Origin of the sequence: Azotobacter chroococcum (assembly GCF_002220155.1) — a bacterium.
In the GTDB taxonomy this organism is placed as follows: Bacteria; Pseudomonadota; Gammaproteobacteria; order Pseudomonadales; family Pseudomonadaceae; genus Azotobacter; species Azotobacter chroococcum.
Genome location: NZ_CP011835.1, coordinates 2,099,036 through 2,155,281 on the forward strand (window position 1 = coordinate 2,099,036; position 56,246 = coordinate 2,155,281).

48 protein-coding genes and 3 pseudogenes (2 of these 51 running past the window's edge) are annotated in these 56,246 nt (G+C 65.2%); 23 read left to right on the forward strand and 28 right to left on the reverse strand.

What is annotated here, in order from left to right:
• From ACG10_RS09735 to ACG10_RS09755, 4 genes are all read left to right on the forward strand, one after another.
• Positions 1–303, forward strand: the final stretch of a protein-coding gene (locus ACG10_RS09735) for an NADP-dependent glyceraldehyde-3-phosphate dehydrogenase (protein ID WP_089168063.1). 1,323 nt of this gene lie to the left of the window's left edge; 303 of the gene's 1,626 nt are visible here — the last part of the coding sequence; the start codon falls outside the window, past its left edge; its stop codon occupies positions 301–303.
• 594 nt (positions 304–897) lie between these two features.
• The gene (locus tag ACG10_RS09745; RefSeq protein ID WP_089168064.1) at positions 898–2,136 is read left to right on the forward strand and encodes a maltoporin; all 1,239 of its coding nucleotides are present in this window, start codon (positions 898–900) and stop codon (positions 2,134–2,136) included.
• Positions 2,137–2,665: 529 nt separating this feature from the next.
• Complete coding sequence (locus ACG10_RS09750) at positions 2,666–4,612, forward strand: DNA topoisomerase III (protein ID WP_198319076.1); 1,947 nt, start codon at positions 2,666–2,668, stop codon at positions 4,610–4,612.
• Positions 4,613–4,743: 131 nt separating this feature from the next.
• Positions 4,744–5,640, forward strand: coding sequence for a Rossmann-fold NAD(P)-binding domain-containing protein (locus tag ACG10_RS09755; protein ID WP_089168066.1), 897 nt, complete (start codon positions 4,744–4,746; stop codon positions 5,638–5,640).
• 17 nt (positions 5,641–5,657) lie between these two features.
• Here ACG10_RS09755 and ACG10_RS09760 read toward each other — a convergent pair whose 3' ends face one another.
• On the reverse strand, positions 5,658–6,161 hold the full coding sequence (locus tag ACG10_RS09760) for an LEA type 2 family protein (RefSeq protein ID WP_089169843.1): 504 nt from the start codon (positions 6,159–6,161) through the stop codon (positions 5,658–5,660).
• 525 nt (positions 6,162–6,686) lie between these two features.
• On the opposite strand from ACG10_RS09760, the gene ACG10_RS09765 reads away from it, so the two are divergent.
• Complete coding sequence (locus ACG10_RS09765) at positions 6,687–7,295, forward strand: cell wall hydrolase (protein WP_089168067.1); 609 nt, start codon at positions 6,687–6,689, stop codon at positions 7,293–7,295.
• Positions 7,296–7,373: 78 nt separating this feature from the next.
• On the opposite strand, the gene ACG10_RS09770 is transcribed toward ACG10_RS09765, so the two are convergent.
• Positions 7,374–7,775 carry a hypothetical protein gene (locus ACG10_RS09770; RefSeq protein ID WP_198319044.1) on the reverse strand — a complete coding sequence of 134 codons (402 nt, stop codon included), beginning with the start codon at positions 7,773–7,775 and terminating at the stop codon, positions 7,374–7,376.
• 269 nt (positions 7,776–8,044) lie between these two features.
• On the opposite strand from ACG10_RS09770, the gene ACG10_RS09775 reads away from it, so the two are divergent.
• From ACG10_RS09775 to ACG10_RS09790, 4 genes are all read left to right on the forward strand, one after another.
• On the forward strand, positions 8,045–9,430 hold the full coding sequence (locus tag ACG10_RS09775) for a DUF3300 domain-containing protein (RefSeq protein ID WP_089168069.1): 1,386 nt from the start codon (positions 8,045–8,047) through the stop codon (positions 9,428–9,430).
• Positions 9,431–9,443: 13 nt separating this feature from the next.
• The gene (locus tag ACG10_RS09780) at positions 9,444–10,346 is read left to right on the forward strand and encodes a DUF2950 domain-containing protein (RefSeq protein WP_089168070.1); all 903 of its coding nucleotides are present in this window, start codon (positions 9,444–9,446) and stop codon (positions 10,344–10,346) included.
• 438 nt (positions 10,347–10,784) lie between these two features.
• Entirely contained in the window at positions 10,785–11,051 is a 267-nt protein-coding gene (locus ACG10_RS09785) for a hypothetical protein (protein ID WP_089168071.1), read from the forward strand.
• 218 nt (positions 11,052–11,269) lie between these two features.
• Positions 11,270–11,878 carry a DUF502 domain-containing protein gene (locus tag ACG10_RS09790; protein WP_089168072.1) on the forward strand — a complete coding sequence of 203 codons (609 nt, stop codon included), beginning with the start codon at positions 11,270–11,272 and terminating at the stop codon, positions 11,876–11,878.
• Positions 11,879–11,983: 105 nt separating this feature from the next.
• On the opposite strand, the pseudogene ACG10_RS09795 reads toward ACG10_RS09790, so the two are convergent.
• The 3 genes and pseudogenes from ACG10_RS09795 to ACG10_RS24380 form a co-directional block, all read right to left on the reverse strand.
• Positions 11,984–12,196, reverse strand: a pseudogene (locus ACG10_RS09795) (transposase); the annotation flags it as partial.
• A gap of 395 nt (positions 12,197–12,591) precedes the next feature.
• Positions 12,592–13,494 carry an AraC family transcriptional regulator gene (locus tag ACG10_RS09800; RefSeq protein ID WP_089169844.1) on the reverse strand — a complete coding sequence of 301 codons (903 nt, stop codon included), beginning with the start codon at positions 13,492–13,494 and terminating at the stop codon, positions 12,592–12,594.
• 238 nt (positions 13,495–13,732) lie between these two features.
• Complete coding sequence (locus ACG10_RS24380; RefSeq protein WP_232487289.1) at positions 13,733–14,140, reverse strand: hypothetical protein; 408 nt, start codon at positions 14,138–14,140, stop codon at positions 13,733–13,735.
• Between ACG10_RS24380 and ACG10_RS24385 the strand changes: the two genes are divergently transcribed.
• From ACG10_RS24385 to ACG10_RS24395, 4 genes are all read left to right on the forward strand, one after another.
• Positions 14,117–14,191 (forward strand): hypothetical protein, encoded by a 75-nt coding sequence (locus tag ACG10_RS24385; protein WP_232487267.1) that lies wholly within the window; start codon positions 14,117–14,119, stop codon positions 14,189–14,191. The genes ACG10_RS24380 and ACG10_RS24385 overlap by 24 nt on opposite strands.
• A gap of 272 nt (positions 14,192–14,463) precedes the next feature.
• Positions 14,464–15,939 carry a mannitol dehydrogenase family protein gene (locus ACG10_RS09810; RefSeq protein ID WP_089168074.1) on the forward strand — a complete coding sequence of 492 codons (1,476 nt, stop codon included), beginning with the start codon at positions 14,464–14,466 and terminating at the stop codon, positions 15,937–15,939.
• A gap of 365 nt (positions 15,940–16,304) precedes the next feature.
• Positions 16,305–16,712: a hypothetical protein gene (locus tag ACG10_RS24390; protein ID WP_232487231.1), complete on the forward strand. Its 408-nt coding sequence runs from the start codon at positions 16,305–16,307 to the stop codon at positions 16,710–16,712.
• On the forward strand, positions 16,709–17,395 hold the full coding sequence (locus tag ACG10_RS24395; RefSeq protein WP_232487232.1) for a hypothetical protein: 687 nt from the start codon (positions 16,709–16,711) through the stop codon (positions 17,393–17,395). Before ACG10_RS24390 ends, ACG10_RS24395 begins: the two co-directional genes overlap by 4 nt.
• On the opposite strand, the gene ACG10_RS09820 is transcribed toward ACG10_RS24395, so the two are convergent.
• Positions 17,392–18,435, reverse strand: coding sequence for a glycosyltransferase family 2 protein (locus ACG10_RS09820; protein ID WP_089168075.1), 1,044 nt, complete (start codon positions 18,433–18,435; stop codon positions 17,392–17,394). The two genes, ACG10_RS24395 and ACG10_RS09820, sit on opposite strands and share 4 nt — an antisense overlap.
• Positions 18,436–18,995: 560 nt before the next feature.
• Between ACG10_RS09820 and ACG10_RS09825 the strand changes: the two genes are divergently transcribed.
• The 3 genes from ACG10_RS09825 (at position 18,996) to ACG10_RS09835 (ending at position 21,639) form a co-directional block, all read left to right on the forward strand.
• Positions 18,996–19,997: an NAD(P)-dependent alcohol dehydrogenase gene (locus ACG10_RS09825; RefSeq protein ID WP_232487268.1), complete on the forward strand. Its 1,002-nt coding sequence runs from the start codon at positions 18,996–18,998 to the stop codon at positions 19,995–19,997.
• Between the two features lie 97 nt (positions 19,998–20,094).
• Entirely contained in the window at positions 20,095–20,571 is a 477-nt protein-coding gene (locus tag ACG10_RS09830) for a (R)-mandelonitrile lyase (RefSeq protein ID WP_089168077.1), read from the forward strand.
• Positions 20,572–20,745: 174 nt separating this feature from the next.
• Positions 20,746–21,639, forward strand: a complete 894-nt coding sequence (locus tag ACG10_RS09835) for a LysR family transcriptional regulator (RefSeq protein ID WP_089168078.1) — start codon at positions 20,746–20,748, stop codon at positions 21,637–21,639.
• Here the strand turns inward: ACG10_RS09835 and ACG10_RS24115 are convergent.
• The 6 genes and pseudogenes from ACG10_RS24115 to ACG10_RS09865 all read right to left on the reverse strand — a co-directional run bounded on the left by ACG10_RS24115 (position 21,627) and on the right by ACG10_RS09865 (position 28,996).
• A complete protein-coding gene (locus ACG10_RS24115) occupies positions 21,627–21,821 on the reverse strand; it encodes a hypothetical protein (protein WP_089168079.1) in 195 nt (64 codons plus the stop codon). The genes ACG10_RS09835 and ACG10_RS24115 overlap by 13 nt on opposite strands.
• Positions 21,822–21,830: 9 nt before the next feature.
• A pseudogene (locus ACG10_RS09845) lies at positions 21,831–22,896 on the reverse strand (NAD(P)-dependent alcohol dehydrogenase).
• Positions 22,897–23,204: 308 nt separating this feature from the next.
• Positions 23,205–24,782 carry a GMC family oxidoreductase gene (locus tag ACG10_RS09850; protein ID WP_089168080.1) on the reverse strand — a complete coding sequence of 526 codons (1,578 nt, stop codon included), beginning with the start codon at positions 24,780–24,782 and terminating at the stop codon, positions 23,205–23,207.
• 2 nt (positions 24,783–24,784) lie between these two features.
• Complete coding sequence (locus tag ACG10_RS09855; RefSeq protein ID WP_089168081.1) at positions 24,785–25,312, reverse strand: sugar dehydrogenase complex small subunit; 528 nt, start codon at positions 25,310–25,312, stop codon at positions 24,785–24,787.
• A gap of 76 nt (positions 25,313–25,388) precedes the next feature.
• The gene (locus ACG10_RS09860; RefSeq protein WP_089168082.1) at positions 25,389–27,857 is read right to left on the reverse strand and encodes a glucan 1,4-alpha-glucosidase; all 2,469 of its coding nucleotides are present in this window, start codon (positions 27,855–27,857) and stop codon (positions 25,389–25,391) included.
• A gap of 872 nt (positions 27,858–28,729) precedes the next feature.
• Complete coding sequence (locus ACG10_RS09865) at positions 28,730–28,996, reverse strand: hypothetical protein (RefSeq protein WP_089168083.1); 267 nt, start codon at positions 28,994–28,996, stop codon at positions 28,730–28,732.
• Between the two features lie 834 nt (positions 28,997–29,830).
• Between ACG10_RS09865 and ACG10_RS09870 the strand changes: the two genes are divergently transcribed.
• Positions 29,831–30,748, forward strand: coding sequence for a LysR substrate-binding domain-containing protein (locus ACG10_RS09870; protein WP_198319045.1), 918 nt, complete (start codon positions 29,831–29,833; stop codon positions 30,746–30,748).
• Between the two features lie 42 nt (positions 30,749–30,790).
• Here the strand turns inward: ACG10_RS09870 and ACG10_RS09875 are convergent, their stop codons facing one another.
• Positions 30,791–31,882 (reverse strand): MBL fold metallo-hydrolase, encoded by a 1,092-nt coding sequence (locus tag ACG10_RS09875; RefSeq protein WP_089168084.1) that lies wholly within the window; start codon positions 31,880–31,882, stop codon positions 30,791–30,793.
• A gap of 309 nt (positions 31,883–32,191) precedes the next feature.
• On the opposite strand from ACG10_RS09875, the gene ACG10_RS09880 reads away from it, so the two are divergent.
• A complete protein-coding gene (locus ACG10_RS09880; protein ID WP_089168085.1) occupies positions 32,192–33,016 on the forward strand; it encodes an inositol monophosphatase family protein in 825 nt (274 codons plus the stop codon).
• Between the two features lie 63 nt (positions 33,017–33,079).
• Here ACG10_RS09880 and ACG10_RS09885 read toward each other — a convergent pair whose 3' ends face one another.
• The 4 genes from ACG10_RS09885 to ACG10_RS09900 form a co-directional block, all read right to left on the reverse strand.
• Positions 33,080–34,354 carry an OprD family porin gene (locus ACG10_RS09885; protein ID WP_089168086.1) on the reverse strand — a complete coding sequence of 425 codons (1,275 nt, stop codon included), beginning with the start codon at positions 34,352–34,354 and terminating at the stop codon, positions 33,080–33,082.
• Between the two features lie 267 nt (positions 34,355–34,621).
• Positions 34,622–36,202, reverse strand: a complete 1,581-nt coding sequence (locus tag ACG10_RS09890) for an aldehyde dehydrogenase (NADP(+)) (protein WP_089168087.1) — start codon at positions 36,200–36,202, stop codon at positions 34,622–34,624.
• Between the two features lie 120 nt (positions 36,203–36,322).
• Positions 36,323–37,876: a UxaA family hydrolase gene (locus tag ACG10_RS09895; protein ID WP_089168088.1), complete on the reverse strand. Its 1,554-nt coding sequence runs from the start codon at positions 37,874–37,876 to the stop codon at positions 36,323–36,325.
• 219 nt (positions 37,877–38,095) lie between these two features.
• Positions 38,096–39,055, reverse strand: coding sequence for a LysR family transcriptional regulator (locus ACG10_RS09900; RefSeq protein ID WP_089168089.1), 960 nt, complete (start codon positions 39,053–39,055; stop codon positions 38,096–38,098).
• Between the two features lie 122 nt (positions 39,056–39,177).
• Between ACG10_RS09900 and ACG10_RS09905 the strand changes: the two genes are divergently transcribed.
• Together ACG10_RS09905 and ACG10_RS09910 are read left to right on the forward strand one after the other, a co-directional pair.
• Positions 39,178–40,401 carry a fumarylacetoacetate hydrolase family protein gene (locus tag ACG10_RS09905; protein ID WP_089168090.1) on the forward strand — a complete coding sequence of 408 codons (1,224 nt, stop codon included), beginning with the start codon at positions 39,178–39,180 and terminating at the stop codon, positions 40,399–40,401.
• Positions 40,402–40,636: 235 nt separating this feature from the next.
• Positions 40,637–41,989 (forward strand): MFS transporter, encoded by a 1,353-nt coding sequence (locus tag ACG10_RS09910; RefSeq protein ID WP_089168091.1) that lies wholly within the window; start codon positions 40,637–40,639, stop codon positions 41,987–41,989.
• A gap of 69 nt (positions 41,990–42,058) precedes the next feature.
• On the opposite strand, the gene ACG10_RS09915 is transcribed toward ACG10_RS09910, so the two are convergent.
• The 6 genes from ACG10_RS09915 to ACG10_RS09940 form a co-directional block, all read right to left on the reverse strand.
• Positions 42,059–43,321: an OprD family porin gene (locus ACG10_RS09915; RefSeq protein ID WP_089168092.1), complete on the reverse strand. Its 1,263-nt coding sequence runs from the start codon at positions 43,319–43,321 to the stop codon at positions 42,059–42,061.
• Positions 43,322–43,557: 236 nt separating this feature from the next.
• A complete protein-coding gene (locus ACG10_RS09920; RefSeq protein WP_089168093.1) occupies positions 43,558–44,547 on the reverse strand; it encodes a 2-hydroxyacid dehydrogenase in 990 nt (329 codons plus the stop codon).
• 13 nt (positions 44,548–44,560) lie between these two features.
• Positions 44,561–45,859 carry an MFS transporter gene (locus ACG10_RS09925; RefSeq protein WP_089168094.1) on the reverse strand — a complete coding sequence of 433 codons (1,299 nt, stop codon included), beginning with the start codon at positions 45,857–45,859 and terminating at the stop codon, positions 44,561–44,563.
• A gap of 62 nt (positions 45,860–45,921) precedes the next feature.
• Positions 45,922–46,872 carry a sugar kinase gene (locus ACG10_RS09930; protein WP_039804291.1) on the reverse strand — a complete coding sequence of 317 codons (951 nt, stop codon included), beginning with the start codon at positions 46,870–46,872 and terminating at the stop codon, positions 45,922–45,924.
• The gene (locus ACG10_RS09935; RefSeq protein WP_089168095.1) at positions 46,865–47,647 is read right to left on the reverse strand and encodes a sugar phosphate isomerase/epimerase family protein; all 783 of its coding nucleotides are present in this window, start codon (positions 47,645–47,647) and stop codon (positions 46,865–46,867) included. The genes ACG10_RS09930 and ACG10_RS09935 overlap by 8 nt, the downstream gene beginning before the upstream one ends.
• Positions 47,648–47,716: 69 nt before the next feature.
• Positions 47,717–48,742, reverse strand: a complete 1,026-nt coding sequence (locus ACG10_RS09940; RefSeq protein ID WP_039804288.1) for a LacI family DNA-binding transcriptional regulator — start codon at positions 48,740–48,742, stop codon at positions 47,717–47,719.
• Positions 48,743–49,247: 505 nt separating this feature from the next.
• Between ACG10_RS09940 and ACG10_RS09945 the strand changes: the two genes are divergently transcribed.
• Entirely contained in the window at positions 49,248–49,601 is a 354-nt protein-coding gene (locus tag ACG10_RS09945) for a cyclophilin-like fold protein (RefSeq protein WP_232487233.1), read from the forward strand.
• 78 nt (positions 49,602–49,679) lie between these two features.
• Here the strand turns inward: ACG10_RS09945 and ACG10_RS09950 are convergent.
• From ACG10_RS09950 to ACG10_RS09960, 3 genes and pseudogenes are all read right to left on the reverse strand, one after another.
• Positions 49,680–49,826: pseudogene (locus ACG10_RS09950) on the reverse strand ((R)-mandelonitrile lyase); the annotation flags it as partial.
• Between the two features lie 116 nt (positions 49,827–49,942).
• A complete protein-coding gene (locus ACG10_RS09955; RefSeq protein WP_089168097.1) occupies positions 49,943–52,183 on the reverse strand; it encodes a xanthine dehydrogenase family protein molybdopterin-binding subunit in 2,241 nt (746 codons plus the stop codon).
• A 4-nt stretch (positions 52,184–52,187) separates the two neighbouring features.
• The gene (locus tag ACG10_RS09960; RefSeq protein ID WP_089168098.1) at positions 52,188–52,661 is read right to left on the reverse strand and encodes a (2Fe-2S)-binding protein; all 474 of its coding nucleotides are present in this window, start codon (positions 52,659–52,661) and stop codon (positions 52,188–52,190) included.
• 541 nt (positions 52,662–53,202) lie between these two features.
• On the opposite strand from ACG10_RS09960, the gene ACG10_RS09965 reads away from it, so the two are divergent.
• Together ACG10_RS09965 and ACG10_RS09970 are read left to right on the forward strand one after the other, a co-directional pair.
• Entirely contained in the window at positions 53,203–54,183 is a 981-nt protein-coding gene (locus ACG10_RS09965; protein WP_089168099.1) for an XdhC family protein, read from the forward strand.
• Entirely contained in the window at positions 54,173–55,180 is a 1,008-nt protein-coding gene (locus tag ACG10_RS09970) for a GTP 3',8-cyclase MoaA (protein ID WP_232487269.1), read from the forward strand. The genes ACG10_RS09965 and ACG10_RS09970 overlap by 11 nt, the downstream gene beginning before the upstream one ends.
• A gap of 29 nt (positions 55,181–55,209) precedes the next feature.
• On the opposite strand, the gene ACG10_RS09975 is transcribed toward ACG10_RS09970, so the two are convergent.
• Both ACG10_RS09975 and ACG10_RS09980 read right to left on the reverse strand, forming a co-directional pair.
• Complete coding sequence (locus tag ACG10_RS09975; RefSeq protein WP_089168100.1) at positions 55,210–56,142, reverse strand: LysR family transcriptional regulator; 933 nt, start codon at positions 56,140–56,142, stop codon at positions 55,210–55,212.
• 99 nt (positions 56,143–56,241) lie between these two features.
• A protein-coding gene (locus tag ACG10_RS09980) for an MFS transporter (RefSeq protein ID WP_232487234.1) crosses the window boundary here: on the reverse strand, positions 56,242–56,246 show its final stretch. The gene runs 1,189 nt beyond the window's last position; 5 of the gene's 1,194 nt are visible here — the last part of the coding sequence; its start codon lies off the right edge, out of view; its stop codon occupies positions 56,242–56,244.

The window sequence follows — 56,246 nt, forward strand, 5'->3', positions numbered from 1 at the left end:
TTCGGCCAGCAGCTGTCGATCTTCGGCAACGATCCGAAGCAGGTCGGCAAGCTGGTCGACGCCTTCGCCAATCAGGTCGGGCGGATCAACATCAACGCCCAGTGCCAGCGCGGTCCGGACAGCTTCCCGTTCAACGGCCGGAAGAACTCGGCGGAAGGTACCCTGTCGGTGTACGACGCGCTGCGGGTGTTCTCGATCCGTACCCTGGTGGCGACCAAGTTCCAGGACGACAACAAGCAGCTGATCAGCGAGATCATCCGCAACCGCGAGTCGAGCTTCCTGACCACCGACTACATCTTCTGACGGGCGATGCCGGACAGCGCTTCCCGTGCTGTCCGGCCGTTATCCGGGCCGCGTTCTGTCTGCACTTTCCCGCTCCGGGGACAGGTCGAGAAAACGATGTCTGGATAGCGGATCCAGCTATACCTTGAAACAAAGTTGCTCTATCATTAGGCCAGCTGAAACGTTTCAGCTTAAGCCGCTTCACTGCGCTGTTTCAGTCTGAGGAATGCCCCCTCATGGCTTCGAATAAATATAAGAAGGTTCACTGACATGCTGTATTGCCCATCCTTGTCTCCTGAATTCATTCGCTGCCCCTCTCTTGTCCGTTCCTCGGCTGTCTGCGCCCGCACGAGCGACCCCGTGTGGAAGCGTTCTTCCACGCCAGCACGAAGTCCCTTGCTCACGCCTGGCTCCTGAGGCCTGCGAAGGCGCGAGGGCGAGGGTAAAGCCCTTCATCTCCCGGACGACCAGGTAGCCCTGCGCACTGGAGTCTGTCGGTGCAACGATGGCGTAAAGGTAGCGCTATCTACTTGATTGCAAGTTCCTGGCGGTAATCGGCGACTGTCCTGGGGTACAGGTCTTTACCGGCTAGAAAAAATAAGAATCGGAGCGGATATGAAGAAAAATTCGATGAAAAAGGCACTTTATCCACTGTGTGCCTTTCTTGCATTTCCCCTGACAGCCCAGGCGCTTAATTTCAGCGGCTATTACCGCCTTGGGGTCGGCGGCAATACCAAAGGCGGTACGCAATCCTGCTTCCAGTTACCCGGCGCGCCCTCGAAATACCGGCTCGGCAACGAGTGCGAGCAGTGGAGCGAACTTGCCTGGGATCACGATATCGCCCTTTCCGATGGCTCGACCCTCTCCGGCATGGTCATGGGCGGCTTCTACAACCCCATCGGGCATAAGCCGAAGTTCAAGGATTCCAACGAGCATGGCGGGGGTTCCTCGCGGATCCAGCAGATGTTCGTCGAGTGGAAGAACGCCGCGGTACTCAACGGCGGCAACTTCTGGGTCGGGCGCCGCTACTACAAGCGGAACGACATCCACATGACCGACTACTACTACTGGAACCAGAGCGCCACCGGTTTCGGTTTCGACGAAGTGCCCATCGGCGACCTGCGCTACAGCTACGTCTTCTCGCGCAAGGACGATTATTGGCAGAACCCCTACGTCACCCGCCACGACTTCAACGTCAACGGCTTCAAGACCAACCCCGGCGGCGAGGTGCAGGTGGGTCTCAGCTATCTGCAAAAACCGAGCGGCGATGATAGCCACAGCGGCTGGTCGGTGGCCGTGCAGCACAAGCAGGAAGGCTTCCTTGGCGGCAAGTACAACACCTTCGCCCTGCAATACGGCGAGGGGCCAGGCACGAGGCTGGGCTACACCGGCGATAGCGAGCTGGACAAGGAAAACAAGAGTTGGCGCATGGTCGAGTACTTCGACTGGCAGACCACGGAGCGCTTCGGCGGCCAGTTCCAACTGGTCTACCAGAAGGACGTCCGTCCCGATGGCGACAACATGCGCTGGCTGTCGGTCGGCGTGCGGCCGGTGTACGCCTTCACCGAGACGTTCAAGGTGAGCGCCGAGGTCGGCCACGACCAGATCAAGGCGACCGACGGCACCCGCAAGCTGACCAAGTTCACCATCGCGCCGACCTGGTCGCCGGGCGGCCCGGGCTTCTGGGCGCGGCCGGAACTGCGCGTCTACTACACCTACGCCACCTGGAACGAGGCGGCGCAGCGCGCGGCCACCGAAATGAACCCCGAGTCCGCGCTGTCCGAGACCGGCGCCTTCGGTACCGACCGCCACGGCGGCAACTTCGGCGTGCAGGTCGAGTACTGGTGGAAGTGAAACCGGGGGCCGGCCGATTCGGCGTGGCGGACGAAAGCTCCTGGCCCGTGACCGATGGGCAGCAGGATCCGGGCGGGCGATGGCCGTAAGGGAAGGGGAGTCGAGGCTCCCTTTCTGCCTGTCTCTGATCGAGAGCGAGCGCTGCGACTCCGCCCCAGGATTCCGCAAGGCCTGTGTAACGGTGCTGTACAAGCCCGCCCTTGTCGAACCGGACATCTACGCCTCTTGTTTTTATATGCTCTATAGTTAACGTTAACATAGCGTTTTGAGAACCTTTTGGCAAGGCCATCGCCCGTGCGTTTTCATAGGTGTGCGTCCTTTGCTGTTTGTTTCTCGATAGGATCTGGGAGAAGCAAAACTTGAACCCTGTCGGGGAGAGGCGCCGCGCCGACAATGTCGCCTCAGACGTGCCTCCTATGGCCCTTGGCAACACGGGCTCCGCTATCTGTATGGCCATACAGATAAAGGTTGCCTGAGCGCCCGTTACTGCACATGCTTGGCGCCATCGCGACAACGACTGATGGCGACCATGCGGCTCTTCCTCTGCGAAAAACCCTCCCAGGCCAAGGACATCGCCCGAGTGCTCCAGGCCACCCGGCGCGGCGACGGCTGCTGGCTCGGGCCGGACGTGACGGTGACCTGGTGCATCGGCCACCTGCTGGAAACCGCGCCGCCGGATGCCTACGACGCCCGCTACAAGCGCTGGAACCTCGCCGACCTGCCCATCGTCCCCGAGCGCTGGAAGATGCTGGTCAAGCCGAAGACCGCCAGCCAGTTCAAGGTCGTCAAACGCCTGCTCGGCGAATGCACAGAACTGGTGATCGCCACCGACGCTGACCGCGAGGGCGAGATGATCGCCCGCGAACTGGTGGAGCATTGCCGCTATCGCGGGCCGATCCAGCGGCTGTGGCTGTCGGCCCTGGACGACGCCTCGATTCGCAAGGCGCTCAAAGCGCTCAAGCCGGGCGCCGAGACTTTCACTCTCTACCACGCGGCGCTGGGCCGCTCGCGCGCCGACTGGCTGATCGGCATGAACATGAGCCGGCTGTTCACCCTACTCGGCCGCCAGTCCGGCTACCAGGGCGTGCTGCCGGTGGGCCGCGTGCAGACGCCGACCCTGCGCCTGGTGGTGGACCGCGACCGCAGCATCGCCGACTTCGTGCCGGTGCCGTTCTGGGCCATCGAGGTGCAGCTGCTCAGTGACGGCACGCCGTTCACCGCCCAGTGGCGCGCGCCGGAGGACGCCTGCGACGAGCAGGGGCGCTGCCTGAAACAGGCGCTGGCGCAGCAGGCGGCAGACGCCATGCGCCGCGCCGCCAGCGCGCGGCTGATCAAGCTGCAGACCGAGCGCATGCGCGAGGCGCCGCCGCTGCCGTTCGACCTCGGCACCCTGCAGGAAGTCTGCTCGAAGAGGCTCGGCCTCGGCGCCCAGGAAACCCTCGACATTGCCCAGGCGCTCTACGAGACGCACAAGGTCATCACCTATCCGCGCAGCGATTGCGGCTACCTGCCGCAGAGCCAGCACGGCGAGGCGCCGGCGATCCTCGCCGCGCTGGGCCGTGCCGATCCGGCGCTGGCCGCCCTGCAGCCCCACCTCGACCCGCAGCGCCGCTCGCGGGCCTGGAACGACGCCAAGGTCGGCGCCCACCACGGCATCATTCCCACCGCCGCCGCGCAGAGCCTCGACCGCCTGGTCGGCAAGCAGCGCGCCGTGTTCACCCTGATCCGCGCCCGCTACCTGGCGCAGTTCCTGCCGAATCACGAATACGACCGCACCCAGGCCGACTTCGACTGCGCCGGCCACGCCCTGCGCGCGGTGGGCAAGCGCATTGTCGAGCCCGGCTGGCGGCGCGCGCTGCCCGAGGCGCTGACCCCGGCGAAAGGGCGCGAGGCCCCCGAGCCGCAGGCCCTGCCGGCGCTGCGCGAAGGGCAGGACTGCGCCGTCAAGGAGGTGACGCTCAAGGACCTCTGGACCCAGCCGCCCAAGCCGTTCACCGAGGGCGACCTGATCAAGGCGATGAAGAACGTCGCCAAGCTGGTCGACGATCCGCGGCTCAAGCAGAAGCTCAAGGACACCACCGGCATCGGTACCGAGGCGACCCGTGCCGGGATCATCCAGGGCCTGCTGGACCGCGGCTATCTCGTCAAGCAGGGCAAGGCGCTGGCCGCCACTCCCGCGGCGTTCAGCCTGATCGATGCCGTGCCGAAGCCCATCGCCGACCCCGGCACCACGGCGATCTGGGAGCAGGCGCTGGACATGGTGCAGAGCGGCGAGATGCCGCTGGAGGAGTTCGTCGCCAAGCAGTCGGCATGGATGAGCAAGCTGGTGGAGCGCTGCGCCGGCCTGCGCCTGACCATCAGCGGCCCGCCGGCCTCGGCCGGGCGCGGCGCCGCGCCCTGGAAGAAGAAGCGCAAGGCCGCCTCCAGCAAGGCGGCGACCGGCCGGCGCAGCGGAAAGCCGGTCGCCGCGGACTGACGGACGGCCGTTTTCCCAGGGCTCTCGGCCAGTCCGCTTATCTATAGTGTGCCCAGGGGCAAGTGCTCACGCTTTTGATTTCCCGAGTCGGGCAGGTGGGCGCAACCCGACCGATCAGGCATGTGAAAGCCATGAAGAAACGACGGATTGCAGTCATCGGCCTGGGCAACCTGGGACGCAGCTGTGCCGAGGCGCTGCTGGTCGATCCGACCCTGGCGCTGGCGGGGGTGGTGCGGCGCAGTCCCGCTCCGCTCGACTGGCTGGGCGACATCCCGGTCGTCGGCCATGTCGCCGAGTTGAACGAGGTCGATGCCGCGCTGCTCTGCGTGCCCCCGGACGTGGTCCTCGGCATGGCCAACGAGCTGCTGCAAAGACGACTCCCTGTGGTGGAGTGCGCGCGTCTGCACGGTGACGCCTTTCTTGCCCACAAGGCGGAAATGCAGCGGGTGGCACGCCTGCGCAAGACGCCCGCGGTGGTGGGCGCGGGCTGCGATCCGGGCATCCTCTCGCTGTTCCGCAACCAGTTCGCGCTGCTGATCCCCCACGGGCACACACGCAGCAGCCTGTATGTCGGCACCAGCCTGCACCACTCGCTGGCCGCGGAGGGGATCGAGGGCGTCGGCAAGGCGCTGGCGACCGAGCTGAAGGCCCAGGACGGCAGGCTCCAGCGCTATGTGTATGTCGAGCTGGAGCCCGGCGCCGATGCGGCCGCCGTGGAACAGGCCATCCGCCAGGACCCGCTCTATCTGGACGAGGAAACCCTGGTGTTCCCGGTGGAGAGCGTCGCCACGCTGGAGGAGACCAACCGTGGCCTGGTGCTGGAGCGCCATGCGGCGGCGAGCGACGCCGGCCATGCCGCCCTGCTGCTGGAGGCGCGCTTCAACGAGACGGAACTGGCGGCGCGCATGATGCTTGCCGCGGCGCGGGCACTGCCGCAACTGCAGGCCGGCGCCTATTCGCTGGACGATCTGCCCGCCCGGGTGCTCTGGGGCGAGCAGGGCGCGAGCGCGGAAAGGGAGTGGATGTGAGCGGTTTTGCTTAGGGCCTAAGGATTGCTGGCGAGCATCTCGCCATGGGTTAACTCGCCGTTATGGGAAAACGGCACTTTGCGTCCGAACAGACGGCCAGTCTTGACCTCCCCACTCACCTGATAAGCGATGGGGGTTTCAGCTTTCTTCAGCAACTTGACGAGGGGCTTCATGCGCCGCCAGAGGTTGGTCGTGACCGGCACCTCGAATTCTTGATGGCCGTAGGCTGGAACGGTGAATGATTGCCTCGACTCACCATCGTTTACCAGCTCAAGGTCCTCCAGACGCACCTTATAGGCCAGGCCGCGAACCGGTAGCTTGCTCTCGTTAGGGTTGCTGATCCGGAAGTGCAGAACAAAATCTTGTTCCAGCAGACCAGCCTTGCTGATTTCGACTTGGGTCAACTCCATGACAGGAGGCAGAAACGCCTCATCTGCCCAGCTTGTGGAAGCAGCTGTACTGGCAAGGAGAGTCATGAGCCAAAGGCTGAAAACCCTTGCTTTAGATGCCCGTAAATACATGGGGTCGCTCCCTTGGTAGTCGGCGTTAATAATAATCATTCTTGCCTGTTGCCGCCACTAGTTAAGCTTGGCAAGAACGCATCAGCCGATAAATGACCGGTGTCATATTTTGGATGGCTATTGCGACAGCAGTTTGACTATAGGCAAGTCTTGCTCTGATCCGGTATGTGGCAAGCCTTCCCATCCGTATGCCGTGGGGTCTTGAAGCCGCCAGCCGCACTTCACCACGAATGTTCTCCGCTCACGTGCCGAGAACCATCCCTTCCGCGGCTTCGCCAGTCGGCTAGACTGACCCGATCACGGCGGCCTCGATTCGACGCGGCGATGCCGTCGTCGAGGCGCTCCAACCGGCGCGCCGGCGAGTCATGGATTCATCGCGAAGCTTCCAGGAGAACGCCGCTGGCTGTTTGCGTGTGGATGCAGCTTGCGAATTTCTGACTCACACCATTGGCGCGAGTCCCGGAATGGCTGGTCGGACCTGGCACAGGTATGGGGCCAACTTGGGCTCATTCAGAAGGTTCGACCATGCGACTTATATGGATATGCCTTGCGGCCATCCTGCTCGGGGACCAGGCGATCGCGACAGAGCCAGGGCAGAAAGCGGAAGCGGCAGTAGACAAGGCCGAGGTACTGGAGCAGAAGGCAGCGGCCGAGGAGGGCGTGACACCGCGGACCAAAGCCATCACGAAATCCGAGGCGCAGGCGGTCGACCCGGCAGGCAAGGCGCCCCTGGACGATGCAATCACCTGCCTTGCACGCAGCATCTACTGGGAGGCCAAGGGCGGGGCGTCTGCCGAAATGGAGGCCGTCGCCAGCGTTGCCATGAACCGGCTGGGCCACGAAGGCTTTCCAGACACGCTCTGCGGGGTCGTCAAGCAAGGCTCCGAGCAGGGTGACTGTCAGTTTTCATGGTGGTGCGACGGTCGCGCGGATCAGGTCAAGGAGGACGACCGCTACGAGGTGGCCAAAGAAGTGGCGCGAAAAGCGCTCAACCAGCAACTCAAGGACCGAACCAATGGCGCTTTGTATTTCCACGACAGGACCGTGTCCCCCGACTGGGCCAGGAAATACCGCAAGACAGCCCAGATCGGCAAGTTTCTCTTCTACAAGCCTCGCGGCGGTGCGGCGCAATAGCGCTTCGAGCTTGCGCGCATCCGGTGGGCCGCCGAATGCGCGCTCCCAGGCGTCTGTTGCCGGCTTTTCGAGGGGCCCTCAGGCATCGCGCAAGAGGTCGTGGGCATCGAGCAGCCGGTAGGCGATCTCCGGATGCTTCTCCAGGCCACGACGAATCGCCGCCGGGATCGACTGGCGGGTCTTGCGGCACAGTCCGGGCAGTTCGTCGATGTGAATGGCGATGCCGCGCATGCTGCGCACCTCGTGGAAGCCGGGGGCGATTTCCAGGCGGATGCCCAACTGCTCGTACATGCGTCGCTGCATGTGCTCGAGGTCGGCCAGGCTCTCGAGGTTTTCCAGTCGCTCGAGCAGGCGTTTTTCCTCCTGGCGCGTCAGGCGCAGGATGCGCAGGTCGGCGCCGGGCGTCTCCAGCAGGCGTTCGCGCCCGCAGACGCAGGCACCAGGCGGGCAGGCTTGGCGGATCGGCAAAGAAGGCGTCATGCAATCGATCATAGTGGTCCGCGATCACCGTTGCCCATTGGGTGCGCACATACACATTCAGACTGCCCGGTTCGGCAGGATCAGGTTGACCCGCCATGGCTGCTGCCAGGCATTTCGCCACGTTTCAGGCGTGACCGGATCAAGGGCGCTTCAGGCTTTCGTACCTGACCCAGCCGCACCACCTATGCTTCATAGCCGCAGCCCGTCGTCGACGGTGGGTGCCATATCCCAGCGTTTCGTCCCGCTTTCCTGCCCCAAGGAGCAGCGTCATGCGTATCGATCGTCGTTTCAGCGCCGTTCTGCTTGCCTGGCTGGCCTTGGCGGGTTGGCCGGAGCAGGTCGCCCAGGCCGCCACCGACGCCACCGCCAGTTCTCCCACAGCGGTTGCCTCGGGCGAAGCCGTCTTCCGGCAGGAGGAGCTCGACCAGATGCTGGCGCCGCTGGCCCTGTATCCCGACGCCCTGCTGGCCCAGGTGCTGATGGCGAGCACCTACCCGGGCGATGTCGCCGACGCCGTGGCCTGGTCCAAGGCGCATCCGGATGCCAGCGGCGACGACGCCGTGGGCCAGGTGGCCAACGAGCCCTGGGACCCGAGCGTGCAGTCACTGGTCGCCTTCCCGGCGGTGCTGGTCACTCTCGGCCAGGACCCGGCCTGGGTGCAGCGCGTCGGCGATGCCTTCCTCGCCCAGCCCGACGATGTGATGGATTCGGTGCAGCGCCTGCGCCGCCAGGCGCAGGCCGCCGGCAATCTCCAGTCCAGCGAGCAGCAGCGCGTCATCGTGCAGCCGGCGGCGCCGTCCAGCACCACCACCGTGGTGCAGGCGCCGGCCTCCACGCAGACCATCATCATCGAGCCGGCCGACCCGCAGGTCGTCTACGTGCCCAGCTACAACCCCAGCGTGGTCTACGGCACCTGGCCCAATCCGTCCTACCCGCCGGCGTACTATCCGCCGCCGGCGGGCTACTACTTCGGCTCCGCGCTGGTCGCCGGCCTGGGCTTCGCCGCGGGCGTGGCGGTCATCGACTCGATCTGGGGCGACTGCGACTGGGACCACGGCGACATCGACATCGACGTCGACCGCTACAACAACCTCAACCGCAACCGGCAGCTCGATGCCAGCCAGAACAAGTGGCAGCACAACGCGGTCAATCGCGACGGCGTGCCCTATCGCGACCGTGCCAACCGCGAGCGCTACGGCCAGCGTCTGCCCGGCAGCGAACAGCGCGACGCCCTGCGCGGCCGCGAGCCGGCCCGCGCCGCCGACCGCGAGCGGGCCCGGCAGAGCATGGCCCAGCGCGGCGTCGAGGCCCCGGCCACCAGCAACCGCGAGGCGCGCGAACGGGCCCAGGTCGCCGGCCGCGAGATGCGCGACCAGCCGCAGGCCAGGCAGCGCACGCAGGCCAGCGCCCAGCCGCGCCAGCGTACGCAGAGCAGCCCGCAGGCCCGCCAGCAGGCGCGGCAGAAGTATTCCAGCAGTCAGAAGACACGCAACAATGCCTTCGCCGGTGCGCGCAACCCCTCGCAGGCGCGAGCGTCCGTCAGCCGCGGCGAGGCCAGTCGCGCCTCCGCCAGCCGGCCGAAGGTGGAACGCAGTGGCCGGCCGGTGCAGCGGGCATCCCGCTCGCCTTCACGGGGCAGCGCCCGTCGGCGCTGAAAGGAGATTCGCCATGAATGCCGCATTCCGTATTTTCCTTCCCGTGCTGCTGGTCCTGCTGACGCTGGAGGTGCGTGCGCAGCAGGTCTACCCAAGCCCGGATGCCGCCGTCGAGGCGCTGATCGTCGCGCTGGGCACGGAGAAGGGCGATCCCGTGCGCCTCGCCGCGCTGCTCGGGGACGACTGGCAAACCTGGATCCCCACCGACGATATCGAGCGCAAGGATGTCGACGCCTTCCTCGCCCTCTACCGCGAGAAGCATGCGATCCAGCCCGATGGGCAGGGGCGCGCGCTGCTGGTGGTCGGCAACACGCCCTTGTCATTCCCCCTGCCGCTGATCAAGGGCAAGGACGGCTGGCGCTTCGACCCCAAGGCCGGCGGCGAGGAGATCCGCGCGCGGCGCATCGGCCGCAACGAGCTGGCCACCATCGAGGCGGTGCTGGCCTACCACGACGCACAGATGGACTACGCCGAGATCGACCGCGACGGCGACGGCGTGCTCGAGTACGCACAGAAGTTCCTGAGCAGCGACGGCCAGTACGACGGCCTGTACTGGCCCGAAGAGCCGGGCATCGAGGAAAGCCCGCTCGGCCCGCTGTTCGGCGACGAGCTGCCGGACGGCGTGTGGCACGGCTACCGCTACCGCATCCTCGATGCCCAGGGCCCGTCCGCGCCGGGCGGCGCCTATGGCTACAAGCTCGGCGACAACATGAGCCGCGGCTTCGCGCTGATCGCCTGGCCGGCCGAGTACGGCGACAGCGGGGTGATGAGCTTCATGATCAGCCACGACGGCCAAGTGTTCGAAAAGGACATGGGCCCGGACAGCGCGCAGATCGCCCTAGCGATGCCCCGCTTCGATCCGGACAGCAGCTGGCACGAGGTCGAGGAGCCGACCAGCACCGCTATGCAGAACTAATGAACTCCGCGCCGCTGGCGATCCACCTGGCCGTCGGTGCGCGCGGATTGCCTGCAGCTTTCGAGACAGCTTCCGACTGAAGTCAAAAGCTGGCAACCATGGCGGCTTCGTTTGACCCAAGCCCTAATTTACAAGTAATGGATTTGTACTTTGCGGATGGATACTAGGGTTTGAAGTTGTTGGTCAGGTAGATGCAAACATGAGCGGCCTATTGAAACAAAAGAAATTACATGCCCTTCGTGTGCATGAAATTTGCCTGATAACTCAATGAATTGGCGATCTTTTGACGCAGTATGATCGGGCACTGCTTGGCTTCTATTAATTTATGGCTCGGTGGACAAACCACTGGCACTGAATTTAACTGAATATCTCCGGAGCACTCTCGGACAAGGCGCGCCGATAAGCCGAGGTTACTGTACTCATTAACGGAGAAAGATCATGTTTAAAAAGAGCCATCTGGCTGTTGTAGCAACTCTGGCCATCGCCGCCGGCGTGCAGTGGGTGTCGGTGCCGGTCTATGCAACCGAGCAGGGCGAGCAGCGGCAGGAAGCACGGGATACGAAGCAGGAAGGCCGCGACGAAACAAGGGAGGCGAAGGAGGCATGCAAGGAGGGAGATGAAAGTAGTCGTTCGGAATGTCGCCAGGAGAAACGCGACACCAAGGAGGAAACGCGAGAGGAAGCCCGGGACATCAAGCAGCAATAATCAAAGTGGGTAATCCCCTGGCTATGCCGGGGGAGCCAGAAGGTTCGATCTTTCCGGGAGTCGGTTGTTGCCCCGCGGCGTGGCTGGAGGCGGATGTTGGCACTTTTGGTGATCAAACTGAAACAACTTGTTGATCGGTTTGCGAATGTGCCGCGGAATCCATGGATCAAGGGAGCGTGGCCCTTTCCGCCAATCCATAGTCAAGAAAGGCGGTGCATATGAAAAAGGCTCTTGCGTTCGTCGCTCAAAGGGTGATTGGCGGATTGCTCGTCGTCATACCGATTTACCTCGCCGTCCTGGTGCTTCTCAAGGGAATGAAATCGGTGGGGCAACTGGTGCGGCCGTTCACCCAGCTCCTTCCGGACTGGTTTCCCGCCGAGCAGGCCCTATCCCTTCTCGTCGTATTGATGATCTGCTTCCTGATCGGGGTTGTTCTCCGCACTCGGTTGGGGCAGGTGGCCCGCAAGCAGGTGGAGAAAGGCTTCTTCGAAAAAATCCCGGGCTACTCGCTGTTCCGGAGCCTGACCCAGCAGGTGGCGGGGGACAACCGCCAAAACGTCTGGAAGCCCGCGCTGGTCGAGATCGAGGACGCTCTTGTCCCGGCATTCATCATTGAGGAGTTCGAGGACGGTCGCTACACGATTTTTGTCCCATCGATCCCCACGCCACTTGCCGGCGCCGTCTACGTTCTCGACGGGAAACGCGTGCATCCCTTGGACGTGCCTTTCACCGAAGCCCTCAAAGTCGTCTCCAGGTGGGGATCGGGTGCCAGGGAGCTTGTTGCGGCCATGGAAAGAGACGGCAACCGGCGTGAGGTGGAGAGCTGACTGGCAAGGGCAGACGCAGCGCCGGAAGATCTTCATGAACCGCCCAACGCATTGGGCGGCCATCAAGACAAATCGGCTGCGACCTCTTCGCCAGAGGCTTGCATCCTAGGTGGTGAACTGCCAGTTGATCTTGGCATCGAGGTGGTTGTGGCGTTGCTGCCATGCAGCGACCTCCTTGCGCATCAGCTCGAGGGAGTCGATGCGCCTGTCCAGGCACTGGCCGACGAGTACGTTGATCTCGATTTCGGCCATGTTCAGCCAACTGCCATGCTTGGGGGTGTAGACGAACTCGAAGCGATCTCTCAAGGCCTTAGCCTCACTCCTTTCAAGGTCCGCTGGTTTTCGGGAGGAGAGTTTACGTAAAGACCTTGAAAGGGATGCCCCTGAAAACCGGGATCGTCGAGAAAACCTTGGCCAGCCGGCATGGACGGCTGGCTGCGTGAGGGTTTCCGAAGCCTCGGACTTGGCCAGACCGTTATATTTGGCGAAGGCGGCGTGCAAGAATTGGACGGTCTGCATGGGTATGGGGACATCGGTTATTTTGACGACAACCAACGTGCCGCCCATGCAGTCTTCTTCAAGTCATACCCATTTTATTTATAAGGATAATTTCTGATGATCACTCAGGGACTACTCCCATTCGGTAACCATGTTGCACTCAGCTTCTGCATCCGCTGGGGAGCGATGGTATCGCCCCCTGTTGCTCCCATGGGTCAATCAAACGAGCGAGCAACACCTGCCAGCTTGCGATAGTTAGATGGGGTCATTTCCTTGAGCGCCATAAAGTGACGATTGAAATTGGATATATTGGTAAAGCCCACTTCAAAACAGATATTCGTGATCGGCAGATCACTGTGTACCAGCAGATCACAGGCACGGGTGATGCGTAGGCTATTGACGAACTCTACAAAGCGTCGCCCGGTCGCCTGGCGGAAAAACTTTGAGAAGTAAGTTGGCTGCATGCCGAGTTCTTCGGCAACCTCTTCCAGACTTAGATTCTCGTGGTAATGATTGAAGATATAGTTGACCGCCTGATTTACACGCTGCTGATTCTTTTCGCCAGTTATGGTCAGATAATGGTCGCTGGAAAGTAGTTGATACTGATCTGCCTTGGCAAGAAGGCCCATGATGGACAGGAAGTGAGCAAGAGATTCCAGTCCGCTGGATGTCGCTATTCTCTGCATCAGAAACTGTGCTTCACGGATAGTATCAGCGTTGTGGAATTCGATGCCGAGGCTGGCCCGCTGTAGCAAACCATCCAGTTCGGTGAGCTCCGGCAGGACACTACGTGCGGCCTGCATTATTTCATCAGTGAATACGACAACTTGGTCCCGCTCCGGATAGATTTCCTGTTCATCCGTATGGCTGATCCAGTTATGGGGAAGGTTGGGGCCAATCAGGAACAGAGTGCTGGGGTAGAAGTTGCCGATATAGTCCCCAACGAATACCTTGCCGCTGCTGTGGGTGATCAGGTGCAGTTCGTATTCCTTGTGGTAGTGCCAGCGGACCAGCGGGTCGGGAAAGCCGTGTTTTCGATAAAGAATCGAGCTGTGTTCCTTGGGAGGGATCAGCTCGTAGGAGGGTGGGGAGTGACGTGTTGTGGCTCGCTTGCTCATCACCTTGGGCTTGGATTTTGTCAGGACTTGTGTACTACAAACATAGATAAAGAAGTAAAGCTTGTACACTTTGTTATTTCGAAGATAAGTATATTTCTAGTAAGTTATTGATTTTTATATATTTATTTTTTCATGTTGGGTGTTGCCGGTCTGGCTGCACATTTTTTTGTGCAAAAAAGTACAGGTTTTTTGGTGGTTATGGGTTTGTCTTGGTGGTGAGTGACAGGTGTAATTCCTTTCATCCAGGCTCTCCCGTCGAATGCCCCTGATTCGTGGGATGAGGCACACAAGAAAGATAAAAATAGGCTGATCGCGTGATCGGCAGAGGAGTGAACAATAATAATGAAGCATCCATTAAGCCCAACGGCCGGGCAGCCTGCCAGAGTTCAATCACCATCCAGTAAAGCAATTTGTCGCCGGCTTTATCGGCACGCCGGAAATGGCGCTCCTGGAGGGCTTCGTCAAAGCGCTCAGTGGTTCGGGCGTCACCATCACGCGGGCCTGCGGGCCCGAGTACTGCTTGTCGCTCGATGGCAGCAATCTGAAGGTAGGCGACAAGATAACCTTTGGTGTGCGTCCCGAGCATATTCAGATCACCAATACGGAAGGCAGCCCGTTCAAGGTGCGGCTCGATGTGTCCGAACATCTTGGGGCGGACACCTATTGTCATGTACGGCACAGAACGGCGAAACGTTGATGGTGCGAACTCACGGTGACTTTGGCAGGCACTTTGGCGATGGGGTGGGCTTGGTTCCGGAACTGGACCATCGTCGTCTGCTCGATGCCAATGGCCGCGTCCTGTGCAAACCGGGATCATCGGCCAAGGCGGCCTGATTCCTCCGGCACAACCTTTTTATATTGAACGCTGTTTAAGGTGCGTCTTCAGGCGCGCCGGGATTCTTGTCGGCTGACGAAAGTCCGGGCTTCGCTAGTTTCAGATAAACCCGAGCGGTCTAGAGGTAGCAAAACGTGAAACTCAATACCGAAAATCTGTCTCAACTCCCTGAGCGTATTTTGCGCCCGGTATACGACCGCGGGCAGGTCAAGCAGGGAATAGTACATATTGGTGTCGGTGGCTTTCACCGTGCCCATCAGGCGATCTACACCGAGATGTTGCTCAGCCGGGGCAAGGCCAGCGAGTGGGGCATTTGTGGGGTGGGGCTGCGTTCGGAAGATCGAGCCATGCAGGAGGTGCTGGCATCCCAAGACTATCTCTATACCCTCTATGAACTGGGTGACGGCGACGATACGCAGATCCAGGTCGTCGGCGTCATTGGCGATTTCCTGCTGGCCGAGGACGGTACCGAGGCGTTGATTCGCAAGCTGGCTGACCCTGAAACCCGGATCGTATCGCTGACCATCACAGAAGGCGGCTACTGCACCGACGATAGTACCGGCCAGTTCAATGGCGATCTGCCGCAAATCCACCATGACCTGGCTAATCCGCTGCAGCCTCGGACGGTATTCGGCTTTCTGACGGAGGCCCTGGCCCGCCGCCGTGCTGCTGGCATCAGGCCGTTTACCGTGATGTCTTGCGATAACCTGCCGCATAACGGCCAAGTGGCACGCAATGCCCTGCTGAGCTTCGCCAGGTTGCGTGACGCGGGACTCCGCGACTGGATCGCCACCAACGTCAGCTTTCCGAATGCAATGGTCGACCGGATCACACCGATGACCAGCGATGCGCACCGCTCCCAATTGTATGAGGAAACCGGCATTGAGGATGCCTGGCCGGTGGTGGCCGAGCCTTTCCTGCAGTGGGTGGTGGAGGACAAGTTCTGCAACGGTCGACCGTCCTGGGAGGAGGTCGGCGTGCAATTCACCGACGATGTCACACCCTATGAGGAGATGAAGATTCGCCTCCTTAACGGCAGTCACATGGCAATGGCCTATCTCGGTGCGTTGCTCGGTCACCGCTATGCGCACGAGGCGATGCAGGATTCGCAGCTGCTGGCGTTTGTCCGCGCCTACATGGACCGGGATGTCACGCCGCTGCTGGCCGAAGTGCCCGGCATCGCTCTGAGGGAGTACAAGAACACACTGATCAAGCGTTTCTCCAACAGCGCGATCTGCGACCAGATCAGCCGGCTTTGCTCCGACGGCTCATCCAAGCTCCCGAAGTTCGTGCTGCCGACCCTGCTTGACCAGATTGATTCTGGAACTGACATGCGGCGCACTGCGCTGATCATCGCCGCTTGGTGCCACTACCTGCGCGGCCTCGACGAGCGAGGTGAAACCTACCCGATTCTTGATCCGCGTGCCGTCCCACTACAGGAAGCCGCATACGCCAAAGAGCACCTACTTGAGAGTTTCCTGGGGCTTGAAGATGTGTTCGGGAAGAGGATTCCGGCTTCTGCGACATTCGTGTCCATCTTCCGCCAGCAGCTCGAGCGTCTGCGGACACTCGGCGTGCGGGCCACGCTTGAACTGACGATGGCGGAATAGGGACAGACGACAAGATGTTTGCGACCTTCATTTAAATAAATGAGGTAAACCTCGGCTTGGCCGGCAGGAGCCTTCTGTCTCGACCAAGAGATTGGAGTGTAAGTACCACGTTGTTTTCATCCCAAGCCACGGCTTTGTCAATGGATAATTGCATGTTTATTTTGGTGTGAGGCCTCTGGTCTGGTCGCTATTTTTTGTGCAAAAAATATAGGCATTCTGGTGGCTATGAGTTTGACTTGGTGGTAAATGCCAAGTGTGGTTTCTTTGATCCTGGTCTCCCCGTTGAATGTTTTTGATTTCTGGGGATGGTTACAACAAAGATAATAAACAGGCTGATCGCGTGGTCGGCAAAGGAGTGAACAATAATGAAAACAAAAACACATGCGCTAAGTTTCGATGGCATGGGCGAGGAGCAATTGCCAATACCGAAACATAAACTTCACGGCTGGACTCACTTTATGGGCTTGTATGCCGGTGAGCACGTTGCTGCAACCGAGTTTGTCATTGGTGCAACTTTCGTGGCGATGGGTGCTCAAATTATGGATATCCTCTTGGGGTTGCTGATCGGCAATATCCTGGCGATCCTGAGTTGGACATTGATTACTACACCGATTGCGGTGGAAACCCGGTTGAGCCTGTATACCTACCTGCACAAGATTGCGGGTGGAAATATGACCAAGCTCTATAACTGGGCGAACGTCATTATCTTTACCGTGATATCGGCGGCAATGATTATTCACTTAAGCAGACCACGCTGGTCGTCGGCATCGTGACTGTGATCGTTGCTTGTTTCCCCTTTGTTTTTACGAAAATGCTGCCATTGCTGACCTATGCAGGCCTGTTGGTTGTGCCGGTCGGAGCTATTGTCTTCGCCGAGCACGTTATATTCCCCCGTATCGGTTTGACCCGCTACTGGGTGACATATCGCAAGCTCATCCATAGCACTCCGGCGGTTGCCTCATGGGGTGCAGGACTTGTCTTTGGCTTCGGCCTGAATGTGCTGGATGTCATGTCGTTCTACTACTTGTTCATCCCGACTTGGTTCTTTACCGTGATTCTTTATACACTCATGGCCAAGAAATACGGTGCCGAGGAAAAGTATCCGGAAGAAGAGGCTGAGTTGCTGGCTTTTGACAGGAATGTCGAGGCTTTCCAGGAGGAACAGGCCAGGGCCTATAAGATGCCTGTCAAGGACAATACCACTTTGTCGAAGTGGCTCCATGTGGTATCTCACACGAGTTTAGGTATTGCCTTATTGCTGGCTTGCAACACGATGTTCCGCAGTCCGGAAATGTTTGCCTACCAAGCAAACCGCGAGATTTTCTACAATATTGGGTTCGTTTGTACCGTAATTTATTTCGTGGCCTCCTATTGGGCGATGCGCCGGCGCAAAACTCTTACTGAATCTCAGGATGGTCTGAAAAAGCCTATTTCCACTCCTTCATTGGGTGGCTAGCTGTGATCTCTCAGTAGGTGGTTCATCCGGGGCGTACGCAGGAAGCGCAGGCCCGCCGCCGGCAGGCGCCGGGCCAGCGGCGAGCGCAGCAGGCGCAGGTAGGCGCCCGGCCCGAGCTGGCGGCGGGCATGCAAGCACAGCTGTACCCAGCGCTCGGTCATGACGCGCAGGAGCGCTTCGGGCACATGGCGCTGCGTGCGCCGGTTGGCGGCATCGAGCTGGGCCAGCCATTGCTCTGTCCAGTCGAGATAGTCCCGGTTCAGCGCGGTGCCGAGCTTCTGGGGACGCGACAAGGCATAGTGACGATCGAGGTCTTCCTCGCTCGGCTCGATGCCGAGCTCAAGCAGCGCACGTCGGCAGATCTCGTGCTTGCGCTCGCGGCCCAGGGTGTCGGTCTGCCGAGTAAAGCGGCCGTCGTGCTCGCGCCCGCAGACCAGCACGTCGCCGAGATTGGCCATGCGCTGCGTCCGTGACAGACGCTGATGCAGCTCGTAATCCTGGCAGCGCGGAAAGTCCTCGTTGTAGCGGTACTCGCGCAGGATGGCAGTGCGCGCCATGATCGTGCGGTTGGTCAGGGCACAGTAGAACGCCAGGCTGGCATCCACCTCATCAGGATCGAGCGGCTGGCGGCGGACCTTCCGCAGACGCCGGCCGTTGGCATCCATGAAGTCGCAGGCGCTGCCGATCTGCACCAATTCGGGATGCCGGTCGAGTACCTCGACCTGCCGGGCGAGGCGATTGGGCCAGGCCTTGTCGTCGCTGTCGAGCAGGGCGATGTATTCGCCGCGGGCCAAGTCCAGGCCTCGGTTGCGGGTCGCCGGAATGCCCAAGTTGCGTGAGTTGCATTCCACGCGCAGGCGGGGGTCGCGGTAGCGCGACAGCACCTCGAGGGTGGCGTCGGTCGAGCCGTCGTCGACAACCAGCAGTTCGAAGTCCTCGAAGGTTTGCGCCAGGATGCTGTCGACGGCGCTGGCGATGTAGTGCTGGCGGTTGTGTACCGGAATGAAGACCGTGACGCGCGGTAATGTGAGTGTGGGCATGTCGAGATTTCCCTGGCAGTTGAGCCGGCCCTAGGTGAAAACTCCATCAGCGTAGCGCAACGAGCCGGAGCAGGCCGGCGAGGCGGCCTGTTTGAAGGTAGGTCGTTGAAGTTTTCGCGCGGCACTCATGAATCCCTCTCATAGGCCTTTGCTGTTTCTGCTGGCTAGTCGCAGGTTGCCCGCGCTTTGTAGATTTCGCTGATTGATGGATACCACTGGCGGATGTTTGCCGGTTCCAGCCTGCTTTTGAGTCGGGGGCCGATGCCGGACTACGGCCCCGATTGCCGATGGCGGCGCCTTTCCATTGCCGCAAATCACGGAGAACTCGCATGTGCAATCAATGTGACGACGACAGCCAGGATCATGTTCCCGCCGAGCTTGGGCGGCGCCAGGTGCTGATGGCCGGCGCGGGTCTGGTCGCAGCGCCGCTGCTGGCGGGCGTGACCACGGGGGCGCACGCGCAGCCGGCCCAAGCCGAGCCAGCGGGCGCTGCGCTCGGCAACGGTCCGTTCCCTGCCCGGGGCTACGCCGCGGCCAGTGCCATCAGCGGTCTGGCGCCGATGCAGATCGAGCGCCGCGCCCTCGGCGCCAACGACGTGCTGCTGGACGTGCTGTACTGTGGGGTCTGTCATTCCGACATCCACCATGTCCGCAGCGAATGGGGGCCGGACCGCTATCCCTGCGTCCCTGGCCACGAAATCATCGGCCGGGTACTGGCGGTGGGCAGCGCGGTGACCAAGTTCAAGGTGGGCGACATCGGTGGCGTGGGCTGCATGGTCGATTCCTGCCGCACCTGCGACAACTGCCTGGCCGATCGCGAGCAGAACTGCCTCAACGGCGTCACCCTCACCTACAACTCGCCGGACAAGGTTTCGGGTGGGCACACCTTCGGCGGCTATTCCGACAAGCTGGTCGTCACCGAGCATTTCGTGATCCGCATTCCGCCGGGCATGGGTCTGGCGGCCACGGCACCGCTGCTGTGCGCCGGCATCACCACCTTCTCGCCGATGCAGTACTGGCGGGTCGAACCCGGCCAGCGCGTGGGCGTCGTCGGCCTTGGCGGCTTGGGGCACATGGCCGTCAAGCTGGCGGTGGCGCGCCGGGCGGAGGTCACCATGTTCACCACCTCGCCCGGCAAGATCGCCGATGCGAAGCGGCTTGGCGCCCGCGAGGCGGTGCTGTGGAGCGACAGCGAGGCGATGAAGCGGCTCGCCAATCACTTCGATCTGCTGATCACCACGGTACCCAGAGCCTTCTCGATGCAGCAATTCGTCGATGTCCTCAAACTCGACGCCACGCTGGTCAATGTCGGTGCCCTGGAAGACCTGCAGAGCGTGAGCGGCAGGAGTCTGCTGTTCGGCCGCAAGAACGTCACCGGCTCGATGATCGGCGGCATCGCCGAGACCCAGGAGGTCATCGACTACTGCGCGGCGCGCAACATCAAGGCCGATATCGAACTGATCCGTCCCGATCAGATCAACGAGGCCTACGATCGGGTCGTGAACCAGGACGTGCGCTATCGCTTCGTGATCGACATGGCCTCGCTCAAGACTCCCGCATAGCGGGATTTTTCTTCCCGGTAGCTCTCGCGTGAACGGCATGGAGAGGCGTCACGGCGACCGCGCGGGAAACCCGGCGCCCTTGCAAGGAAAAGCACGCATGAAAATGCTCGCGGCAATGGCCACCTTGTCGTCGCTGCTCGCTTCGGCAGCGTTAGCCCAGGAGGCAGCCATGGTGAAAGTCACACGGGTCGGTACGCAGCCTTCCACCCAGGGTCCTGCCGAATATTTTACCGGCGCCGTGCGTATCGATTCACGGTTCCAGGGGAGTGCTCCGGCGCGCGTTGGCGGTGGGATCGTCACCTTCGAGCCGGGCGCGCGCACCGCATGGCACACGCACCCGCTGGGCCAGACGCTGATCGTCACGGCGGGAGTTGGCCTGGTCCAACAAGAGGGTGATTCGGTTCAGGAAATCAAGCCGGGCGATGTCGTATGGATTCCGCCGGGCGTCAAGCATTGGCACGGAGCCACTGCCACCACGGGCATGACGCACATCGCCATCGCGGAGTCGCTGGATGGCAAGGCGGCCGACTGGCTGGAAAAGGTCAGCGACGAGCAATACGGCAATCGGCCGTAGATCACCAAAGGCGGGCGGTCCATGGAGTCGCGACATTTTCGCTGCTTTCCGGCGCTGCCGAATGCCTGTACATCGCGGCGTGCCACCAGGAAATCGTTTCGGCACATTGGCATTCGCCTCCGACCTGCCGTCTGGGGGACATAATTGGCTCATATCCATGAGACGGATCGATAAATGCCCCGCGAAAACTACAACGATCTCCTGGCCTTCGTGATGGTGGCCCGCGAGGGAAGCTTTACCCGGGCAGCGGCGCAGCTCGGGGTATCGCAATCGGCGTTGAGCCACACCATTCGTTCGCTCGAGGCCAGGCTGGCTCTTCGGCTCCTCACCCGCACCACGCGCAGCGTCTCGCCGACCGAGGCGGGCGAACGCCTGCTCCTGACCCTGGCCCCCCGGTTCGAGGAGATAGACGCCGAGCTTTCGGCCTTGAGCGAGTTGCGAGATAAGCCTGCAGGCACGATACGCATCACCTCTGCCGAGCACGCCGTCGATACAGTCCTTTGGCCCAGGTTGGCGAAACTGCTGCCGGACTACCCCGACATCAAGGTGGAAATCAACATCGACTACGGGCTGAGCGATATCGTCGCGCAGCGCTATGACGCCGGCGTGCGCCTGGGCGATCAGGTCGCCAAGGACATGATCGCCGTGCGCATCGCGCCGGACATGCGCATCGCGGTGGTGGGGGCGCCGGCCTACTTCGCCAGGAAAGCGCCGCCGCGGACGCTGCAGGAGCTGGCCGGTCACGACTGCATCAACCTGCGCCTGCCGACCTACGGCGGGCTGATGGCCTGGGAGTTCATCAAGGACGGACACGAAGTCAAAGCGCGCGTCGAAGGCCAGCTGGTGTTCAACAACAGCTCGCAGATACTCCGCGCGGCACTGGCCGGCTTCGGCGTCGCCTATCTGCTGGAGGACATGGCGCGGGAGCACATCGCCGGAGGGCGGCTCATAACGGTGCTGGACGACTGGTGCCCGACCTTCCCGGGTTACCACCTCTATTACCCGAGCCGCCGGCAGTCTTCGGGGGCCATGGCGGTGCTGATCGAGGCGCTGCGCTATCGCGCATAGCCCCGTATCGCGCTTGCGACGTGCCGGTGCCGGTCATTCCCGGGGGGCCGGAGCGTTTTGGGATCGAGCATCCGCAGCAAGCCGTGTGCCGGGGTGTCGTCGTAGACAGGCATGAGTGCCGCCAGCCGCGCGCTCCCGTAACGGAACTCGGTGCGCGCGCCGCCGGGCTCGACGATCGCCATGCCGGCCGCTCAGGCCCTGGCGCCTGCGGCCGGGTCCAGCGACGCCATGTCGATCACGAAGCGATAGCGCACGTCGGCATGCTCCAGCCGCTCGAAGGCCTCGTTGATCTGGTCCATGCGGATCATCTCGCACTCCGGCAGGATGTTCTTCCGCGCGCAGAAGTCGAGCATCTCCTGGGTCTCGCGGATGCCGCCGATCAGCGAGCCGGCGATCCGGCGGCGGCCGAGGATCAGCGGGACGGTGTTCGGCTCGGCGAGCGGACCGACCTGTCCGACCAGCACCAGGGTGCCGTCGACGTCCAGCAGCGGCAGGTAGGGGTTGAGGTCGTGCTTGACCGGAACCGTATCGATGATGAGGTCGAAGCCGGACTGCGCCCTGGCCATGGCCTCCTCATCCGTCGAGACGAGCAGCCGGTCGGCGCCGAGGGCCAGCGCGTCGGCCGCCTTGTCCTTCGTGCGGCTCATGACGGTCACCTCGGCGCCCAGGCCGATGGCGAGCTTGACGGCCATGTGGCCCAGCCCGCCGAGGCCGATCACGCCGACGCGGCTGCCCGGGCCGACGTTCCAGGTGCGCAGCGGCGAGTAGGTGGTGATGCCGGCGCACAGCAGCGGCGCCGTTTTTGCCAGGTCAAGGCCTTCCGGCACCCGCAGGACGAATTCCTCGCGGACCACCAGATGCTTGGAATAGCCGCCGTAGGTGATCTCTCCGCTGATGCGGTCGGGCGAGTTGTAGGTGTCGGTCCTGCCGTTGCTGCAGAACTGTTCTTCTCCGTGGTGGCAGTGGTCGCATTCCTGGCAGCTGTCGACCAGGCAGCCGACGGCCACCGCATCGCCGACCTTGTAGCGGCTGACTGCGCTGCCGACCCCGGTCACGCGGCCGACGATCTCGTGGCCCGGGACGGCCGGATAGAGAGTCCAGCCCCCAGTCATTGCGGGCGGTATGCAGGTCCGAATGGCAGACGCCGCAGTAGAGGATCTCCATGGCGACATCGTTGGGGCGCAGCGGGCGGCGCTCGAACGTGAAGGGCGCGAGCGGTGCCCCGGAGCTCTGTGCGGCGTATCCGATGGTTTTCATGATCGGCAGTCCTTGGTGGGGGAGATGGGAAAAGAATGCTTGCCTGTCGCATGGAGGGGCGGCAGTCCCGTTTGAGTGACTGCAAATTTACTGGGTGCGAAGCCAGGCGATTAGCTGGCCCAACCCGCTTGAGCCTATGAGCCGGGTTCATGAATGCAGGGGATGGATTCGGAGCCTGGGTGATCCCCGGGAAGCATTCCGACAAATGAGGTATGAACCGCCGGAGCAATGAGTCGGAACCACGGGCGATTACGGAGTAGGCTTGAGCTGCGGATGGGAGGAAAGCACGCATCCCTGCGCGCGGGAGATCAGGCCTGTTTCAGGCGTTCGGCCAGGCGCAGGGCGAGGGCGGCGATGGTCAGGGTGGTGTTCACCGAACCGACGGTGGGCATCACCGCACCGCCGGCGATGTAGAGGTTGGCGTGATCGTGGCTGCGGCAGTCCCTGTCCACCACCGAGGTCTTCGGGTCGTTGCCCATCAGGGCGGTGCCGCCGATGTGGTTGTTGTTGGCGAAGTGGTCCTCGAACACCACCTCGGTGCCGCCCAGCAGCTTCGCCGCGTGGGCGTAGACCTCGCGGGTATGCACGGCGCTCCGGCGCACGTAGTCGTCCATCGCGTAGGTGAACTCCGGCTTGGGAATGCCGGCCACGCGCTCGCTGGCGCTGGGCACGATGCGGTTCTTCGGGTTGGGCAGGATCTCGTGGAAGCTGTCGAAGCGCACCGAACGGGCGGCCTGGTCGCGGATCTTCGCCTCCAGCTCGGGACCGAAGAGCAGCGGACCCTTGTGGATCAGCTTGCCGGCGATCCGGTCGAGCGGCGACATGTTCGACAGGTGGATCTTCTTCGAGGCGTATTCGCGGCGGAAGGGGCCGTCGCGGAAGTCGATCAGCGAGGTCATTTCCTGCGGGCCGCGGCCGGGCCAGAGTTCCTCGTTGGCGAGGAAGGTCACGCCGGTGCCCGGATGGTCCATGAGGTTGCGGCCGACCAGGTCCGAGCTGTTGCCGACGTCGGACATCAGCATCAGCTTGGGCGTCTCGACGCCGTTGGCGGCGAGCACGAAGGTCCGGCCCTCGACGCGGTGGTCGTTGCCCTGCGGGTCCTTGTAGTGGGCGGCGACGATGCGGCCGTCCTTGCCCTTCTCGAGCTTGAACACCACGGCGTTCTCGATCAGCCGGGCGCCGGCCTTCTCGGCCTTCTCGACGTGGACGATGCCGTTGTACATGGCGCCGATCGGGCAGATCGGCATGCAGTTGTTGTTGCCGCAGCAGGGCGGACGCTGGTCGTAGACCGTGCTGTTGCGCGCCACCGGCTCGGTGACCACGCGGTAGCCGTTGGCGTTGAGCACGCTCTTGACCCGCTCTTCGTTCCACGACAGCGGCAGCGGCGCCATGGGGTAGGGCGCCGAGCGCGGCGAGCCGAGGTCCTCGTCGCCGGGGCCCCAGACGCCCAGTTCGACCTCGGCGCGGCCGTACCAGGGCTCCAGGTCGGCGTATTCGATCGGCCAGTCGAGGCCGACGCCGTAGAGGGTCTTGAGCTTGAAATCGTTGGGCAGAAAGCGCCAGGTCGAGGCTGCCCAGTGCCAGGTGGTGCCGCCGACGGCGCGGATGTACTGCACTTCGTAGGGGTGCTCGCCCTTCTGGATCAGGTAGTTGTTGTCCGGATTGAACTCCGGGTGCGGGGCATGGGCGGGCGACGGGTAGGGCGCCTGGTTGTCGTACTTGTCCGCCTGCTTGCGGAAGCGTTCGGCGATCTCGTGGCGCGCCATGCGCGGACCGGCCTCGAGGATCAGTACGTCCTTGCCGGCCATGGCCAGCTGGTGGGCGACCAGGGCGCCGGCCACGCCGGAGCCGACGATGACGAAATCGGCTTTTTGCACAGTGGCCATGCTCAAGCTCTCCCGAAGCCAGGCTTCTCGGCCCAGGAGCCGGGCATGCCGAAACAGAAGGCCCGCGGCTTGATGACGCCGCCCGCGGCCTTGAACATCAGGGCGTCCGGGTAGCTGACCACCGTGGCGGTGTAGTCGCTGCCGACCATGCCGAGATACCAGGCGGAGAGGATCTGCCGGGCCGCGTCCTGGGCCTTTTCGCTCAGGCCTTGCGGGGTCTTGCCGAGCTTGCCCTGCAGTTCGCCGAGGCGTGCGGCGAAGGCGGCATCACGCTTGACCAGGGTTTCGTAGAGACTCTGGCCGACCTTGGCATCCAGGTCGTTGCGCCCGGTGAGGTGCCTGGACAGCTCCATGAAGGTCGCCAGTTCGGCTTCGGCCCTGGCGGCTGCCGCCCAGACCGGAGCGACCGGGCTCAGCAGCAGGGCGCCGGCGGCGGCGCCGACGCAGGCAGCGCCGAGCAGACGGCGCCGGGAAAGGGGGAACGCAGGCACGGGCGCTGGGCCGGGGGGGACGGAGGCATGTCTGGACATGGAAACCTCTCTTGTCGTGGGTGGAGGGCGCCAGGCGAGCGCGTTAGCGCTGCCTGGCGCAGGGTGGACGCTCAGGTCACTTGGCGAGCTTGTCCGAGACGACGGGGTAGTGGTCCCAGACCCTCTGGTCGGTCAGCGAACGGACCAGCTTGACGTACTCGGCGTGGCTCCAGGCCAGGGGCGTGGCGGTGTTCGTGCCTTCGCCCTTCACGTAATTGTGGCGGCTGTTGTTGCCCACGCCGTCCCATACCTGTTCCGGCAGCATCATGCCGTCGTTGGCGAACAGCTCCATGGCCTTGACGTAGGTGTTCTTCAGCTTCGCCAGCTGCTCGGCATTCAGCGCCTCGACGCCTTCCGGCAACTGGGCCTTGCTGCGGGCCAGCTCGTAATGACCGCGCTCGCCGGTGAAGATCGGCCAGACGCGGCCGCGCAGTCCGGAGTTGAGCACCGGCGCCTCGGTGGCCGGGAAGTTGATGGCGGAGATTTCGCTCTCGCCGTAGCCGTCGTTGCCGTAGCGGCGCCAGCCGGGGAATTCGCCCTTGACCCCCGGATAGCTGAACAGGTACTTGACCTTCAGGTTCTCGGGCAGCTCCTGGCTGTCGAGCTCGTCCAGGCTGCCGACGATGTGCGGGTCGGTGGCGGGACGCACGCCGTAGCGCACCAGCTCCAGGAAGCCGGCATCGAGCACCTGGCTCTCCGGCAGGCCGGGCCGGCTGTTGTTGTCGAGCAGGGGGGCGCCGTCGTTGGGGTTATCGTTCTGGGTGATGCGCAGGTAATGGCGTCCGTCGCCCAGGCTGCCCTTCTGGGTGACCATGGTCGCTTCCAGCTTGTCGGAATAGCCCTTCGCGGCGCCCAGGAAACTCTTTGCCGCCTCGGCATCCCCGGCATGGCCGGCGAGTTCGGAGGCGGCCACCAGGCCGGCGATGACCGCCGCGGTGGTCGACGGCGAGTAGCCCCATTGCTCCTCCCAGCGCTCCTGCTGGGTCTGCGGCGGGACGACCTTCCAGTCGTTCCAGCCGACCTTCACCTGGCCGCCCTTGACCAGGAATTCCGCCGCCGGCTTGAGCATGGTCTGGTACCAGTGCCTGATCTGGGCGTCGTCGAGCACGCCGGCCTGCCAGAGCTTCCAGCCCAGCATGATGGGCATGGCGGTCTGGTCGAGCTGGACCCCGACCCATTCGATCTCGCCATCGACATGGGTCTTCTGCAGGAACCAGCCGGTGGCGCCGGGGCCGGCGTTCTCGACCTTGCCGTCCTGCTTCTGTTCATGGATGTAGGCCGAGGTGTCGCCCTGCTCGAGCGAGGTGGCTTCGGTGACCTGGACCTTCTTCAGGTATTCGAAGGCGACCTTCGGCGTTTCGCGGTCGCCGAGCGCCAGCAGCGCCATCGCGCACTGGTAGAAGTCGCGCGGCCAGACCGCCTTGTAGCCGGTGGTGCCTTTGTCCGCCGGCACCGTCTCGCCCCAGGGGTTGGACAGGGAGGCGATCAGCGCCCCGGCGTTGCTCTTGTCTTCCTGAGCCTTGAGCACCAGGGCGCTGACGTTGAGCAGCTTGCCGTTGTCGGTGCTCTGCGCGTACATGGCCGGCAGGCCGGAGAGCGAGGCCAGGTAGTCCTGCCAGCCGAGCGCCTCGCCCTCGCCGTTGTAGTGGGCCAGCACCTTGGCATAGCCGCGGGCCAGTGTCGCGTCCGCCGCCCGGTCGGCCTGCTGGCGGTCGTTGCCGAAGCCGACCACCAGGTCGAGGGTGGTCTCGTTGCCCGTCTGGGGCAGGCGCGCCAGCATGGTTACGTTACCAGGCGCATCCCCGGTGCTGGTGTACAGGTTGTCGAGCTTGCCGTCCTTGAGGTCGGTCAGGCCGTCGGAAGTCCCGGCGAAGCCGACGGTGGGCTGTTCCAGGGGCCGGCTGGCCTTGACCACCAGGGTCATCTCGCCGTCCCGGGCGTACAGGGCCTGTCCGTCGACGAAGGCGCTGTCGCCGCTGCCGTCGTTGCCGATGGCCGGATCGACGTGCACATAGGCCTGGATGCCCGGCTCCTTGCTGCGGAAGATGACCCGCATCATCAGCGAGTTGGCGTCCGGATCGGTGAAGACGTGCTTCTCGATCTCGTAGCGGCCCTGCTTGTCGCGGTTGATGATCTTGTAGGCCAGCGAGGTGGGGCGGCCTTCGCCGTCGACCGACAGGTACTGCACTTCGCTGTCGGTGTCCTGTGCTTCCAGGTCCAGGAAGTCGGGGCCCTGGATCACCAGCTGCATTTCGCGCAGCTGGGCTTCGTGGATCAGCCCGAACATGGTTTCGGTGACGATCCCCTGGGCCAGCGAGAACCAGACCTTCGAGACTTCGCCGGTGGCCGCTTGCGGCGAGTACCGGCCGTCCTTGTACTGCTCGTAGGAGGTGCCGATGCCGGTCTTGCCCGAATACGACCAGAACGGTGCCGCTCCCGGCGCGCCCGGCGCCACCTGGTCAGCGCCCATCGCGACCTGACTGATTCCCAGAGCGCCGATCAGGACGCTCAGCAGAGTTTTACGGAACCTTACTGGCTGTTGCATATGACCTTCTCTTTTTCTTGTGGATGGTATGAAGGAGTCGCCGCCTGGCGGCGTGGGTGAGCGAAAGCCGGCTCAGGCGCGTCTCGTGCCTGGCTTCGGCCTGTCTTCGCACCGGCACGGGGTTGCCGTCGGAGCGGGGCGAGCAGTCGTCAGCCGCATCGCCGACACCGGCCGTTGCAAGTCTCGAAAGGGGAAGGGGGAGCGGGACGCCAAGCGTTCATGGACGAAAGCCGTGCGCGGGGCGAATGCCTGCCTGAATGCGGGCGCGTAGTCGAAGATACCCATAGGACATCCTGGTATTGATGGCAGCGCTGTCTTTACGGGATGAAAACCCACCGCAAGGATGTCTGCTCTGATCTTGTTGTTTTTGTCCCTTCTCGTCCGGCCGCTGGCGCGTCGAAACGAATGGGCGCTCGAGAGAAGCCGGATCGATTGGCACGCACGTGCCAGCTTTCTCTAAGGTAGCGCTATCTTATGCATGGCGCTTTGTGTCTGGCAAGCCGGGATTGATTCGGCGTATGTAAGTACGCCAGGGGCCGGCGCCTGATCGGCCATCCGCTCGGACCACGTCAAGCCAGTCGGAGCTTGGCCTTCCGCCGCCCGGCAGGTGCTCGGTCCCGAAGCGTCATTGCGCGTCCGTCATGGTGCACGGCAGCGTCGGGAGCCAATGGAATGGCTTGCAGGCATGTCGTGGAAATCACCCAGCGAGAGGAGTGGGCTCGGTGAGGCAGGTTCCGGGCGGAGCGGCGGGTGCGTTCCGGGAGGTCCGCCATGTCCACGCCGATCAGTTGCCCGTCCTGCCTGACGATGTGGCCGTCCTCCAGCGCAGCGATGCCGGATGCTGCAAGCGAAGCGAGAGGACGGGAAGGAGGTCAATGGCTCTTGCCATTATCCTTTTGGGGCCGCACGAGCCGGCCGGCAATCCACAGCGCTCCGCCAATCAACGCCGAACAGGCGAAGAACAGCGAAAAGACCATCAAAAATGCGAGATACAACGCAGCCGATAAGAGGGAGAAGAAAACTTGAAGGCACTGCCTGATGCATTTGAGCACGATATGCAGTGTCGGCTTTGGATTGGCCAGGGGCACCGGTGTGTTCGTCCAGGTTCGATCGATTTCTTTCACATCGTTCAGATTCATGGCTACACCTCCTTGTGGAACGATGAAGCTGTGCTCGCGCCTTCTTCAGTTGCGCCTCCACGTACCGGTGCAGACCGATGACGATCAACAGCTCCCACTACGCCCGCCGAGCTATTTTGGAACGTGCAATGGCTCGACTTGTGGCTTGGACAGGTCCCTTCCTTTGGTAAATCTAGGGGGCATTCGCATTTGTATCCAATAAAGATTCATTCTTTCCAATGATTGAGGGGCGGCGGCAAAATCCGGGTGCAACACCTGACCGTTTCGGTAAGGTGTTGCCGGCAGGCCAGGGGGCCGTCGTGTCCACCTGGGCACATTCAGGACTTTCAGCGGGCCACATGGTTTAGCTGCGTCTCGCGGTTCCATTTCTCGCCGTCGCCAAGCTCAGGCGGCGGAATTGTCATCGTGATGCAGAAGACCCCTAGGGTCTGTTGACGTTTTGGCGTAGGCCGCGACGGAGGCCCGTTTGGCGCAGAACAAGGAACGAGGAAAGAAGTTTGGTCATTCCAAATGAACGACGAGCGACGCCGTGCTGCGCCAAACGGGCCCCGTCCCTGCGGGTTGCGCGGCAAATGCCGCCATGCGGCGTTGCGGGTCTTGGCAAGGGAATGACCATTGCCGGCGACCCGCGCCTTGCCTGGCGGCATTTGGCGCGGCAACGCGGCTCACGCCAAAACGTCAACAGACCCTAGCAAGGCATCTATTTGGACGGGCGGATCGCTCAGCAATCACTGAAAAAAATTCAGCATCTCATGGCGCCAGCTTCAGGGTTGACGGGATGTCGGGAGCCGATGGCATGCTCTGTAAAACCAGCCCGGCCAAGAGACCAGAACAATGATCCGCCCGGAAAAGACGCCGCTGCCTATCCCGCCGTTCAAAGCTATCCTCGCCTTCGAACAGGCGGCGCGTTTCGGCAATGTCGCCAGGGCGGCGGAACACCTGAACCTGACGCCCTCGGCCGTGAGCCACCAGATCGCCAGGCTCGAAGCGATGATCGGTCGCCAGCTCTTCCACCGGACCAGCAAGGGGCTGGAGCTGACGCCCGTCGGCAGCCAGTATCTGCACGACATCTCGGGCGCGCTGCAGCGCCTGGGCACGGCGACCGAGCGCGCCGCCACCGATGCCAACCTGGAGTGCCTGCGCCTGCATTCGGTGCCCAGCTTCGGCCTGCTCTGGCTGCTGCCGCGCCTCGAGCAACTGCGCGCCAGCAACCCCGACCTGGAGATCAACCTGTCGTGCTCCTACGAGTCCCTGCACTTCAGCCGGGACAAGATGGATGTGGATATCCGCTATGGCCTGGCGAACTGGCCGAACCTGGAGATCCGCACCGTGCCGCAGGAAAGCATCGCCGTGCTCGCCGCCCCGTCCCTGCTCCAGGCCAAGAGGGTCGACAGTCCCGGCGATCTGCTCGATGCCGACCTGATCCTCTCCGAAGCGCCGCTGGTGCAGTGGCCGCAGTGGTTCGCGCAGCAGGGCCTGTCGATGCCCGAGCGCCGCTACCCGCTCAGCTTCGACCGTTCCTACATGAGCCTGGAGGCGGCGGTCCAGGGCCTCGGCTTCGCGCTGGAAAGCACGCTGCTGGCCCATGACTACATCCAGACGGGCAAACTCGTCCCGGTGTTCGGCAGCGAGCTGCGCAGCCCGGTCAGCGCGCATCATCTGGTCTTCCCGCACACGCACGCCGACTATCCGCGCGTGCGGCGCTTCCTCGCCTGGATGCAGACGGAACTGGGGCATCCGTTCGCCTACTGACAGGCTCCTCTTCCGGCGTTTTCCCGCCGCGCCGGGAACTGTCTAGTCCTTCACGGGAAGTACCAGGCTCTCGGCCTCCTGCGGCATGGCACCCTGCCAATCGGCCTTGGCTTCTCCTCGCCACCACGGCTCCACCGCGTCGACCCGGGCCGGCTCGACCGGCTCGCCGAGGCGCGGCATCACCAGTCCCTCCGCGGCGTGCGCCAGCAGCACATCCGCCGGCTGGGACCAGGGGTGCATCGCCAGGTTGAAGGTGCCCCAGTGCACCGGCAGGAAACGCCCGCTGCCCAGTTGTGCCCAGGCCCTTAGCGCATTGTCCGGCCCGAGGTGCACGTTCCCCCAGGAGGGGTGGAAGGCGCCGACCTCGATCATCACCAGATCGAAAGGCCCGAGCCGCCGGCCGATCTCGGCGAAGGCCGGCGAGAGCCCGGTATCGCCGCTGAAGAACACGGCATGGCGCTCGCCGCGCAGGGCGAACGACGACCAGAGGGTCGCGTTGCGATCGTGCAGCCCGCGCCCCGAAAAGTGATGCGACGGCGCGGCGCTGATCGCCAGGCCGCCCGGCAGCACGGTGCGCTCCCACCAGTCGAGCTCGACGATGCGCTCGGCCGGCACGCCCCAGGCCTCCAGATGCAGGCCGACGCCGAGCGAGGTGACGAAGGGCACCCGCCGCTTGGCCAGCGCCCGGATGCTCGGGTAGTCCAGATGGTCGTAATGATCGTGCGAGATCAGCACCGCATCGAGCGGCGGCAGGCTGGCGATGTCGACCGGCACCGGCTGGAAGCGCCTGGGGCCGAGGAAGGGCAACGGCGAGACGCGCATCCCCCAGACCGGATCGGTCAGCACCCGGTGGCCGTCGATTTCCAGCAGCACGGTCGAATGGCCGAGCCAGGTGGCCCGCAGCCCGGTTTCGACGGGCCTGGCCCAGACGGTGCGTGGGTCGATGGCAGGAAGCGGCCGCGCCGGCGTACGGCCCTCGCCACGGAACAGGAAGTCGGCCAGCGTCGGCCGCCCCTCGGGCACGCGCTGTACGCTGGAGGGGTAGGTGTTCATGAAGCCGCCGTCGGCATACTGCCTGGAGGCCTGCATACGTTCGCGCCTGAGCCCATCGGCACGTCGAGCAAAAAATGCCATCTTGGATGCTCCTGTTCGCCCATTTCCCTATCGTTGCCGCCAGGCTGCCGGGCTTCAAGCCGGCAAGGCACTGAAAGACGCCCTCGATCGATGGGAATACCCGGGTATGGCGACAACAGTCGAGCCAGTATGCGAGTGTTTGGACTGCCATTCCCGGCAAGATATCCGCCGATGGCGGCGAAGGCTGAATGGGGAACGATGCATGACCCTTGATGGCGTAATCAGGACTGGCCAGTTTCCCGCAGGGATTGAACTCCGGGCAGATGGCTGTTATCTGAGCGTATTCAACGTCTTCACACAGGAAATGCCATGACTTCGAAAGTCGATGTAACGGCACTGGCCGATCTGCTGCGCCGGGCGGCGAAGGCCGAAATAATGCCGCGTTTTCGGCGCTTGGGCAGAGCCGATGTGCGGGCCAAGACAGAGGCAACGGATCTGGTGACCGAAGCCGACGAACAGGCCGAACTCATGATGAAAGCAGAGATCGCCAGGCTCTGGCCGGACGCCTTGTTCATCGGCGAGGAGTCGGTCGCGGCGGACCCGGCGCTGCTGGGCGGGCTGAAAGACGCCGAGTTCGCCATCATCGTCGACCCGGTCGACGGCACCTTCAACTTCGCCTCGGGTATCCCGGCGTTCGGCGTCATGGCCTCGGTCGTTGTCGCCGGCGAGACGGTTGCCGGCATCATCTACGACCCGATGGGGGACGATTGGGTCATGGCGGAAAAAGGCAGCGGCGCCTGGCTGAGACGGCCGGACGGCGAAGCGCAACGGCTTTCCGTGGCCGCCCCTGTCGCGCTCGACCAGATGGTCGGCATGGCCTCGACCGGCTATCTGCCGAAAGACTGTCAGCCACGCATCCTCGCGAATCTGCCCAAGGTTCGCTTTGCCGCCAACTACCGCTGTGCAGCGCACGAACACCGGACCCTGGCGGCCGGCCATGTGCACTACCTGATGTACTACAAGCTGATGCCCTGGGATCATCTGGCCGGCACCCTGGTCTGCCAGGAGGCCGGCGCATACGCCGCCCGCTTTGATGGAACCCCCTATCTGCCACGGCACCTGGACGGCGGCCTGCTGATTGCACCGGACAAGGCCTCCTGGGAGCTGCTCCGACGCGAAGTCTTCACTCTCTAGCATCTGCCTCGGAGGCGTCCTGGCCCATTCATTAGCCCGGCGCAAGACTGCCGGCGATCCTCTTCAGAACAGCGAGAGCGGGTACTGGACGATGATCCGCTGCTCGTCGTACTTGTTGTTGGCGCCCCAGTCGCGGCGGATCGTCGAGTTCCGCCAGCGCAGGGTCAGGTCCTTCGCCGGGCCGCTCTGCACCACGTAGCTCAGCTGCGTCTCGCGGTTCCACTCCTCGCCGTCGTCGATGTTGCCGGTGTGCACGTTGGTGCCCTTGATGTAGCGGGTCATCAGGGTCAGGCCGGGCATGCCCAGGGAGGCGAAGTCGTAGTCGTAGCGCGCCTGCCAGGAGCGCTCGCGGGCGTTGTCGAAGCTGCCGTTGTAGCTGTCGTTGGCCAGGGTGCCGCCGCTGGTGCCGTTGACCCGCAGCCACTTGTTGTCGCCGCTGACCCGCTGCAGGCCCAGGTAGAAGGTGTGCGCGTTGTAGCGGAGAGAGAACATCCCGGAGAGCAGCTTGTTGTCCAGGTGGCCTTCCAGCGCCTCGCCGTCCTCCTCGCCGTCGAAGTAGCCGAGGTTGGCGCCGAGGGTCCATTCCTTGCCCAGCGGCTGGGTGTGCAGCACTTGGAAGTAGCGCTGCTTGTAGATGTCCTTCAGGCGCGCGTACCAGGCGCCGACGGTGGTGCGCTTGTCGTTGAAGCTGTATTCGGCGCCGCCGAAGTCGAAGTCGTCGGAGGTGCGGTCGCTGGTGTAGGGGCTGGTGCCGTTCAGCGTCATGTCCTCCATGCTGCCGTCGTCGCGCGGGCTGTTGCCGGTGATGTGGCCGGCGTAGAGGGTCAGGTTCTTGATCTCCTTCGAGGTGAGCATGGAGCCCTGGAAGGTCTGCGGCAGCGAGCGGCCGTCGTCGGAGCGGAGGATCGGCAGCACCAGGTACCACTCGCCGACCCGCAGCTCGGTTTCGGAGAATTTCATCTTGCCGGAGACGGCGATCCGACCGAATTTGTCGGCCGGGTCGCCGTCGCGGCCGAGCGGCAGCAGCTGGGTGCCGCCGGTGCCCTTGCCGCCGTCGAGCTTGAGCGAGTACAGGCCGAGCACGTCGACGCCGAAGCCGACCGGGCCTTCGGTGTAGCCGGACTTGAGATCGAGGATGAAGCTCTGGGTCCATTCCTCGGCCTTGCTGCGGGTGGCACCGTCGTCGACGAAGTTGCGGTGGATGTAGAAGTTGCGCAGGGTCAGGGTGCCCTTGGCGTCGTCGACGAAGGCCGCCTGGGCGCCAGTGCCGGCGAGCAGCAGGGCGCAGGCGAGGGCAGGGGACGGACGGAGCGGGAAGCGTTGGGTGCTGTTCTTCATTGTTGTTGTTACCGGTGAAGATTCGGTGGAAAAGGCGCAAAAAGGCCCCCCTCCGTGGTCGCGGATGCGTTGGGCGAAAGGGGGAAAGCCCGGCGACGGTGGCCGGGGCTGGCAGATCAGGCGATCAAGGTTCCCGGCGATGTGTCGGGGAGACGGATGTGCGGCGGAATGCGGCGGCGAGCGCGGAGCGAAGTGGTCATGCGGTTTTCCCGTTCGTTGTTGTTTTAGGGAATCCGGGGGCCTGTGCCCCCGGTCGAGCCGGAAGGATCAGAGCGCCTTGCGGCTCGGCTGGCCGTCGACCAGGCGCAGGATGCCCAGCGGGTTGGCGTTCTGCAGCGCTTCCGGCAGCAGCGTGTCCGGGTAGTTCTGGTAGCACACCGGGCGCAGGAAGCGGTCGATCGCCAGGCTGCCCACCGAGGTGCCGCGGGCGTCCGAGGTGGCCGGGTAGGGGCCGCCGTGGACCATCGCGTCGCAGACTTCCACCCCGGTCGGGTAGCCGTTGAGCAGCAGGCGCCCGGCCTTCTGCTCCAGCACCGGCACCAGCGCGGCGAAGGCGGAAAGGTCCGCCGGCTCGGCGATCAGGGTGGCGGTGAGCTGGCCGTGCAGGCCGTGCAGGGCGCGGACCAGCTCGGCCGCATCGGCCACCTCGACGACCACGGTGGTCGGGCCGAAGACCTCTTCCTGCAGCAGCGCGTCGCCTTCCAGCAGCAGGCTGACGTCGGCCTGGAACAGCTGCGGCCGGGCCTGGTTGCCTTCCTGCGGCTGCCCGGCCAGGTGCCTGACCTTGGGATGGGTGTGCAGGGCGGCGAGGCCCTTCTCGTAGCTCTTCAGGGTGCCGGGGTTGAGCATGGTCTGCGGGCCCTGGTCGGCCATGGCGGCGGCGAATTGCTCCAGGAAGGCGGAGAACTCCGCCGAGCGCAGGCCGACGATCAGCCCCGGGTTGGTGCAGAACTGCCCGCAGCCCATGGTCACCGAGGCGGTCAGCTCCCTGGCGATCTGCTCGCCGCGCTGCTTGAGCGCCGCGGGCAGGAGCAGCACCGGGTTGATGCTGGACATCTCGGCGAACACCGGGATCGGCTGCGGGCGGGCGGCGGCCATGTCGCAGAGGGCGCGGCCGCCCTTGAGCGAGCCGGTGAAGCCGACCGCCTGGATCGCCGGGTGCTTGACCAGCGCCTCGCCGACGCCGTTGCCGTAGATCATGTTGAACACCCCGGTGGGCATGCCGGTCTTCCCGGCGGCGCGGACGATGGCGTCGGCCACGCCCTCGGCGGTGGCCATGTGGCCGCTGTGCGCCTTGAATACCACCGGGCAGCCGGCGGCCAGGGCCGCGGCGGTGTCGCCGCCGGCGGTGGAGAAGGCCAGCGGGAAGTTGCTGGCGCCGAACACCGCGACCGGGCCGACGCCGATGCGGCACTGGCGCAGGTCGACGCGCGGCAGCGGCTGGCGCTCGGGCAGGGCGCGGTCGATGCGCGCGCCGTGGAAGTCGCCGCGGCGCAGGACCTGGGCGAACAGGCGCATCTGGTTGCAGGTACGGCCGCGCTCGCCCTGGATGCGCGCGGCGGGCAGGGCGGTCTCGCGGCAGACGATGGCGACGAAGTCGTCGCCCAGTGCGTCGATCTCGGTGGCGATGGCCTCGAGGAACTCGGCGCGGCGGGCGGCGGGCAGGGCACGGAAGGCCGGGTAGGCGGCGGCGGCGGCCTCGGCGGCGGCGTTCACTTCTTCAGGCGTGGCCTGGTAAAAGTCATAGGATAACTTTTCGCCGGTGGCCGCATCGATGCTGTGGACGATGACGTCGCCTTTCCCGCTGCGGGCGCCTTCGATGAAATTCAATCCGAGTATCGCGGACATCTGGAACTCCTTGATTCTGGGGAAATGGGAAGCCTCCGCCGGCGCGGCCGACGAAAGGAAACAGGCTTCGAGGGGAAAAGGGTTGCGGCGGCCCTTCCGGGAAAGGCCGGCCGGGGCGCTTCAGGTGACGGCGCCGATCTGCCAGGGCACGAACTCGTTCTGGCCGTAGCCGTGCACCTCGCTCTTGCTGCGTTCGCCCGAGGCGATGCGCAGCATCAGCTCGAACACTGCCTCGCCGCAGGCCTCGATGCTGGTCGAGCCGTCGGCGATGCCGCCGCAGTTGATGTCCATGTCCTCTTCCTGACGCTGCCACAGTGCCGTGTTGGTGGCGAGCTTGATCGAGGGCGCCGGGGCGCAGCCGTAGGCCGAGCCGCGGCCGGTGGTGAAGGCGATCAGGTTGGCGCCGCCGGCGACCTGGCCGGTGGCCGAGACCGGGTCGTAGCCGGGGGTGTCCATGAACACCAGACCCTGGGCGCGGACCAGCTCGGCGTATTCGTAGACCTCCACCAGGTTTCCGGAGCCGGCCTTGGCCACGGCACCGAGGGATTTCTCGAGGATGGTGGTCAGGCCGCCGGCTTTGTTGCCGGCCGAGGGGTTGTTGTTCAGCTCGGCGCCCATCCGCTCGCAATAGGCTTCCCACCAGCGGATGCGGGCGACCAGTTTCTCGCCGACCTCGCGGCTGACCGCGCGGCGGGTCAGGAGGTGCTCGGCGCCGTAGATTTCCGGGGTCTCGGAGAGGATCGCGGTGCCGCCGCAGGCCACCAGACGGTCCACTGCATTGCCCAAGGCCGGGTTGGCGGTGATGCCGGAGTAGCCATCCGAGCCGCCGCACTGTAGGCCGACGACCAGATGCCGGGCGCTGACCGGCTGGCGCTCGACACGGTTGGCCTCGGCCAGCAGTTCCTTGACCTGGGCGATGCCGCTGGCCACGGCCCGGGCGGTGCCGCCGCTGTCCTGGATGGTGAAGGTGCGCAGCGCGTCGCTGCGCTCGAGGCCCTGGCTGGCCAGCAGGCTGTCGATCTGGTTGGTTTCGCAGCCCAGGCCGACCACCAGCACGGCTGCGAAGTTGGCATGCGCGGCATAGCCACCCAGGGTCCGGCGCAGCATGCCGAGGCCCTCGCCACTGGCGTCTATGGCGCAGCCGGAGCCGTGGGTCAGGGCGACCACGCCGTCGACGTTGGGATAGCCGGCGAGGGCGGCGGGGTTGATGTCGCGGCGAAAGTGATCGGCGATGGCCCGGGCGACGGTGGCCGAGCAGTTCACCGAGGTGAGGATGCCCACGTAGTTGCGGGTGGCGACACGCCCGTCGGCGCGCACGATGCCCATGAAGGTGGGGCCTTCCAGCGCCGCGGCAGCGGGCCGGGCGTCGGCGCCGAAGGCGTAATCGCGGCTGAATTCGCCCATGCTCAGGTTGTGCACGTGGACGTGCTCGCCCGCTTCGATAGTGGCGCTGGCGAAGCCGATGATCTGCCCGTAGCGGCGCACCGGCTGACCGGCGGCTACAGCCCGGACGGCGACCTTGTGCCCGGCGGGAATGGCCTGGCGCACCTGCAGGTTCTCTTCGGGAAGGAACTGACCCGCTTCCAGGGGACGGCGGGCGATCAGGACGTCGTCCTGGGCGTTGAGGCGGATCACGGCGCTGCCGTTGTCGCCGGTTCTGGCAATCAGTTGCATGGGGCGGATCTCCACTACTGCAAGCAGGCGCCAAGACGATCGCCCTGCGCTGGGGCGGTATGCGATGTCTCGTTGCCTGGGCGCTGCGGGTGTTGTCGTTGGACGGGCCGGGCGCTGCACGGCAAGGCTGGGGCCACTGTAATCAGACCCCGGCGCCTTGCCCAATGAGAGCTTTGGATTGGCCGATAACCTTTCGTCATGCCGCCGGAAGGGAGTCGTCTAGCCCGGCGTGCCCTCCCGGCGCAGGCGGGCGAACTCCAGCAGGATCTCGGCGAACTCCTGCGCCGCTGCGGGCAGGGGCTCGTCCTTGCGGGTGATGATGCCGTACTCCAGCGGCTCGACGTGGAACGCGGTGTTCAGCATCCGCAACTGGCCGCTCTGCAGCTGCGACTGCACCATTGACTCGGGGAGCATGGCGATCATCGGGTCGGACTGCAGCAACTGCAGGAAGGTCTGCATGGAAATGGTTTCCACGGTGTTGCTCGGCGTTCTGATGCCGAATTCGGCGAAGGCCTGTTCCATGCGGCGGCGGATCGGCGTACTCGCCGGGTAGAGGATCCAGGGCCAGCGCTCGAGCTCGGCCAGAGGCACCTCCTCGAGCTGGCCGAGAGGATGATGGCCGTTGACCACCAGGCAGAAGGGCTCGGGGCCGAGTCCGCGGTAGTCGAAGATCTGCTGGTAACGCTCCTCGGTGAAGCGGCCGATGATCAGATCGAGCTTCTTCTGTTCGAGCATCTCCAGAAGCTGGTTGCTGGTCTGCTCCATCACCTCGATGGACAAGAGGGGCCGCTCGGCCTTGATCCGGGCGATGGCCTCGGGCAGCACGACGGCAGTCGCGGCGAAGATGGCGCCCACCTTCAGGTAGCCGTGTCCGCCCTTGCTCAGCCGGTTCACCTGCTCAACGAATTTCTGCGTGTCGTTGAGGGTCATGCGGGCATAGCGGGCCACGTACTCGCCGAGCTCGGTCGGCGGCATGCTGCGCGGCAGGCGCTCGAACAGGGGAAAGCCCAGGGCTTCCTCCAGGTCGCGGAGCATTTTGCTGACCGCCGGCTGGCTGAGGTTCATCTGCTCGGCCGCCGCATGCATGTTGCGGGTGCGGGCGAGGGTGTCGATCAGAACCAGATGCTTGAGCCTGAGCCAGTTGCACAGGCTGGAGAAGGAAATGTCGGAGCCGGACATCGGAACACTCGGGCAATGCGATAACCAGAAGATATCGAATATTGAAGATTTGTCATTGGGATTTATCGAGCGGGTTCTCTAGCTTGAGTCCATTCCTTTCCTGGACCCACAAGGTACTTCCGATGACTCCCTTGAGACTTGACCCGGCCAACACCTTGCCTGTCGACGGCACCGCCGGCACCCTGATCGGCCGCGCCTGGGTGCCCGGCAAGGTGGCCGGGCCTTCGCCGATCGTGCTGCGCGGCGAGGACGTGTTCGACCTGTCCGAGCATTTCGCCACCCTCAGCGACCTGCTGGAAAGCCTGGCTCCCCTGGAGCAGGTGCGCAGCCTGCCGGGCCGGCGCCTCTGCAGTCTGGAAAGCCTGCTGGACAACAGCGGCTGCGCGCCCGATCCCGCCCGGCCGTTCCTGTTGCCGCCGGCCGACCTGCAGGTGATCAAGGCGGCCGGGGTGACCTTCGCCGCCAGCATGATCGAGCGGGTGATCGAGGAGCAGGCAGGGGGCGACGCCGGCAAGGCCGAGAGCGTGCGGCAAGTCGTCCGCGCGGCGATCGGCGACAACCTGCGCGCCATCAAGCCCGGCTCCGAGGCGGCGGCCCGCCTCAAGGCGCTACTGGTCGAGCAGGGCCTCTGGTCGCAATACCTGGAGGTCGGCATCGGCCCGGATGCCGAGGTGTTCACCAAGTCGCCGGTGCTGGCGGCGGTGGGCAGCGGCAGCGAGATCGGCATCCACCCGCGCTCGCAGTGGAACAACCCCGAGCCGGAGGTGGTGCTGGCGGTCAACAGCCGCGGCCAGGCGCTCGGCGCGACGCTCGGCAACGACGTCAATCTGCGCGACTTCGAGGGCCGCAGCGCGCTGCTGCTGGGCAAGGCCAAGGACAACAACGCCTCGTGTGCCGTCGGTCCCTTCATCCGCCTGTTCGATGAGCGCTTCGGCCTGGACGACGTGCGCCAGTGCGTGGTCGAGCTGCGGGTGGAAGGGCGCGACGGCTACCGGCTCGAGGGCACCAGCTCGATGCAGCAGATCAGTCGCGACCCGCTGGAGCTGGTCGCCCAGACCATCGGCGCCAATCACCAGTACCCGGACGGCTTCCTGCTGTTTCTGGGCACGCTGTTCGCGCCCACCGAGGACCGCGACCAGGCTGGCGGCGGCTTCACCCACAAGCTGGGCGACAAGGTGAGCATCAGCAGTCCGCTGCTGGGCAGCCTGCACAACCGGGTGAACCACAGCAGCCAGGCCAGTCCCTGGACCTTCGGCCTGCGTGCGCTGATCGCCAATCTCGCCGCACGCGGCCTGCTCGATGGCCGGCTGGCGCCGGCCTCGGCGGCCGAGCTGGTCGGCGACTGAGGCCATCCGGCAGGCGCGGAGCCCGTACATGCACCATGACCATGCCGATCAGGGAGAGACCGTCCATGTGAACTAGATCGACCGTGGCCCGCCACCGCCTGGCGCGAGGTGCGCTCGCCGGCCCCTTCACCCGGCCGGCGAAGCGCACGTCGGCCGGAGGTGACAGCCAGCCCGCCGCCGCATCTCATGGGCGGCCATCCATGCCTTCACTCCGCAGACCCTACCGGGGGATACTATGACAATAAGTACAAGAAGCACGACCAGTGCAGAGCACCTTGCCCATATCGACAGCGCCATCGCCAAGTGCCGCTGGCGCCTCCTGCCGTTCCTCGCGCTGATGTTCGCGCTGGCCATGATCGACCGCGCCAACGTGGGCTTCGCCAAGGCCGCCCTGCAGACCGACCTCAACCTGAGCAACGCCGCCTTCGCCCTGGGGGCGGGGATCTTCTTCATCGGCTACGCGCTGTTCGAGGTGCCGAGCAACCTCATGCTGCACCGCGTCGGCGCCCGGGTCTGGCTGAGCCGGATCATGATCACCTGGGGCTTCGTCTCGGCCGCCATGATGTTCACCCGCGACGAGACCACCTTCTACGTCCTGCGCTTTCTGCTCGGCGTCGCCGAGGCGGGCTTCTCGCCGGGGGTGATCCTCTATCTGACCTACTGGTTCCCCGCGGCGCGTCGCGGCCAGGCGATCGGCATCTACTATTTCGGCCTGCCGGGCGCCCTGCTGCTGGGCAGTCCGCTGTCCGGCTGGCTGCTGGACATGCACGGCATATTCGGCTTGACCAACTGGCAGTGGATGTTCCTGGTCGAGGGCCTGGCCGCAGTGGTGGTGGGTTGCGTGGCGCTGTTCTACCTCAACAGCAAACCGCACGAGGCGAAATGGCTGACTCCCGACGAAAAGAGCGCGCTCGGCCATGAACTGCAGCTCGAAGACCAGCACAAGCTCGACCACGGTCCGCGCAGCCTGCTCGGGCTGCTGAGCAACCGCCGCGTGCTGAGCTTCATCCTGATCTACTTCAGCATCCAGATGAGCGTCTACGGGGTGATCTTCTATCTGCCGACCCGCATCGCCGGACTGCTCGGCACCACGGTCGGCCTCGAGGTCGGGCTGTTCATCGCCATCCCCTGGCTGTGCGCGGCCGTGGTCATGTATCTGGTGACCCATTTCGCCGACCGGCACGCCGCCCACCTGCCCATGGCCATGTGCATGCTGAGCATGGCTTCTCTGGGCATCGCCGCCTCGGTGCTGGTCGACAGCTTCGCCCCGGTGTTGCTGGCCTTCTGCTTCGCGGCCTCCGGCTTCGTCACCGTGCAGCCGCTGTTCTGGACCCTGCCGACCGGCTATCTGGGCGGTGTGGCGGCGGCCGGCGGCATCGCCCTGATCGGCTCGCTGGGCAATCTGGGCGGCTTTCTCGCGCCGATGCTCAAGGCCCATATGGAGGTCTGGTTCGCCAGCCCCCAGGCCGGCATGCTCAGCCTGTCGCTGACCGGGCTGGTGGGCGTCGGCCTGCTCTGGAAGCTCCACGGCAGCCGCAAGCCGATCGAGGCGGCACAGCCTGCCGCCGGGCTCGCCAGCTCCAAGTAAGAGCCCCGGCTCCGGGCCGCCGCCGGCCCGGGGCTGGCGCAAGATTCCCCATCCTGCCGGCGATCGTCTTCAGAACAGCGACAGCGGGTACTGGACGATCAGCCGGTTGTCGTCGAACTTGTTGTTGGCGCCCCAGTCGCGGCGGATGGTCGAGTTCCGCCAGCGCAGGGTCAGGTTCTTCGCCGGGCCGCTCTGCACCACGTAGCTGAGCTGGGTCTCGCGGTTCCATTCCTCGCCGTCGTCGATGTTGCCGACGTGCACGTTGGTGCCCTTGAGGTAGCGGGTCATCAGCGTCAGCCCAGGGATGCCCAAGGTGGCGAAGTCGTAGTCGTAGCGCAGCTGCCAGGAGCGCTCGCGGGCGTTGTCGAAGCTGCCGTTGTAGGTGTCGTTGGCCGCCGTGCCGCCGCTGGTGCCGTTGACCCGCAGCCAGCGGTCGTCGCCGGTGACCCGCTGCAGGCCGAGGTAGAGGACGTGCGCGCCGTGCTTCAGCGAGAACAGCCCGGAGAGCAGCTTGTTGTCCAGCTCGCCGGCCTGGGCGCTGCCGTCTTCCTCGCCGTCGAAGTAGCCGAGGTTGGCGCCGAGGCTCCAGTCCTTGCCCAGTGGCTGGGTGTGGGTGAGCTGGAAGTAGCGCTGCTTGTAGATGTCCTCGAGCTGGCCGAACCAGGCACCGACCAGCGTGCGGTTGTCGTTGAAGGCGTATTCGGCGCCGGCGAAGCTGAAGCGGTCGGAGGTGACGCTGGAATTGCCCACCCAGCTCATGTCGTTGAGGCTGCTGTCGTCGCGCGGGCTGTTGCCGCGAAAGCGCCCGCCGTAGACCGTCAGGTTCCTGATCTCCTTCGAGGTGAGCATGCCGCCCTGGAAGGTCTGCGGTAGCGAGCGGCCGTCGTCGGAGCGCAGGATCGGCAGCGCCGGCGACCATTCGCCGGCCTTCACCTCGGTCCTGGAAAAGCGCAGCTTGCCGGCCACCGCCAGGCGGCCGAACTGGTCGGCCGGCTCGCCGTCCTTGCCGACGGGGAGCAGTTGGGTGCCGCTGGTGCCCTTGCCGCCGTCGAGCTTGACCGACCAGAGGCCGAGCACGTCGATGCCGAAGCCGATGGGGCCTTCGGTGTAGCCGGACTGCAGGTCGAGGATGAAGCTCTGGGTCCATTCCTCGGCCTTGCTGCGGGTGGCGCCGTCGTCGACGAAGTTGCGGTGGATGTAGAAGTTGCGCAGGGTCAGGGTGCCCTTGGCGTCGTCGACGAAGGCCGCCTGGGCGCTGCTGCCGGCGAGCGCCAGGGCGAAGGCGAGGGCAGGGGACTGACGAAGCGGAAAGCGTGGGGTGCTGTTCTTCATATTGTTGTTGTTACCGGCGAAGAGTCAGTGGAAAAGGCGCAAAAAAGCCCCCTCCGCGGCCGCGGATGCGTCGAGCGAAAGGGGAAAGGCCCGGCGGCAGGCGCCGGGCTGGGAGTCAGGAGCTGGAGCGGGTGTGGATCGGAGTGTTCATGCGGTTTTCCCGTTCGTTGTTGTCGTTGTCGTCACGGATTGCGCCCCTCTCCCGGCCATGGGAGAGGGGCTGCCGATCAGTCGGATCAGGCCGTGGCCCGGGCGACGTCCAGGGCGGCCGGGTTGACCAGGTTGGCCGGGCGCCGGCCGGCCAGCGCCGCCAGCAGGTTGTCGACGGCGCAGCGCGCCATGGCCTCGCGGGTTTCGTGGGTGGCCGAGCCGATGTGCGGGGTCGCCACCACGTTGTCCAGGCGCAGGAGCGGCGAGTCGGCGGGCAGCGGCTCGCGCTCGAACACGTCGAGCCCGGCACCGCGCAGGCGCCCGGCCTGCAGGGCTTCGAGTAGCGCTGTCTCGTCGACCACCCTGCCGCGGGAGATGTTGATCAGGATGCTCTCCGGGCGCATCCGCGCCAGTTCGCGGGCGCCGATCAGCCCTTCGGTGGCGGCGGTCAGCGGCACTGTCAGGCAGACGAAGTCGGACTCTTCCAGCAGCGCCTCCAGCGAGCGGTAGCCGGCGGCGTAGCGCTGCTCGACTTCCGGCTTCGGCGACGAGCTGTGGTAGAGGATCGACATGCCGAAGCCGAAGTGCCCGCGCCGGGCCAGAGCCTCGCCGATGCGGCCCATGCCGACGATGCCGAGGGTCTTGCCGTGCACGTCGCTGCCGAACTGCGCCGGGCCGATGCTCTTTTGCCACTGCCCGGCGCGCACCCAGCCGGCCAGCTCGGTGACCCGCCGGGCGGTCGCCAGGATCAGCGCGAAGCCGGTGTCGGCGGTGGTTTCGGTGAGCACGTCGGGGGTGTTGGTCAGCAGGATGCCGCGCCGGGTCAGGTAGTCCAGGTCGTAGTTGTCGATACCTACCGAGACGCTGGAGACCGCCTCCAGCTGCGGCGCGAGGTCGAGCAGCCCGGCATCCAGCTTGAGGCTGGCGCCGAGCAGGCCGTGGGCCGTGGGCAGGGCGTCGCGCAGGCGGGCCAGGCCATCGGCCGACAGGTCGTCGATGCAGGTGACCTGCGCCTGCTGGCGCAGGCGGGTCATCAGGGGGGCGGACAGCTTCTTGTAGAGCACGATGTTCTTCATGGACGCGGATTCCTCAGGGATTGGTCGCCGGCTGCGGCTGGCGGCTGGGCAACGGCGCCGGGCGGTCGCTGTTGGTGGGGTTGAGCAGCAGGGTCAGCACCACCGCGATCAGCAGCGAGCCGCTCATCAGCAGGAAGGAAGCCTGCGGCCCGCCGGTGGCGCCGTTCAGGTAGCCGACCAGCCAGGAGCCGGCGAACGAGCCCAGCGCGCCCATGCTGTTGATCAGCGCCATGGCGCCGCCGGCGACGTTGAGCGGCAGTACTTCCGGGACGATGGCGAAGAACGGGCCGTAGGGGGCGTACATGCAGCCACCGGCCACCACCAGCAGGGCGTAGGACAGCCAGAAGTGCTCGCTGCCCAGGGCGTAGGAGCCGTAGAAGGCCAGCGAGGCGATCAGCAGCGGCGGCCAGACGAAGACCTTGCGCTGCTGGAAGCGGTCGGAGGCCCAGGACACCCCGAGCATGCCGATCACCGCGGCCAGGTAGGGCAGCGAGGACAGCCAGCCGGCCTGGACGATGTCCAGGTTGGCCGCGTCCTTGAGGATCGACGGCAGCCAGAGGACCAGGCCGTAGACGCCGATGCTCCAGCAGAAGTACTGCACCGAGAGCAGGATCACCTTGGGCGAGCGGAACGCCTCGCGGTAGTTCTTCACCGGCTTCAGGCCCTGCTGCTCGGCGGCCAGCGCCTGCTGCAGGTCCTCCTTCTCACGCTCGGTGAGCCAGTCGGCCTGGGACGGGCGGTCGTCGGCCAGGCGCCACCAGATGAAGGCCCAGAGCACTGCCGGCAGGCCCTCGATGATGAACATCCAGCGCCAGTCGAACTGCTCGACCAGGTAGCCGGACACCACCGACATCCAGAGGATGGTCACCGGGTTGCCGAGGATCAGGAAGGTGTTGGCCCGCGAGCGTTCGGCACGGGTGAACCAGTGGCAGAGGTAGATCAGCATCGCCGGCATCACCGCCGCCTCGACCACGCCGAGCAGGAAGCGGATGGCGATCAGCAGGTAGACGTTGGGGATGACCCCGGTGAGGGTCGCCAGGCTGCCCCAGAGGATCAGGCTGACGAAGATCAGCTTCTTGACGCTGCGCCTCTCCGCATAGATCGCGCCGGGCACCTGGAAGAAGAAGTAGCCGAGAAAGAACAGCGCGCCGAGCAGCGACGACAGGCCGGGAGTGATGTTCAGGTCCGCGGCCATTCCCGAGGCGGCGGCGAAGCCGTAGTTGGCGCGGTCCAGGTAGGCCAGGCTGTAGGTGATGAAAATGATCGGGATGAGGTACCACCAGCGACGGCTGGCGAGACGGGTGTTTTGCATGGGTGTCTCCTGAGCTTTTTGTTTTTGTGGCAGCAGGTGCCGGCGGGGCCGGCGGTCGTTCGTCAGGCGTTCTGGGGCTGGGGCTCCTCCGACAGTTCGTGGCGATGGGGCAGGCCCTCCATGTCGCCGATGCACTGCACGGCGCGGCTGCCGAAGGCGTTGCCGCGCTTCAGGGCCTGCGGAAAACTCCGCCCTTCGAGCAGGGCGCTGATCACCCCGACGGCGAAGGCGTCGCCGGCGCCGACGGTGTCCACCACCTGGGCGACCGGCACGCCATTGATGCGCCCTTCGCTGTCGGCGGTGCGGTAGTAGGCCCCTTCGGGACCGAGCTTGATCACCACCGCCTCGACGCCGCGCTCCAGGTAGAAGGCAGCGATGTCGGCGGGGCTGTCGTAGCCGGTCAGCAGGCGGCCTTCCTCGAGGCCCGGCAGCACCCAGTGGGCGAGGGCGGCCAGGGCGTTGATCTCACTGACCATCCGCGCCTGGCTCGGCCACAGCGACGGGCGCAGGTTGGGGTCGAAGGACAGGCTGCGCCCGGCGCTGCGCATGCACTCCATCAGCTCGCGGGACAGCGCCCGGCAGCTCTCCGAGAGCGCCGGCGGAATGCCGGTGGCATGCAGATGGCGGGCCTGCAACAGGTCGGGCGCCAGGTCGGCGATCGACAGGTGGCTGGCCGCCGAGCCGCGGCGGAAATACTCGACCTTCGGGTCGCTGCCGTCGGTTTCCCGGGACTTGAGCTGGAAGCCGGTGGGATGCGCCGGGTCGATCTGCACGTGACGGCAGTCGAGGCCTTCGCGGGTCAGGCTGTCGAGCACGAAGCGGCCCAGCGAGTCGTCGCCGACCCGGCTCAGCCAGCTGACCTTGAAGCCCAGCCGCGACAGGCCGATGGCCACGTTGCTGTCGGCGCCGGCGATGCGCTTGCCGAAGCGCTCCACCCGGGCCAGGTCGCCGCTTTCCTCGGCGACGAACATGGCCATGGTTTCGCCGAAACAAAGCACGTCGATATCACGCATACTGGCGCTCCTCCTGCGGCTGGCCGAGGCGGGAAAGGGCCTCGATGTGCTGTTGCGTGACCGCCAGCAGGTCCTCGCCCTGCAGGGGAAACTCGATGGCGCGGGGGACGCCCGGGGGAAACTCGCGCAGCAGGCGCTGCCAGTGCTGCAGGTCGACGGGCTCGGGGGGGAGCGCCACCCGCTTGCCGTCGTCGTTGCGCCCGACCGCCTTGCAGTGCACGTAGCGCACGTAGCGGCCGAGACGCTGGGCGGCCTCGTCGACCGGCTGTTCCTGCCAGAGCCAGTTGCCGATGTCGAAGGTCATGCCGATGTCGAGATCCCGGGCCTCGGCTGCGGCGAAGAATGCCTGCAGCGCCTCGATGCGCCCGCCCTGGGCGGTCTGGTCGTTCTCCACCAGCAGCTGCACGGGCTGGCCGGCCAGTTGCAGCGCCAGCTCGGACAGATCGTTGCCGGCGCGGTAATGGCCGAGCGAGACCTTCAGCCAGCGCGCGCCGCAGGCGTTGGCGCGCGCCAGGGTCGGTTCGAGGGCGGCGGCGAGCCGGCCCTCTTCGCTCCACAGCTCGAGCGGCGCGGAATACAGGCAGTCGAGCCCCAGGGTGCGGACGGCGCCGGCCAGGGCCTGCGGGTCCGGCGGGGCGGCGAACAGCTCCTCGCGCAGCTCGGCGCGGGCGGCGCCGGCCTGGGCCAGCAGCGGCAGGAAACTGGCCTGGCCGCGCTCGCGCACGAGAGTGGCGCCATAGCTGGAAAGACTGACTGAGACGGGGTAGAGGGGCATTGTCGTTATTCCTCTGAAACCGGTTTCATTTTTGGCCGAACGACTCGCCGGCAAGCTGCCGGCGGGCTGTCAGCCGCGTGGGTGGGTGGAGCCTCGGATAATCAGTTGTGCCTTGAAATCGAAATGCCGGGCCGGCTCGCGGTCGCCGCGCAGGCGCTCGAGCAGGCACTCGAAGGCGGTCGTGCCGATCTCGGCGGTCGGCTGGGCGAGGGCGGTGATGCCGCTGCCCACCAGGGGATACCAGTCGAGGTCGTCGAGGGCGATCAGGCCGATCTCCTCGAACAGCCGGCAGCCGAATTCGCGCAGTTGCTGGGTGGCGGCCAGGGCGGCCATGCCGTTGGCAGCGAACAGCGCCTTGGGGCCGGGGCCGGGCGCGACGAGAAAGGCCTGCAGGGCTTCGCGGAAGGTCTCGCCGGTCTGCAGCACCTGGCCCTGAAGCAGGGGGCGCCGGGCGATTTCGCCGGTGAACGCCGTGACCCGCTCCTGGCGCGAGCTGGTGCCGTCCAGCGGCTCGCTGACCAGCAGCAGGTCGCGATAGCCGCGCTGCTGCAGATGATCCAGGGCCTGTCGCACCGCATCGCGGTTGTCCAGCCCGACCAGATCGGCCTCCAGCGCCTCGACCTTGCGGTCGACCAGCACCATCGGCAGTTCGTCGTGCAACGACTGCAGCTCGCCGGCGTGATGGCCGAGGGTGTTCACGATCAGCCCCTCGACGTTGTACGAGCGCAGGGCCGCCAGGTGCTGGCTCTCCTGCTCGGTGCTGCGGTCGGTGTTGCACACCACCAGGCTGTAGCCGTGCTGGCGGCAGGCGGTTTCCACGCCATGCATCACGGCCACGGAATAGGGGTTGAGGATATCGGCGACGAGCATGCCGATCAGCCGGGTCCGGCCGCGCTTCAGGCCGCGAGCCATCTGGTTCGGGCGGTAGTCGAGGCGCTCGATGGCCTGCTCGATGCGCAGGGCGGTGGCGTCGGCGAGCAACTGGCGGTCGCCGCCGATGTAGCGCGACACGCTGGCCTTGGAGACACCGGCGGCCTCGGCCACCTCGCTGATGGTGACGCGGCTGCCGCGGGCGGACGGGGAGGGACCGTTCACGGACCTGGGACCTCTTGTTCTTGGTGTTGTGGGTTGGTTTGCGTTGCATTGAAACCGGTTTCAGTGAAGCGCAAAGGGGGAGGGGCTGTCAAGGGGAGGGAGGTGTGTGCCGATGAATGCCGGGGCATATCACAACGTGCCCACGCAGGAGCGCTCGCCGTTACTTGATGGCTCCCACGCTCCTGCGTGGGAGCCCTGGTTGGACTGGCATTCCTTGAACCGACGGCAGGTCAGGGCCAACCTGACCTGAGAGATCGCTTTTCATGAACGCAGTTCATGACTCCATTCGCTGCCAGCGGATCAATGAGGAACGGATTTCATATATAGATGGCGCCGCAACGAGAGAACTCCAGGAGGCGCCATGTTGGTCAGGCTTTTCAGAGCGCGGTTACTACCGATAGCGGTGTTGATGGCATCCATGGCCACGATTTCGGCCAACGCAGGAACGGGCGGTGGCGCGGATCACCCTGACACTCAAGCATCCGTCATTCGCCAGGAGAACAGCATGCAGATCAGCATCGAGATAGAGGGAGCCACCATCACCGCGACACTCGAGGCCAGTGAGGCCGCCAGGGACTTTGCCTCTTTGCTGCCGCTTTCGCTGACGCTCGAAGACTATGCCGCCACGGAGAAGATCAGCGATCTGCCGAAGCCTTTGTCGACCAGCGGCGCGCCCGCTGGTATCACCCCCAAGGTTGGCGATCTGGCCTACTACGCCCCTTGGGGAAACCTCGCCATCTTCCACAAGGACTTTCGCTACTCCAGCGGCCTGGTGAAGCTGGGCACGCTCGACTCCGGCATCGAACTCATGCGTCGCCCTGGATCCTACAAGGCCACGATCCGCAAGCTCGAGCGCTGACGCCACAGCCCTGGAACCGGCGGCATCGCTGCCGCCGGGTGGCAAGGGAAAGGGATCAGGCGCCCCGCAGGCAGGTCGTCATTTCGTGTACTGATCGTCGCTGACCTGCTCCAGCCATTCGACATTCTTGCCATCGACGGCCTCCTGGAGGGCGATATGGCGCATACCGTTGCTGGCGGTAGCGCCGTGCCAATGCCTGACGCCGGGGGCGATCTGAATGCCATCGGCGAGCGCGGCGCCGCTGCAGAGCTGGGCGATAAACAAGGTGGCCTGGAAGGGACGCTTCATGGTCGGCGGTTTCCTTGCGGGTAGCGGGGGATGGGATGAGGCCGGCCGGCGCATCACGCGCCAGCGAAGCGGGTCCTGGACAGGGGAAGGCTGCGCACGCGCTGCCCGGTGAGCACCGCGACCGCGTTGATCACGGCTGGCGGGACGCCCGGAAGGCCGGGTTCGCCAACGCCGCCCATCGGCGCGCCGCTCTCGACGATGCGCACATGCACGCGGGGCATCCGGCCGGGCGGCAGGATGGGGTAGGCGCCGAAGTTGCGCGCGCGGGGCATGCCGTTCTCGTACACGACCTCCTCCAGCAGGGTGGACGAAAGCCCCAGCGCCACGGCGGACTTCACCTGGGCCTCGACGATGGCGGGGTTGACGATGCTGCCGGGGTCGAAGGCCACCCAGACATCGTGGACCACCACCGAGCCGCCTTCGATGGACACCTCGGCGATGGTGGCGACCTCGCTGCCGAACGGCGACGCCATGGCCACGCCACGGGCGCGCTGGCTGCCGTCGCCGGCGGCGAAGGGGCCTCGTTTCCAGCCGCCCGAAAGCTCGGCGACCGCCTGCAGCAGCGCCTTGTGCCGCGGCTTGTCCGCCAGCAGGCGCAGGCGCAGCTCGTACGGGTCCTGCTGGCCGGCATCGGCCACTTCATCGAAGAAGGACTCGTAGAAGAAGTCGTTCATCGAATGCCCGACCGAGCGCCAGAAGCCAATGCTGGGCGGGTGTTCCAGGTAGACCTGGGCGACCCGCCGGTTGGGGATGGCGTAAGGCTTCTCGGCGATGCCCTCGACCGCCGCGTCGTTGGCCTTGTCCGGCTGGCGGCCGAACCAGCGCTCGGTGGGACTCTCGCCGACGGCCTCGGCGTACAGGGCCTGCGGCAGGCCGTTCTCGTCGATTCCGGCGCGAAAGCGCGCCAGGCCCATCGGCCGCAGCGCATCGCGCAGGAACTCCTCTTCGCGGCTCCAGATCAGTTTCACCGGGCGTCCGACGGCCTTGGCCAGCTGGATGGCCTGGGGGAAGGGGTTCGCCGTGCCGTAGAGGAAGTGCCGGCCGAAGAAGCCGCCCAGCGGCGAGGAGTGCAGGATGATCTGCTCGGGGGCGATGCCCGCGGCCCTGGCGGCAGCCTGCTGGAACAGCTCCGGCGCCTGGTTGGGTAGCCAAAGCTCGAGGGTGCCGTCCGCGTTCCAGCGGGCGATCGCCGATGGCGGCTCCAGTTGGCCGTGGACCAGATAGGGCGCGTCGTAGGTCGCCTCGATCACACGGCTGGCCTGCTTCAGCGCCCTGGCGGCATCGCCGATTTCCTCGGCGGCAATGCCCGGGCCGGGAGCGGCGGCCAGCGCGGCGCGCATGCCGGCGGAGGAAAAATCGGCGGGCATGGCGTGCGGGGTGCCCGGCGCGGCTTCCTTCCAGCTGATCTTGAGCGACTCCACGGCACGCCGGGCCTGCCACCAGCTCTGGGCCACCACCGCGACGGCGCCGGGCAGGCGATGGATCGAGTGCACGCCCGGCATCGCCCTGACCTCCGCCTCGTTGGCGATGACCTCGGGCTCGCCGCCCATGCGCGGTGCGTGCTGGACCGCCGCCAGGAGCATGCCGTCGACGTCGAGGTCGATGTTGTAGGTCACCTTGCCGGTGGACTTGTCGTGGGCGTCGAGGCGCGGCACAGGCTTGCCGATCCAGCGGAAATCCTTCTTCTCCCGCAGGGGCACCTGCTCGGGGGGCGACAGCTCGGCGGCAAGGGCGGCCAGTTCGCCGTAGCCCAGGGTACGCCCGGAGGCCGCGTGCACCACGATGCCGGGTTGCGTGGTGAGGCTGTCCAGCGGCACGTCCAGCCTGGCGGCGGCGGCCTGCAGCAGCATGTGGCGTGCGGAGGCGCCCAGGCGGCGCATCACCTCGTAGCTGGAGCGTACCGAGAAGCTGCCGCCCGTGAAGCGGGCGCCATTCACCAGCAGGTAGTCGGCTCCCGGCGGCGCGCATTCGACGGCAAAGCGCTCCGGGGCGATATCGAGTTCTTCGCCGACGATCTGCGCGAAGGCGGTGTCGATGCCCTGGCCGCCTTCGACGAAGGGGCTGCGCAACAGGGCCGTGCCGTCCGGGCGGATTTCCAGGAAGGCCGGAATACGGGTGCCCGGCTTGATTTCGGACGCCACGCTCTGGGCGGCTCTCACGACCTTGCCGGGCAGCAGGACGCCCAGGACCAGGGCGCCCAGGGAGGTCCCCAGGAACCGGCGGCGAGAGAGATTGAGGGGCTGTCCGTCCGTGGGCAGGGTGTCGGGAAGCTGAGGCATGTTCATCGGCATCATCTCCTCAGCCCTTGGCCAGTTGCTGCATGGCATCGGCGATGGCGTTGTAGGTGCCGCAACGGCAGAGGTTCACCATGGCTGCGGCGATTTCCGCCTCGCCGGGCCTGGCGTTCCGTTTCAGCAGGGCGGTGGCGGTCAGCACCTGGCCCGACTGGCAGTACCCGCACTGCGGCACCTGGTGCTCGACCCAGGCCTCGACCACGCGCCTGCCCACCGGGTCCTCCTCGATGGCCTCGATGGCCTCGATGGCCTCGATGGCCTCGATGGTGGTGATGGCCTGGTTGGCCACGCTGCTCACCGGCATGACGCAGGAGCGGATGGGGCGCCCATCCGCCAGTACGGTGCAGGCCCCGCACTGGGCGGCCCCGCAGCCGTACTTGGTGCCGGTCAGGCCCAGTTCCTCGCGGATGACCCAGAGCAGCGGCGTATCGGGGGCGGCATCCACCTGGCGCTTCTTCCCATTGATCGTCAGCTCCATAAGTCTCCTCCTCGGATGGATTGGCTATCGCTGGCGTGCGCGCCAGCAGGCATCGCAGTGTTCTTGGTTCGGTGGGAAAGGGCCGGGGCGACAGATGGCGCCGTTCCAGCACGCCGGATTCTTCGCGTTCTGCGGCCGGGCGGGCGCGGCCCGGTTGCAGTCGCCGGGTATTAGTCCAGACGAAATGCCAGCCCAGATAGATGGAAAAACTGCATGGACCTATGTGTCCCATCGATTAATCGGTGTGGGATAGCCAGGGAGTAGGCGATGCATGCGTTGCTTGCAGCCGCAGAGAATCCGCCGGGCTTGCGCACAGCGAAGGGGCGGCGTGCCGGCAATTTATCGATGGAACTCATAGGGCTATGCACTCCAGGCGCCTTATGGAGACAGCGGGCGCAGTGCTAGCTTCGCTTCCGGGCGTTCATCGGGAACGCGCGCCCTCCGCCCGGCGATGCAGACCAGCGTAATGTGGATCTTCGGCCGTTTGGCAGCCCCTCTTTTCATGAACTGATGCCCATCGGGCAGGATTGGATCGTTTGATATGCAGCATCTGGACTTGCAGGTTATCGAGCAGGCGTTGGCGTGGTCGCGCGCGGGGCAGGAGGTGTGGCTGTGTACGGTACTGGCCACGTTCGGTTCCTCGCCCCGCGAGCCGGGGTCCCTGCTGGCGGCGCGCCGCGATGGTGCGCATATCGGCTCGCTGTCCGGTGGCTGCGTGGAGGAGGACTTTCTCGAGCGGCTGCAGGGCGGGGCGTTCGACTGCACCGTCACGACCCTGCGCTACGGCGATCCCTCGGGGCCGCAGGGGGCGCGGATCGCCCTGCCCTGTGGCGGGATTCTCAAGGTGCTGATCGAGCGGCTGCCCGCGGACAGCGCCACCTGCGCTCACCTGGAGAGCCTGCGCGCAACGCTGCAGGGGCAGCGTCATCTGCTTCGCTGTGTCGATCTGCGCAACGGCGGGCTGCAGCTGCGCGAGGACGATGGCCTTGGGCCGCGCGTGGTCGAGTCGGCGGATGGGCAGGCGGTCGAGATTCGCGTCGGACCGGCCGCGCGGTTGATCATCGCGGGCATCTCGCCGGTGTCCGTGGTCTGCGCGCAGTTCGCGCAGGCCCTGGGTTTCGAGATCATTGTCTGCGATCCGCGCGAAGAGGCTCATGCCGGCTTCGAGGTGCCCGGCATCGAGCTGCGCCAGGAGCTGCCTTCGCTGTTCATCGCCGCCGATGGCTGCCACACGGCCACCGCCGTGGTGGCGCTGACCCATGACCCGCGAATCGACGATCTGGCGATGATCGAGGCCGTGCGCACGCCCGCGTTCTACATCGGGGTCATGGGCTCTCGGCGAACTTCGGCGGCGCGTGCCGAGCGCCTGCGTCGCTCCGGTGGCCTGAGCGAGGCAGAGATCGCCCGTCTGCAGATGCCCATCGGTCTGGCGCTGGGCAGCAAGACGCCGGCGGAAATCGCTCTGGCCGTCATGGCCGATGTCGTTCGTGTCTATCGCGGCAGGCCGCGCGATGCGCTCTGAGCCGCCGCTCGACGATGACGGTCAGGGCCGGATCATCGACGCGCAGGGGCGGCGGCTGCGTAACCTGCGCGTGAGCCTGACCAGCGCCTGCAACTACGCCTGCGTCTACTGCGTGGCGGATGGCAAGCGCCTGCATGCCGACCGCCAGGCGTTGCCTCTGCCCAGGCTGCTCCTGGCCGTCGAGTACCTCAAGGTCGCCAACGACCTTCGCACCTTGCGCATCACCGGTGGCGAGCCCCTGATCAGCCCGTTGTTCGACGGCTTCATGGCCGAACTGGGGCGCTTGGGCTTCGCGGATGTCTCCCTGACCACCAATGGCCAGCTGCTGTCGCGCAAGCTCCCGGTGCTGCTGGCGTCTGGCGTCGAACGCATCAACGTTTCGCTGGATACCCTGGACGCCGGGGCTTTGCGCCGCATTGCCCGTGGCGGCGACCTGGCCGAGGTGCTGGAGGGTATCGATCGAGCTCTCGCGGCCGGTATGCGGGTGAAGATCAACATGGTGCCCCTGCGCGGGCACAATCACGAGCAGGTCCTGCCGATGCTCGAATACTGCCTGGCACGCGGTATGGAGCTGCGCTTCATCGAGTTGATGCGCATGGGGCATCTGGCCCGGGACCCTCGCACCTTTCAGCGCCAGTTCTTCGGGATGGCCGAGATCCTCGCGACCATTTCCGAGCGCTACGCATTCGCGAGCGCCCCCCGCGCTTCGGATGCCACCGCGCAACGCTTCGAGATTCCGGGGCGCGGGCACTTCGGTGTCATCGCGAACGAGAGTGCACCGTTCTGTAGCCATTGCAGCCGCGCGCGGCTGAGCTCCACGGGATGGCTGCATGGCTGCCTGTCTTCCAGTCGGAGTCACTACCTGGGGGATGTGCTCGAGCTGCCCCGCGCCGAGGCGCTGGCGCAGATTCGCGAGCTCTCCGCGCGAGCGCTGGCGGACAAGCAGGCCGAGCGCTTCTCCGGCGATGTGATGGTGATGAGGGTGATCGGTGGCTGAGGCCCGATAGCGTTTTTGCCGGTGCGGGGTCAGCTTCCTTCCAGGGCGGGGCTGGACTGGGGCTCGTAACGCAGGGCCGCAATCAGCAGGGACATGGCCCCCGACGGTTGCCGCCGGCTGGGGTAGTAGAGATGGTATCCCGACCAGTAGGGGCACCAGTCTTCCAGCACGGATACCAGGTGGCCGGTGCGGATGTAGGGCTGCGCCATGTCCTCCGGCACGTACGCCACGCCGAGGCCGGCCATCGCGGCATCGAGGCAGTCATAGATGCTGTTGTAGGTGAGCTGGCCGTTCACGCGGACGTTCATCTGCCTTCCGTCTTTCTCGAACTCCCAGGCCCAGAGTCCTCCGTGGGTGGGCAGGCGCAGGTTGATGCAGTTGTGCTGCATGAGGTCATCCGGCGTTCCGGGGAGGGGATGCCTGGCGAAGTATCCTTTGGTGGCCACCACCGCGAAGCGGATGTCCGGGCCGATGCGTAGCGCGATCATGTCCTGCGCGACGATCTCGCCCAGGCGAACACCGGCATCGAACCGCTCGGCGGCGAGATCGACCAGGCCATTGTCGGCAAACAGTTCGACCTGGATGCCCAGATACTTCGGCAGGAATTTCTTCAGTCTGGCTGCCAGCACGCTACGGATCGCGTGATCCGAGGCGGTGATGCGGATCGTCCCCATGGGGCTGTCGCGCAGCGCCGACAAGGCGGACAGCTCGGCATCGATCTCCTCCAGCTGCGGAGCGACCGACTCCAGCAGCCTTTCGCCAGCCGCGGTGGGCGAGACCGTGCGTGAGTTGCGTGCCAGCAGGCGAGCGCCAAGCTTCGTCTCCAGCGCCCGCACGGCATGGCTGACGGCCGATTGCGACAGCCCAAGGTGCGCCGCCGCCCGGGTAAAGCTCTTTTCGCGGGCCACGGCAACGAACGCCACCAGTCCGCCGAAGGATTCCCGCAGGATGTCGTCTCTCATGCTCGGTCGGTCTTCCTCATACGCGTGGCGCAACCATACCACCGCCGTTCCTCATCCAAGGCGCCTGGCAAGGGCGCGGATCGAGCTGCGGCTTTTGGCTCAGG

Bases quoted from the DNA above. Each gene is read 5' to 3' on its own strand.
- ACG10_RS09855 (WP_089168081.1), bottom strand. From the start codon at position 25,312: ATGTCCAGACATGCCTCCGTCCCCCCCGGCCCAGCGCCCGTGCCTGCG.
- ACG10_RS09780 (WP_089168070.1), top strand. From the start codon at position 9,444: ATGAATGCCGCATTCCGTATTTTCCTTCCCGTGCTGCTGGTCCTGCTG.
- ACG10_RS09895 (WP_089168088.1), bottom strand. From the start codon at position 37,876: ATGCAACTGATTGCCAGAACCGGCGACAACGGCAGCGCCGTGATCCGC.
- ACG10_RS09930 (WP_039804291.1), bottom strand. From the start codon at position 46,872: ATGCGTGATATCGACGTGCTTTGTTTCGGCGAAACCATGGCCATGTTC.
- ACG10_RS09850 (WP_089168080.1), bottom strand. From the start codon at position 24,782: ATGGCCACTGTGCAAAAAGCCGATTTCGTCATCGTCGGCTCCGGCGTG.
- ACG10_RS09960 (WP_089168098.1), bottom strand. From the start codon at position 52,661: ATGGAGCTGACGATCAATGGGAAGAAGCGCCAGGTGGATGCCGCCCCC.
- ACG10_RS09945 (WP_232487233.1), top strand. From the start codon at position 49,248: ATGCAGATCAGCATCGAGATAGAGGGAGCCACCATCACCGCGACACTC.
- ACG10_RS09765 (WP_089168067.1), top strand. From the start codon at position 6,687: ATGCGACTTATATGGATATGCCTTGCGGCCATCCTGCTCGGGGACCAG.
- ACG10_RS09825 (WP_232487268.1), top strand. From the start codon at position 18,996: ATGCAGATCGAGCGCCGCGCCCTCGGCGCCAACGACGTGCTGCTGGAC.
- ACG10_RS09820 (WP_089168075.1), bottom strand. From the start codon at position 18,435: ATGCCCACACTCACATTACCGCGCGTCACGGTCTTCATTCCGGTACAC.
- ACG10_RS09905 (WP_089168090.1), top strand. From the start codon at position 39,178: ATGACTCCCTTGAGACTTGACCCGGCCAACACCTTGCCTGTCGACGGC.
- ACG10_RS09975 (WP_089168100.1), bottom strand. From the start codon at position 56,142: ATGAGAGACGACATCCTGCGGGAATCCTTCGGCGGACTGGTGGCGTTC.
- ACG10_RS09860 (WP_089168082.1), bottom strand. From the start codon at position 27,857: ATGCAACAGCCAGTAAGGTTCCGTAAAACTCTGCTGAGCGTCCTGATC.
- ACG10_RS09755 (WP_089168066.1), top strand. From the start codon at position 4,744: ATGAAGAAACGACGGATTGCAGTCATCGGCCTGGGCAACCTGGGACGC.
- ACG10_RS09965 (WP_089168099.1), top strand. From the start codon at position 53,203: ATGCAGCATCTGGACTTGCAGGTTATCGAGCAGGCGTTGGCGTGGTCG.
- ACG10_RS09970 (WP_232487269.1), top strand. From the start codon at position 54,173: ATGCGCTCTGAGCCGCCGCTCGACGATGACGGTCAGGGCCGGATCATC.
- ACG10_RS09910 (WP_089168091.1), top strand. From the start codon at position 40,637: ATGACAATAAGTACAAGAAGCACGACCAGTGCAGAGCACCTTGCCCAT.
- ACG10_RS09770 (WP_198319044.1), bottom strand. From the start codon at position 7,775: ATGACGCCTTCTTTGCCGATCCGCCAAGCCTGCCCGCCTGGTGCCTGC.
- ACG10_RS09745 (WP_089168064.1), top strand. From the start codon at position 898: ATGAAGAAAAATTCGATGAAAAAGGCACTTTATCCACTGTGTGCCTTT.
- ACG10_RS24390 (WP_232487231.1), top strand. From the start codon at position 16,305: ATGAAAACAAAAACACATGCGCTAAGTTTCGATGGCATGGGCGAGGAG.
- ACG10_RS09785 (WP_089168071.1), top strand. From the start codon at position 10,785: ATGTTTAAAAAGAGCCATCTGGCTGTTGTAGCAACTCTGGCCATCGCC.
- ACG10_RS24115 (WP_089168079.1), bottom strand. From the start codon at position 21,821: ATGGCGATCGTCGAGCCCGGCGGCGCGCGCACCGAGTTCCGTTACGGG.
- ACG10_RS09935 (WP_089168095.1), bottom strand. From the start codon at position 47,647: ATGCCCCTCTACCCCGTCTCAGTCAGTCTTTCCAGCTATGGCGCCACT.
- ACG10_RS09865 (WP_089168083.1), bottom strand. From the start codon at position 28,996: ATGAATCTGAACGATGTGAAAGAAATCGATCGAACCTGGACGAACACA.
- ACG10_RS09775 (WP_089168069.1), top strand. From the start codon at position 8,045: ATGCGTATCGATCGTCGTTTCAGCGCCGTTCTGCTTGCCTGGCTGGCC.
- ACG10_RS09925 (WP_089168094.1), bottom strand. From the start codon at position 45,859: ATGCAAAACACCCGTCTCGCCAGCCGTCGCTGGTGGTACCTCATCCCG.
- ACG10_RS24380 (WP_232487289.1), bottom strand. From the start codon at position 14,140: ATGTTCGGACACATCGAGCCGCACCTTGAACGGGCTGCCTTCCGTATT.
- ACG10_RS09870 (WP_198319045.1), top strand. From the start codon at position 29,831: ATGATCCGCCCGGAAAAGACGCCGCTGCCTATCCCGCCGTTCAAAGCT.
- ACG10_RS09880 (WP_089168085.1), top strand. From the start codon at position 32,192: ATGACTTCGAAAGTCGATGTAACGGCACTGGCCGATCTGCTGCGCCGG.
- ACG10_RS09890 (WP_089168087.1), bottom strand. From the start codon at position 36,202: ATGTCCGCGATACTCGGATTGAATTTCATCGAAGGCGCCCGCAGCGGG.
- ACG10_RS09800 (WP_089169844.1), bottom strand. From the start codon at position 13,494: ATGAGCAAGCGAGCCACAACACGTCACTCCCCACCCTCCTACGAGCTG.
- ACG10_RS09955 (WP_089168097.1), bottom strand. From the start codon at position 52,183: ATGATGCCGATGAACATGCCTCAGCTTCCCGACACCCTGCCCACGGAC.
- ACG10_RS09885 (WP_089168086.1), bottom strand. From the start codon at position 34,354: ATGAAGAACAGCACCCAACGCTTCCCGCTCCGTCCGTCCCCTGCCCTC.
- ACG10_RS09900 (WP_089168089.1), bottom strand. From the start codon at position 39,055: ATGTCCGGCTCCGACATTTCCTTCTCCAGCCTGTGCAACTGGCTCAGG.
- ACG10_RS09750 (WP_198319076.1), top strand. From the start codon at position 2,666: ATGCGGCTCTTCCTCTGCGAAAAACCCTCCCAGGCCAAGGACATCGCC.
- ACG10_RS09835 (WP_089168078.1), top strand. From the start codon at position 20,746: ATGCCCCGCGAAAACTACAACGATCTCCTGGCCTTCGTGATGGTGGCC.
- ACG10_RS09760 (WP_089169843.1), bottom strand. From the start codon at position 6,161: ATGTATTTACGGGCATCTAAAGCAAGGGTTTTCAGCCTTTGGCTCATG.
- ACG10_RS09915 (WP_089168092.1), bottom strand. From the start codon at position 43,321: ATGAAGAACAGCACCCCACGCTTTCCGCTTCGTCAGTCCCCTGCCCTC.
- ACG10_RS09920 (WP_089168093.1), bottom strand. From the start codon at position 44,547: ATGAAGAACATCGTGCTCTACAAGAAGCTGTCCGCCCCCCTGATGACC.
- ACG10_RS09875 (WP_089168084.1), bottom strand. From the start codon at position 31,882: ATGGCATTTTTTGCTCGACGTGCCGATGGGCTCAGGCGCGAACGTATG.
- ACG10_RS09790 (WP_089168072.1), top strand. From the start codon at position 11,270: ATGAAAAAGGCTCTTGCGTTCGTCGCTCAAAGGGTGATTGGCGGATTG.
- ACG10_RS09830 (WP_089168077.1), top strand. From the start codon at position 20,095: ATGAAAATGCTCGCGGCAATGGCCACCTTGTCGTCGCTGCTCGCTTCG.